The 57,671-nt window shown below is 60.4% G+C and carries 51 protein-coding genes (2 of these 51 only partly in view); 36 read left to right on the top strand and 15 right to left on the bottom strand.

All coding sequences use genetic code 11. The features are described 5' to 3' along the window. From Q1A06_RS15025 to Q1A06_RS15035, 3 genes are all read left to right on the top strand, one after another. A protein-coding gene (locus tag Q1A06_RS15025; protein WP_299565355.1) for a ParB/RepB/Spo0J family partition protein crosses the window boundary here: on the top strand, positions 1–689 show its 3' portion. Its footprint begins 406 nt before the window's first position; 689 of the gene's 1,095 nt are visible here — the last part of the coding sequence; its start codon lies off the left edge, out of view; it ends in the stop codon at positions 687–689. Between the two features lie 274 nt (positions 690–963). Beyond that, a complete protein-coding gene (locus Q1A06_RS15030) occupies positions 964–1,611 on the top strand; it encodes a GntR family transcriptional regulator (RefSeq protein ID WP_299565357.1) in 648 nt (215 codons plus the stop codon). A gap of 266 nt (positions 1,612–1,877) precedes the next feature. Continuing rightward, positions 1,878–3,521 carry an MFS transporter gene (locus tag Q1A06_RS15035; protein WP_299565359.1) on the top strand — a complete coding sequence of 548 codons (1,644 nt, stop codon included), beginning with the start codon at positions 1,878–1,880 and terminating at the stop codon, positions 3,519–3,521. Here the strand turns inward: Q1A06_RS15035 and Q1A06_RS15040 are convergent. Genes Q1A06_RS15040 through Q1A06_RS15065 form a run of 6 tightly spaced genes read right to left on the bottom strand, consistent with a single transcriptional unit; the run spans position 3,518 to position 8,818 of the window. After that, positions 3,518–4,444 carry an isoaspartyl peptidase/L-asparaginase family protein gene (locus tag Q1A06_RS15040; protein ID WP_299565361.1) on the bottom strand — a complete coding sequence of 309 codons (927 nt, stop codon included), beginning with the start codon at positions 4,442–4,444 and terminating at the stop codon, positions 3,518–3,520. The genes Q1A06_RS15035 and Q1A06_RS15040 overlap by 4 nt on opposite strands. After that, positions 4,441–5,346, bottom strand: coding sequence for a polysaccharide deacetylase (locus Q1A06_RS15045; protein ID WP_299565363.1), 906 nt, complete (start codon positions 5,344–5,346; stop codon positions 4,441–4,443). The genes Q1A06_RS15040 and Q1A06_RS15045 overlap by 4 nt, the downstream gene beginning before the upstream one ends. Then, complete coding sequence (locus Q1A06_RS15050) at positions 5,343–6,098, bottom strand: SDR family oxidoreductase (RefSeq protein ID WP_299565365.1); 756 nt, start codon at positions 6,096–6,098, stop codon at positions 5,343–5,345. The genes Q1A06_RS15045 and Q1A06_RS15050 overlap by 4 nt, the downstream gene beginning before the upstream one ends. Then, positions 6,089–7,108, bottom strand: a complete 1,020-nt coding sequence (locus Q1A06_RS15055) for a 2-dehydropantoate 2-reductase (protein WP_299565367.1) — start codon at positions 7,106–7,108, stop codon at positions 6,089–6,091. Before Q1A06_RS15055 ends, Q1A06_RS15050 begins: the two co-directional genes overlap by 10 nt. Further along, entirely contained in the window at positions 7,105–7,806 is a 702-nt protein-coding gene (locus Q1A06_RS15060; RefSeq protein ID WP_299565368.1) for a creatininase family protein, read from the bottom strand. The genes Q1A06_RS15055 and Q1A06_RS15060 overlap by 4 nt, the downstream gene beginning before the upstream one ends. Continuing rightward, the gene (locus tag Q1A06_RS15065; RefSeq protein ID WP_299565370.1) at positions 7,793–8,818 is read right to left on the bottom strand and encodes a GntR family transcriptional regulator; all 1,026 of its coding nucleotides are present in this window, start codon (positions 8,816–8,818) and stop codon (positions 7,793–7,795) included. The genes Q1A06_RS15060 and Q1A06_RS15065 overlap by 14 nt, the downstream gene beginning before the upstream one ends. A 180-nt stretch (positions 8,819–8,998) precedes the next feature. Between Q1A06_RS15065 and Q1A06_RS15070 the strand changes: the two genes are divergently transcribed. From Q1A06_RS15070 to Q1A06_RS15095, 6 genes are all read left to right on the top strand, one after another. Beyond that, a complete protein-coding gene (locus Q1A06_RS15070; protein ID WP_299565372.1) occupies positions 8,999–10,567 on the top strand; it encodes an ABC transporter substrate-binding protein in 1,569 nt (522 codons plus the stop codon). A 110-nt stretch (positions 10,568–10,677) separates the two neighbouring features. Further along, on the top strand, positions 10,678–11,652 hold the full coding sequence (locus Q1A06_RS15075) for an ABC transporter permease (RefSeq protein WP_299565374.1): 975 nt from the start codon (positions 10,678–10,680) through the stop codon (positions 11,650–11,652). After that, a complete protein-coding gene (locus Q1A06_RS15080; protein ID WP_299565376.1) occupies positions 11,652–12,590 on the top strand; it encodes an ABC transporter permease in 939 nt (312 codons plus the stop codon). Before Q1A06_RS15075 ends, Q1A06_RS15080 begins: the two co-directional genes overlap by 1 nt. Beyond that, positions 12,587–13,552 (top strand): ABC transporter ATP-binding protein, encoded by a 966-nt coding sequence (locus tag Q1A06_RS15085; protein WP_299565378.1) that lies wholly within the window; start codon positions 12,587–12,589, stop codon positions 13,550–13,552. The genes Q1A06_RS15080 and Q1A06_RS15085 overlap by 4 nt, the downstream gene beginning before the upstream one ends. Next, positions 13,549–14,562, top strand: coding sequence for an oligopeptide/dipeptide ABC transporter ATP-binding protein (locus Q1A06_RS15090; protein WP_299565380.1), 1,014 nt, complete (start codon positions 13,549–13,551; stop codon positions 14,560–14,562). Before Q1A06_RS15085 ends, Q1A06_RS15090 begins: the two co-directional genes overlap by 4 nt. After that, the gene (locus Q1A06_RS15095) at positions 14,559–16,031 is read left to right on the top strand and encodes a carboxypeptidase M32 (RefSeq protein ID WP_299565383.1); all 1,473 of its coding nucleotides are present in this window, start codon (positions 14,559–14,561) and stop codon (positions 16,029–16,031) included. The genes Q1A06_RS15090 and Q1A06_RS15095 overlap by 4 nt, the downstream gene beginning before the upstream one ends. A gap of 15 nt (positions 16,032–16,046) precedes the next feature. Here the strand turns inward: Q1A06_RS15095 and Q1A06_RS15100 are convergent, their stop codons facing one another. Continuing rightward, complete coding sequence (locus Q1A06_RS15100; protein ID WP_299565386.1) at positions 16,047–17,402, bottom strand: ATP-binding protein; 1,356 nt, start codon at positions 17,400–17,402, stop codon at positions 16,047–16,049. Further along, positions 17,399–18,064 carry a response regulator transcription factor gene (locus Q1A06_RS15105; protein WP_299565389.1) on the bottom strand — a complete coding sequence of 222 codons (666 nt, stop codon included), beginning with the start codon at positions 18,062–18,064 and terminating at the stop codon, positions 17,399–17,401. Before Q1A06_RS15105 ends, Q1A06_RS15100 begins: the two co-directional genes overlap by 4 nt. Before the next feature lie 186 nt (positions 18,065–18,250). Between Q1A06_RS15105 and Q1A06_RS15110 the strand changes: the two genes are divergently transcribed. Beyond that, positions 18,251–18,808 carry a L,D-transpeptidase gene (locus tag Q1A06_RS15110; RefSeq protein ID WP_299565392.1) on the top strand — a complete coding sequence of 186 codons (558 nt, stop codon included), beginning with the start codon at positions 18,251–18,253 and terminating at the stop codon, positions 18,806–18,808. A 46-nt stretch (positions 18,809–18,854) separates the two neighbouring features. On the opposite strand, the gene Q1A06_RS15115 is transcribed toward Q1A06_RS15110, so the two are convergent. Together Q1A06_RS15115 and Q1A06_RS15120 are read right to left on the bottom strand one after the other, a co-directional pair. Further along, on the bottom strand, positions 18,855–19,631 hold the full coding sequence (locus tag Q1A06_RS15115) for a VOC family protein (protein ID WP_299565395.1): 777 nt from the start codon (positions 19,629–19,631) through the stop codon (positions 18,855–18,857). 137 nt (positions 19,632–19,768) lie between these two features. Beyond that, entirely contained in the window at positions 19,769–21,814 is a 2,046-nt protein-coding gene (locus Q1A06_RS15120) for an NADH:flavin oxidoreductase (RefSeq protein ID WP_299565398.1), read from the bottom strand. Between the two features lie 700 nt (positions 21,815–22,514). Here Q1A06_RS15120 and Q1A06_RS15125 point away from each other — a divergent pair. The 12 genes from Q1A06_RS15125 to Q1A06_RS15180 all read left to right on the top strand — a co-directional run bounded on the left by Q1A06_RS15125 (position 22,515) and on the right by Q1A06_RS15180 (position 36,611). After that, positions 22,515–23,699: an acyl-CoA dehydrogenase family protein gene (locus tag Q1A06_RS15125; RefSeq protein WP_299565400.1), complete on the top strand. Its 1,185-nt coding sequence runs from the start codon at positions 22,515–22,517 to the stop codon at positions 23,697–23,699. Between the two features lie 12 nt (positions 23,700–23,711). After that, positions 23,712–24,770, top strand: a complete 1,059-nt coding sequence (locus tag Q1A06_RS15130) for an acyl-CoA dehydrogenase family protein (protein ID WP_299565423.1) — start codon at positions 23,712–23,714, stop codon at positions 24,768–24,770. Then, complete coding sequence (locus Q1A06_RS15135; protein ID WP_299565425.1) at positions 24,767–25,591, top strand: enoyl-CoA hydratase-related protein; 825 nt, start codon at positions 24,767–24,769, stop codon at positions 25,589–25,591. Before Q1A06_RS15130 ends, Q1A06_RS15135 begins: the two co-directional genes overlap by 4 nt. 60 nt (positions 25,592–25,651) lie before the next feature. Then, positions 25,652–26,917, top strand: coding sequence for an ABC transporter substrate-binding protein (locus tag Q1A06_RS15140; RefSeq protein WP_299565427.1), 1,266 nt, complete (start codon positions 25,652–25,654; stop codon positions 26,915–26,917). Positions 26,918–26,981: 64 nt separating this feature from the next. Next, the gene (locus tag Q1A06_RS15145; RefSeq protein WP_299565429.1) at positions 26,982–27,866 is read left to right on the top strand and encodes a branched-chain amino acid ABC transporter permease; all 885 of its coding nucleotides are present in this window, start codon (positions 26,982–26,984) and stop codon (positions 27,864–27,866) included. Further along, positions 27,863–28,900 (top strand): branched-chain amino acid ABC transporter permease, encoded by a 1,038-nt coding sequence (locus Q1A06_RS15150; RefSeq protein WP_299565431.1) that lies wholly within the window; start codon positions 27,863–27,865, stop codon positions 28,898–28,900. Before Q1A06_RS15145 ends, Q1A06_RS15150 begins: the two co-directional genes overlap by 4 nt. Continuing rightward, the gene (locus Q1A06_RS15155) at positions 28,897–29,655 is read left to right on the top strand and encodes an ABC transporter ATP-binding protein (RefSeq protein ID WP_299565433.1); all 759 of its coding nucleotides are present in this window, start codon (positions 28,897–28,899) and stop codon (positions 29,653–29,655) included. The genes Q1A06_RS15150 and Q1A06_RS15155 overlap by 4 nt, the downstream gene beginning before the upstream one ends. Beyond that, a complete protein-coding gene (locus Q1A06_RS15160; protein ID WP_299565435.1) occupies positions 29,642–30,361 on the top strand; it encodes an ABC transporter ATP-binding protein in 720 nt (239 codons plus the stop codon). Before Q1A06_RS15155 ends, Q1A06_RS15160 begins: the two co-directional genes overlap by 14 nt. Beyond that, a complete protein-coding gene (locus Q1A06_RS15165; RefSeq protein ID WP_299565437.1) occupies positions 30,351–32,009 on the top strand; it encodes an AMP-binding protein in 1,659 nt (552 codons plus the stop codon). Before Q1A06_RS15160 ends, Q1A06_RS15165 begins: the two co-directional genes overlap by 11 nt. Positions 32,010–32,041: 32 nt before the next feature. Continuing rightward, complete coding sequence (locus Q1A06_RS15170) at positions 32,042–32,722, top strand: TetR family transcriptional regulator (protein ID WP_299565439.1); 681 nt, start codon at positions 32,042–32,044, stop codon at positions 32,720–32,722. 13 nt (positions 32,723–32,735) lie between these two features. After that, entirely contained in the window at positions 32,736–34,328 is a 1,593-nt protein-coding gene (locus Q1A06_RS15175; RefSeq protein ID WP_299565441.1) for an AMP-binding protein, read from the top strand. Between the two features lie 663 nt (positions 34,329–34,991). Beyond that, positions 34,992–36,611 (top strand): NAD(P)/FAD-dependent oxidoreductase, encoded by a 1,620-nt coding sequence (locus tag Q1A06_RS15180; RefSeq protein WP_299565444.1) that lies wholly within the window; start codon positions 34,992–34,994, stop codon positions 36,609–36,611. A gap of 144 nt (positions 36,612–36,755) precedes the next feature. Here Q1A06_RS15180 and Q1A06_RS15185 read toward each other — a convergent pair whose 3' ends face one another. The 3 genes from Q1A06_RS15185 to Q1A06_RS15195 form a co-directional block, all read right to left on the bottom strand. Further along, positions 36,756–37,679, bottom strand: a complete 924-nt coding sequence (locus Q1A06_RS15185; protein WP_299565446.1) for an alpha/beta hydrolase — start codon at positions 37,677–37,679, stop codon at positions 36,756–36,758. A 203-nt stretch (positions 37,680–37,882) separates the two neighbouring features. Next, positions 37,883–38,929: a TRAP transporter substrate-binding protein DctP gene (gene dctP / locus Q1A06_RS15190; protein WP_299565447.1), complete on the bottom strand. Its 1,047-nt coding sequence runs from the start codon at positions 38,927–38,929 to the stop codon at positions 37,883–37,885. Between the two features lie 74 nt (positions 38,930–39,003). Further along, positions 39,004–40,491 (bottom strand): aldehyde dehydrogenase family protein, encoded by a 1,488-nt coding sequence (locus Q1A06_RS15195; protein WP_299565449.1) that lies wholly within the window; start codon positions 40,489–40,491, stop codon positions 39,004–39,006. A 257-nt stretch (positions 40,492–40,748) separates the two neighbouring features. Here Q1A06_RS15195 and Q1A06_RS15200 point away from each other — a divergent pair, with 257 nt between their 5' ends. The 7 genes from Q1A06_RS15200 (at position 40,749) to Q1A06_RS15230 (ending at position 48,800) form a co-directional block, all read left to right on the top strand. Then, positions 40,749–41,948, top strand: coding sequence for a TRAP transporter substrate-binding protein (locus tag Q1A06_RS15200; protein WP_299565451.1), 1,200 nt, complete (start codon positions 40,749–40,751; stop codon positions 41,946–41,948). 151 nt (positions 41,949–42,099) lie between these two features. After that, positions 42,100–42,531 (top strand): TRAP transporter small permease, encoded by a 432-nt coding sequence (locus Q1A06_RS15205; protein WP_299565453.1) that lies wholly within the window; start codon positions 42,100–42,102, stop codon positions 42,529–42,531. A gap of 9 nt (positions 42,532–42,540) precedes the next feature. Further along, on the top strand, positions 42,541–43,806 hold the full coding sequence (locus tag Q1A06_RS15210) for a TRAP transporter large permease (protein ID WP_299565455.1): 1,266 nt from the start codon (positions 42,541–42,543) through the stop codon (positions 43,804–43,806). Positions 43,807–43,855: 49 nt separating this feature from the next. After that, complete coding sequence (locus Q1A06_RS15215; protein WP_299565457.1) at positions 43,856–45,445, top strand: carboxyl transferase domain-containing protein; 1,590 nt, start codon at positions 43,856–43,858, stop codon at positions 45,443–45,445. Between the two features lie 16 nt (positions 45,446–45,461). After that, a complete protein-coding gene (locus Q1A06_RS15220; RefSeq protein WP_299565459.1) occupies positions 45,462–47,030 on the top strand; it encodes a carboxyl transferase domain-containing protein in 1,569 nt (522 codons plus the stop codon). 235 nt (positions 47,031–47,265) lie between these two features. Then, complete coding sequence (locus Q1A06_RS15225) at positions 47,266–48,021, top strand: SDR family NAD(P)-dependent oxidoreductase (RefSeq protein WP_299565461.1); 756 nt, start codon at positions 47,266–47,268, stop codon at positions 48,019–48,021. Positions 48,022–48,053: 32 nt separating this feature from the next. Further along, positions 48,054–48,800: an SDR family NAD(P)-dependent oxidoreductase gene (locus Q1A06_RS15230; RefSeq protein ID WP_299565463.1), complete on the top strand. Its 747-nt coding sequence runs from the start codon at positions 48,054–48,056 to the stop codon at positions 48,798–48,800. Between the two features lie 23 nt (positions 48,801–48,823). Here Q1A06_RS15230 and Q1A06_RS15235 read toward each other — a convergent pair whose 3' ends face one another. Both Q1A06_RS15235 and Q1A06_RS15240 read right to left on the bottom strand, forming a co-directional pair. After that, positions 48,824–49,504: a GntR family transcriptional regulator gene (locus Q1A06_RS15235; RefSeq protein WP_299565465.1), complete on the bottom strand. Its 681-nt coding sequence runs from the start codon at positions 49,502–49,504 to the stop codon at positions 48,824–48,826. A gap of 153 nt (positions 49,505–49,657) precedes the next feature. After that, positions 49,658–50,773, bottom strand: coding sequence for a zinc-binding dehydrogenase (locus Q1A06_RS15240; RefSeq protein WP_299565468.1), 1,116 nt, complete (start codon positions 50,771–50,773; stop codon positions 49,658–49,660). Between the two features lie 269 nt (positions 50,774–51,042). Here Q1A06_RS15240 and Q1A06_RS15245 point away from each other — a divergent pair, with 269 nt between their 5' ends. From Q1A06_RS15245 to accC, 7 genes are all read left to right on the top strand, one after another. Continuing rightward, complete coding sequence (locus tag Q1A06_RS15245) at positions 51,043–51,906, top strand: 3-keto-5-aminohexanoate cleavage protein (RefSeq protein WP_299565470.1); 864 nt, start codon at positions 51,043–51,045, stop codon at positions 51,904–51,906. Positions 51,907–51,974: 68 nt separating this feature from the next. After that, the gene (locus Q1A06_RS15250; RefSeq protein ID WP_299565473.1) at positions 51,975–52,490 is read left to right on the top strand and encodes a TRAP transporter small permease; all 516 of its coding nucleotides are present in this window, start codon (positions 51,975–51,977) and stop codon (positions 52,488–52,490) included. 51 nt (positions 52,491–52,541) lie between these two features. After that, entirely contained in the window at positions 52,542–53,846 is a 1,305-nt protein-coding gene (locus Q1A06_RS15255) for a TRAP transporter large permease (protein ID WP_299565476.1), read from the top strand. Positions 53,847–53,968: 122 nt separating this feature from the next. Next, positions 53,969–54,922: a TRAP transporter substrate-binding protein DctP gene (gene dctP, locus Q1A06_RS15260; protein WP_299565478.1), complete on the top strand. Its 954-nt coding sequence runs from the start codon at positions 53,969–53,971 to the stop codon at positions 54,920–54,922. 73 nt (positions 54,923–54,995) lie between these two features. Continuing rightward, positions 54,996–56,465: a pyruvate carboxylase subunit B gene (locus tag Q1A06_RS15265; protein ID WP_299565481.1), complete on the top strand. Its 1,470-nt coding sequence runs from the start codon at positions 54,996–54,998 to the stop codon at positions 56,463–56,465. Then, on the top strand, positions 56,462–57,010 hold the full coding sequence (locus tag Q1A06_RS15270) for a biotin/lipoyl-containing protein (protein WP_299565484.1): 549 nt from the start codon (positions 56,462–56,464) through the stop codon (positions 57,008–57,010). Before Q1A06_RS15265 ends, Q1A06_RS15270 begins: the two co-directional genes overlap by 4 nt. 48 nt (positions 57,011–57,058) lie before the next feature. Beyond that, positions 57,059–57,671, top strand: the start of a protein-coding gene (gene accC, locus Q1A06_RS15275) for an acetyl-CoA carboxylase biotin carboxylase subunit (protein WP_299565487.1). The gene runs 752 nt beyond the window's last position; the window shows 613 of its 1,365 coding nt (coding positions 1–613); its start codon is at positions 57,059–57,061; the stop codon falls past the right edge of the window.

A 57,671-nucleotide genomic window follows, 5' to 3' on the forward strand; every position in this document is an offset into this window, starting at 1 on the left:
GCTACCGGCGTTTGTTGGCGCAGCAAAACCTCTATGCGCGCACGCAGATGGATAAATTCCTGACCATCCGCGCGTTGCTGCGCAACCCCGACGAGATGGGCGGTGCCTTTGTTGCGATGGTCGAGGAGAACGAGATCCGGCAGGATCTGAGCCATTACGAGCGGGGGCGGATTGCCGCCATCGCTGCCCAACAGGGCGCGTTTCACAACACCGAAGAAGCGGTGAGCGAGATGTTTGCCGCGGCATCCAAGGCGAAGCGAAGCAAGATCCGGTCCTTTGCGATGATTTTCGAAGAACTGGGTGATCTTCTGCAATTCCCTGAAAATATGCGTGAAAAGGACGGTTTGCGGCTGGCACAGGCGCTGCGCGGAGGTGCAGAAAGCCGTTTGCGCGAGGTGCTTGATACAGGGCAGGGGGTGGATGCGCAGAGCGAATGGGCGCTGTTGGAAGCGGTGCTGAAAGAGCAGGGTGATGCGGGTAAGGATCCATCGCGTGGTGGGCGACCGAAGGTGAACGTGCCCAAGGCCGGGTGGGCCGGTAACGATACGCTTCACACGTCGACCGGCGTGACGATGCGTCGGGAATCGGATTCGAATGGCTATATCATCCGGTTCACCGGCAAGGGCGTGAGCACTGAATTGATGGAGATGATCATGCGCGATATTCAGGAAAAGCTGGAAATGAAGTAAGATCAACCGGGGGCAGGGTATTCGTATACCACCATGCCCTTAGCCAGCGTTCGTTTTGTATTGTGCGGTATCTGCCTGCCTGTTTCGGCGCGAACGCACAGGAACGTCAGTGCAGTTGCGAATGACCGTGCTAAATCCCTTGTAATACTCATGTGTGGCGTCTCAGCAAATTCAGTGGTCCGCAGGCTTCGTCTGAACGTATACTGCGTGTATACCACTTCAGGATCTGAAACAACGTAAGGGGCAGGTGCCGCGTGCGCCGGAGAGGATAACGATGACGGCTTCTTCACAATCTTTAGGTATTTCGACCTATGAGCAGATGAAGGCGATGATTCTGGACGGCACTCTGACACCGGGTGCGGCGTTGCGTGAAAAGGAATTCGCCGATCTGCTGGGGGTATCGCGCACCCCGGTACGCGAGGCGATCGGCCATTTGGTAAGCAATGGCTTTGCCAAGCGTACATCTGCGGGAACGCCGGTGGTCAACAGCGTGTCGCTGACCGACATCATGGAGATCCTGCATGCGCGCAGTCTGCTGGAGTGCGAGGCGGCGCGAAAAGCGGCTCTATCGCAGGAAAATACGGACGATTTTGCTGATCTAAGGGTGCAAATCGAAGGGTCTGTGAAAGGGGCATATCCGGATGAGGGTACGCGGGAGGCGCTAGATGAAAAGGTGCATCTGGCGGTTGCGCACAGAGCCGGGTCGCGTTTGCTGGCCGAACTGATTGAAGGACTGAACGTCAGGGCACAGTTGTACGACAGAGGGTCGATCCCCGACCGGTTCGAGCCGGTTTGCCGCGAACATCTCGCAATCATTGATGCCATCCTGGCCGGTACGCCGGATATCGCAGCGGAAGCGATGAGACTGCACCTCAAGAAAGTACGGGACGCCATTATCTCCGATATTGATCACCCGTTTTGAAAGCATTTCCGGGCAAACGGGCATAAGCGGGGAGAGAGACAAAACACATCTGTATTTGACGTGTATACACAAAGTATACCGGATTTGCAGGATGGGTACGCGCAGGTGTACCCAGGAGGATCGCAAGGACCTGGGCCCGAATGCGGTAGCATCGCGCTTGATACGCAGCGCAAGTCGCGGAATGCCGCTTGCGACGGGTGGGAAGGAATGGCACTGGATCTGCACACCCCTTGAGACTGCCGCGCTAAACGGCGATGCTGGTGGGCATGGAAATGAGGACCGCCGTGGCAGACCGCACATCCCCGCTATTGCTGTTTCAGAACCGCACGTTCCGGTCGTTGTGGATCGCGGCGCTGGCGTCGAACTTTGGCGGGCTGGTACAGGCGGTCGGCGCGGCGTGGATGATGACTGCGCTGTCGGACAAGCAAAGCATGGTGGCCCTTGTGCAGGGGTCCGTCGCGTTGCCGATTATGGTGTTTTCGCTTCTGGCGGGCGTGTTCGCGGATAATTTCGACCGCAGGCGGGTGATGTTGATCGCACAGGCGTTCATGTTCGTGGTGTCGATCATCCTGACAGTGATGGCGTTCGAGGGGTGGCTGACGCCTTGGCTGTTGCTGGCATTCACTTTCATGATCGGCTGCGGCACCGCGCTGCACAACCCGTCGTGGCAAGCGACGATGGGCGATATCGTGTCGCGCGAGGAATTGCCGAGTGCCGTGTCGCTCAACAGCATGGGGTTCAACCTGATGCGCAGCGTCGGACCTGCGGCGGGGGGGGCCATCGTGGCGCTGGCCGGTGCGGCGGCGGCCTTTGCGGTCAACGCGCTGAGCTATGTAGCGATCATTCTGGCGCTGCTGCGTTGGGAGGCACCTCCGCGTGACACGCATCTGCCGCGCGAGCCGATGGGTGCGGCCTTTGCCGCCGGACTGCGCTATGCGGCGATGTCGCCCAATCTGCTGCGGGTGATCCTGCGCGGGTTCTGGTTCGGGCTGGCGGCGATTGCGCTGTTGGCGTTGTTGCCGGTGGTGGTGCGGGTGATGTTGGAAGGCACGGCGTTCGTCTATGGCCTGATGCTGGGATGTTTCGGGCTGGGTGCCGTGGGCGGTGCGCTGGCCAACGCGGGTTTGCGGGCGCGGTTCACCAACGAGGTTATCGCGCGCGGGGCGTTTTGCGGTTTCGCTGCCAGCTGCACGGTCCTGGCGCTGAGTGGGATGCCGGCGCTGAGCGGTGCGGCGCTGGCGCTGGCGGGGGCGTGTTGGGTGCTGGCGCTGTCGATGTTCAACGTCACGGTGCAACTGTCGACGCCACGCTGGGTCGTGGGGCGGGCGCTGGCGCTGTACCAGACCGGCACCTTTGGCGGCATGGCGGCGGGCAGCTGGATCTGGGGTGCGATGGCAGAGCGGATGACCACCGGGCCCACATTGATGATCGCAGCTGTCCTGTTGCTAGGCGGGGCGTTGATCGGGCTGCGGCTGCCGTTGCCGGAATTTCACGGGCTGAACCTGGACCCGTTGAACCGGTTCAAGGAGCCGACGCTGCGCTTTGATCTGAATTATCGCAGCGGACCGGTGATGGTGATGGTGGATTACGAGATCGCACAGGAGGATGTGCAGGATTTCCTGACCGCGATGAGCCAGCGCCGCCGGACCCGCATCCGCGACGGGGCGCAGCAATGGGCGTTGTTGCGCGATTTGCAGGACCCCGGGCATTGGAGCGAGAGCTATCATGTGCCGACCTGGGGCGAGTACGTGCGCCACAACGAACGCCGCACCCAATCGGATGCGGCGCTGTCGGACCGGTTGCGGGCGTTGCACCGGGGGCCGGACGCGCCGGTGGTGCACAGGATGATCGAACGCCAGACCGTGCCGTTGCACGATGATCTGGCGCTGAAACAGGAGCGGGCACCCTAGCGGTAGATGAAGGTTTCGAATGCGCCGCTTTCGGTGACGCGGCCGCGGTACATGCCTTCACAGTTGAACGGCATTGTGATGTTACCCCCTGCGTCGACCGCGATCACCCCGCCGGAGCCGTCGTTCTGGGCCAGATCGTGCATCACCACTTGGGCAGCCGCGTCTTCGAGCGTCTGGCCCGCATGGCGCATCCGCGCGGCGATTTCTGCGGCGGCGGTGAAGCGGATGAACACCTCGCCGTGGCCGGTGGCGGAAACGGCGCAGGTGGCGTTGTCGGCGAAAGTGCCCGCGCCGATCATCGGCGTATCACCGATGCGGCCCGGCAGCTTTGCCGTCATGCCGCCGGTCGATGTGGCTGCCGCGACGGTGCCCTGCATGTCGCAGGCCACAGCGCCCACAGTACCGTGACGGCGGGCGGGGTCGTTGTCTTCGATCCCTTCGGCGCGCATCTTCAGCGTGGATTGCAGGGCGTCCCAGCGGGTTTGTGTGAAGAAGTAATCGGGATCGCCGAAAGGCAGGTCGGTGGCGCGGGCCACCTCCAGCGCGTTGGGGCCGATGAGCATGACATGATCGGTCCGCTCCATCACGGCACGGGCTGCACGGATCGGGTTGCGCGGGCCGAAGATTCCGCCGACCGCACCGGCGGCGCGGCGGGCTCCGTCCATCACGGCTGCGTCCATCTCCTGTTTGTCATCGGAGGTGAACACCGCGCCGCGGCCGGCGTTGAACAGCGGTTCATCCTCAAGCACGCAGACCGCTGCGGTCACGGCGTCCAGTGCGCTGCCGCCCGATGACAGCACCTTGTGGCCTGCGTCGAGCGCGGCGCGCAGACCGGCGTGATAGCCGGCCTCCAGCTCCGGTGTGAGGTTTTCGCGAAGGATGGTGCCGGCGCCACCGTGTACGGCGAGTGAAAACGTGCTCATTTTGGTCCTTTCGGGGTCAGCCCCGCTTGGGTGGCGCAGTAGTGCGCGATTTGCGCATGGGTAGCGATCCAGACGTCGCCCTTGTCGGTGATCCGGTCCAGCAACTCTTCGAGGATGAAGATGCGGCTGCGGTAGCCGGTCACATGCGGGTGCATGGTGAGCAGGAACAAGCCGCCCTCGGCATAGGCACCTTCGAATTCGCGGGCGAAGATGTCGAGCACGTCGGCGGGCGGGGTATAGGGCCGCTGTGCGCCGAAACGGTTCATCATGAAATAGACCGCGTCGTCGCGGATCCATTCGACGGGCAGTTCGACAAGCCCGGTCGCCGCGCCGTTCTGCACGATCTCGTAGGGGTCGTCGTCGGAGAACAGCGAGCTGTCGTAGAGCAGTCCCATCTCGCGCGCGAGGCTGAGCGTGTTGGGGCTGTAATCCCACGACGGCGTGCGCATGCCCACGGGACGCGTGCCGCTGATGTGTTCGAGGGTATCGGCGGCGCGCAGCATCAGGTCGCGCTCGGTCGCCTCATCCAGCTTGGTATTCAACTCGTGGATCCAGCCGTGCAACGCGATTTCGTGGCCGTCTTCCGCAAGGCTGCGCTGTTCTTCGAGGTGCAGCAGGGCGGAAACGGCGGGCACGAAAAAGCTGGCCTTGACGCCGAAGCGATCAAGCACCTTGCGGATACGCGGCACGCCCCGGCGCGCGCCATATTCGCCCCAGCTGAGCCGCGCGGTGGAAGTACCGCCGTCGCGCAACTCGTTCGTTTCGTGGTCACTGTCAAACGACAGGGCCACCGCGCAGCGTGCGCCGCCCGGCCATGTGTCGGGCAACAGGTTCCGGCCTGCGCGCACGGCCTCGACCTTGCCGCGCCATGTTGGGTCGTCCCATGTGTGCGGATCGCTCATGCGTGCCCTCCATCGACTTGTAGGGTCTGCCCGGTGATCCAAGCGGCCTTGTCCGAGCACAGGAAGGTGACGGCGTCGGCGATGTCCTGCGCACGGCCCAGACGGCGCATGTGGATGCTGCCGACAATCTGTTTCTGACGCGCGGGACCGAAGGCATCCCACTGCCGTTCCGTCGCCGGATTGGACAGGATGAATCCGGGGGCTACGGAATTGACGGTGATGCCGGCGGGGCCGAGTTCGAGTGCCAGTTGTTTCGTCAGCCCGATCAGCGCGTGTTTGGCCGAGGCGTAGGCCTGTATGCCGGTGAGGCTCGCCTTGAGCCCCGCGCCGGACGAGATGGTGACGATGCGCCCTTGGCCGCGTTCCTTCATGCCGGGTGCCAGAGCCTGCGCGCACCACATCGCGGCATCGACGTTGGCGGCAAAGATCGCGTGCCAGTCATCGGGGATGATCTGTTCCAGCGGGCGGCCAACCTGTCCGCGCACGCCGCCCGCGGCTGTGACCAACCCGTCGATCCGCCCGTGGTGATCGACCGCTTCGGCGCACAGTGCCTGCGCGCTGGATTGGCTGCCCAGATCACCGGCGTGGCAGGAAACGCGGGGCAGGGCCGCCAGATCGGCCATGCCTTCGGCGTCGATGTCGAGGGCAGCCACCGATGCTCCGGCGTCCGCGAGGCCGCGCACGATGGCGGCACCGATGCCCTGCGCCGCGCCGGTGACGGCGAATGTCTTTCCCGCAAGGCTCAGCTGCATAGCGGCACCATCAGATCGAGCAAATCGGTGGACTGCGCGCGGGTGCCGTTTTCGATGTCGTGGATCAGGTCGCACAGCATTGCCAGTGCGGGCGTGTCGATGCCGTGCACGCGACCGATTTCGACCAGCACACCGATCTGTGCGTCCACTTCCGTCTTGCGCTTGCGCACGGCCAGATCGCGGTAGATGCCGGAATGGGTTTTGGCAGTTTTCCGGTTGTGTGCGACCATCGCGTCAATCGCGGCGTCGATGCCTGCTGCGTCGCCCGTGCGGAAGGCGTCCGGATCGAAACCGTTAAAGCCCAGCGGTGCGACCCCTTCGGCAGCGGCCAGTTGCATCACCTCGTCCCCCAGTTTGGCATAGACGCAGCGGGTCGCAACGGGTTCCATCGCGTCGGACATAGAGGCGGGCGTGAGGGCGGTGGCGAACAACAGCGCACCGTAGCCGCATTTGCCCCACAGATAGCCCCATATGTTGTCGGTCTTGACCGCCGCCGGCTCGACGATGCTGAAGAGCGCGTGCATCTCGCGCAGGCGCGCGGTGTCGGAGCCGTCGAGTTCGCCCAATGCCACCGTCGCGCGGTTGCCGTAAAGGATGCGCCCCGGCTCCAGCCAGTCGGCACCGAAATTCACGAAGCAGCCCAGCGTCCGCTTTGGCCCGATGGTTGCCGCGATGACCCGTTCGTTGAGGCCGTTCTGTGCCGAGACGACATAGCCGTCCGGGGCCAGATGCGGCAGCAGCATATCCAGGGCGGCTTCGGTATGGTGTGCCTTGACGGCGAGGATCACGCGACGGTAGGTGCCGTTGAGCGTGGCGGGAGTATCGGCGGGCAGAACCTGGGTGAACGTCTCCACCGGGCCTTCGATGTGCAGGCCGGTGGTGCGCATGGCGGTGACGTGATCCTCGACGATGTCGACCATGCGCACGGGGTGGCCCGCACGCGCCAGATACGCGCCGAGGATGCCGCCAATGGCGCCTGCGCCCCAGATCAGGACAGCATCGTCGCTCATGACCAGTCTCCGGTCAGCTGCGCGCGCGTTTCCTCGACCGCGACGGCCCAGATGCGGTGCATGTCCGCGTCCGGTTTTTGGTAGTGGCCGCCATAGTTGCCGTCGCCGATCAGGTCGCGCACGCCTTGTGCGTTGCGGTCGCGCAGCCGGTCGAAATCGACATAGGGTTTTTGCTCGGACGGCATTTCGCGGCCTTCCAGACGGGTCCAGGGAAAATTCTCCATCCAGGAAGCGTGCGAGGCGATTTCGTCGACCTCCTGCACCGCCGCCCATGTTTGCGGTGCGCGCCACCAGTCATGGAAGCGGCAGCGCGCGCCGGTGCGGTCCTGCATCCATTCGGCGCAGACCGGCTGCACCGGACTGTTGCCGCCGTGGCCGTTGACGATGAGAACGCGGCGGAACCCGGTGTCGTAGAGGCTGTCGAGGATGTCGCGCACGAGCGCGGCGTAGGTGCGCAGCCGCAGCGAGACGGTGCCGGGAAAGCCCATGAAATAGGGTGTCAGCCCGTAGGGCACGGCGGGAAATACGGGGATGCCGAGCGGTTCGGCGGCGTCAACGGCCATTTTGCCCGACAGGATGCTGTCGACCGACAAGCTCAGATGCGCGTGTTGTTCGGTGCTGCCCAGCGGCAGAACGCAGCGGTCGTCCGTTTCGAGGTACTTCTCGATGTCGAACCAGGTGCTGTCAGTGATTTTCATCTTGGGACTCCTTTGCACGTTTGGCGGCCCGGACACCGTCGATTGCGGGCAGAAGTTTCGACCGCACGGCGTGGCTGTCCGGGGTGTGGCGGTATTCGATTGAGGTCTGGTCGGGGCGCAGCTTGTCGCGCAAGTATTCCGCGCCGGTGGCGTAGATCAGAACGTCGGCCTGTTCCAAAAGCGTCGCCAGTCCGGCAAAGTTGCGCGGCACCGCCGTCACCCGCCCCAGATGCGGTGCGAAGCGGTCGATCCCGCTCTTGAGCGTCGGCAGGAAATCGTCGAAATACGACACCGCGCCCACCCGCGCCCCGGGTCCTATCCCGGCGAGGGCGATGCGCGTCTGCTCGTTGGGGATCAGCGTCATCGCGAGCACCGGCTTGCCGGGAAAGAGGCGCGCGGCCTCGGGCGTCAGCGTGTGCGGGCAGACGATCAGATCCGCGTCGGGCAGATCCGCGTCGGGCGCGCCGTCAAGGTCCGCGATGCTTGCGGCGCTCACATTGTCGGTGTCGGGAAGGTAGGGCAGCAGGTCGGCGGCGTAGGCCTTTGTCGCTTCGAGAAAGGTGCCGAGCACGAGGATGCGCAGCGGCACCACGGTGGCGGGCGCGGCCATGCTGACCCGAAAGGCGATGTCCTGACGCGACAGGCCCAATTCGCGCCCGACTTGGATCAGATCGGCGATCTGGCGTTCAAAACCTGCCAGCTTTTGGGTTTGGGATGCGGGAGGGGGCGCACGGTCGGCCACGAAGGTGCCGGAGCCGACGCGCCCTTTCACATGGCCGCGCTCCTGCAGGGCGGCGTAGACGCCGCTGACGGTGACGGGCGACAGTTTGAGACTGGCGGCGAGCCGGCGTACCGAAGGGAGCCGTGTGTTGGCGGGGATATCACCGGTGGCGATACCATACTCCAGCGCGCCGCGCAGCTGGACCGAGACGGGCACCGACGACTGCGGCTCGATCGCGGCCGCGATTCTGGCCAGTGCCGGATTTAATTCGTCTGTTTCGCTTTGCATCATAATGTACCAGTCAATTATAACGGTTTGCTGCCTGTGCCAGAATTCGCACCAAACCCCGCGTTATTGTTACGCAATTTGTGTGCCCATGCAAAGATATTTGCGGTAAGGGTTCATATTTTCTTGACGTTAAAAATGCGCGGGGCGTAGTGTTACAGTACACCATAACAAATGGAGAGTCTCATGTTGAAAACCACATTAAGGTCGGGCATCGCCACCCTTGCGCTGCTGGCGGCCGCACCCACGGTCATGGCGCAGGATCTCACGATCGGTTTGCGGGCGGGGCCGGACTCGATTGATCCGCACTGGTCCACCCTGGGCAGCCAGGCAGAGGCGCTCCGCCACGTTTTCGACACCCTCGTCGATGTGGACGAGAAGCTGCAGCTCAAGCCCGGTCTGGCCGTCAGTTGGGAGGCCATCGACGAGACGACATGGGAATTCAAGATGCGCGAAGGCGTGAAGTTTCATGATGGCAGCGATTTCGACGCCGAGGACGTGAAATTCTCGATCGAGCGTATTCCGGAAGTGACCGGACCGATGCCGATGACGCTTTATACCAAATATGTGGACAGCGTCGAAGTGGTTGATCCGCTGACGCTGCGGGTCAAGACAAAGGGCATGGCACCGTCGCTGCCCAACGACTTTACCCGCCTGTTCGTCGTCTCCTCGGACATCGGGATGGAGCCGCGCAACGAAGAATTCAACGCGGGCGATGCGGCGATCGGCACCGGCCCCTACACTTTTGTCAGCTGGGAGCCGAAGGGTGATCTGGTGCTGTCGCGCTACGATGACTATTGGGGCGGCGCACCTGCGTGGGAAACCGTCACCCGCCGCGAGATCGCCGACGATGCGGCGCGTGTGGCCGCGCTGAAATCCGGTCAGGTCGACCTGATCAATTATGTACCGGCGACCGATTACCTGTCGATGCAGAACGACAGCAGCCTTGAAACCTTCGTGTCCGACTCTGTCTATATCCTCAACATCGCGCCGTCGGTGAAGGACGAAGAACCGCAGCCGATCAAGGTGAACGGCGAAGAGGTCGACGGCAACCCGCTGCAGGATCTGCGTGTGCGCAAGGCCCTGGATCTCGCGATCAACCGCGACGTTCTGGTGAACGTGGTTCTCGAAGGACTGGGCACACCGGCGAACCAGTTGATGCCCGAAGGTTTCTTTGGCTATTCTCCTGACCTGCCCGCGCGCGAATACGATATCGAGCAGGCCAAGGCGTTGCTGGCCGAGGCGGGATATCCCGACGGGTTCGAGATTGACTTTACATGCACCAACAACCGCGTGCCCGGCGATGCCGTGGTCTGCGAAGCGCTGGCGCAGATGTGGTCGCGTCTGGGACTGAAGGTGAACGCGCAGGCGCTCAACGGTACCGTCTATTTCCCCGCCGCTGCGCGTGAGGAATACACCATGACGATGTCTGCCTGGGGCACCCTGACGGGGGAGGCCGCCTATACCTACGGCGCGTTGACCCACACCAAGGATGCCGAAAAGGGATTTGGCAACTTCAACCGCTCGGGATACAGCAACCCCGAATTCGACAAGGTGTTCGGAGAGGGCAGTCAGACACTGGACCCCGAAGCGCGCAAGAAACTGTACGAGCAGGCATCCGTCATCGCGATGGAAGACCGCGCGTTGATCCCGACGGTGATCCTGCAGACCGTCTGGGCGGCGAAGGCCGACACGATCGACATGACACCGCGCGTGGATCAGGAAACCCGCGCCTATGCGATCATGCCTGAGTGATCCAGTGAGACAATTGGACGGCGCGCAATCATGTCTTTGCGCGCCGCTCTAATTTACGGACGACAAGTTGATGCAGCCGGGCCCGGTGCAGGGCGGAACGCGAGGTTGAGATGTTTGGTTATCTTGTCGGTCGGCTTTTGCAGGCGGTCGTCGTCGTCTTTGCCATGTCGGTGATCGTTTTCGTCGGCGTCTATGCCATCGGCAATCCGATCGACGTGATGATTGACCCTGGTGCCACGCAGGAGATCCGCGAAAACCTGATCCGCCAGTACGGGTTGGACCAGCCGCTGTGGCAGCAGTATTTCACCTTTGTCGGCAATGTGTTTCAGGGTGATCTGGGCCGGTCGATGGTGTATAATATTTCCGTTACCTCGCTGGTGTTTTCGCGTTTGCCCGCGACACTGGAACTGGTGTTGGTGTCCGTTACCATCGCAGCCGTCGTCGGCATCCCCGCCGGGCTTTATGCCGGCTACCGCCCCAATGGCATCGCGGCCAAGCTGATCATGGCGTTGTCGGTCCTTGGCTTTTCTGTGCCGACGTTCTGGATCGGGATGCTGCTGATCATGGCGTTCGCGGTCGAGCTGGGCTGGCTGCCGTCGGGCGGGCGCGGCGAGGTGGCGGAGTTCTTGTGGTTCAAGACGTCGCTGGCCACCGCGAACGGGTGGAGCCATGTGATCATGCCCGCGATCAATCTGTCGCTGTTCAAGATGGGGCTTTTGATACGCCTCACCCGCGCAGGAATGGTCGAGGCGATGGGGGCGGAATACGTCCGCTTTGCCCGCGCGCAAGGGCTACCCGACCGGCAGATCGTATTCAGCCATATCCTGCGGAATATCTCCATCCCGGTAATCACGGTCTTCGGGCTTGAGCTGGGGTCCACTCTGGCCTTTGCGGTGGTGACGGAGACGGTGTTCAACTGGCCCGGTGTGGGCAAGCTGATCATCGACAGCATCCTGCAACTCGACCGGCCGGTGATGGTGTCGTACCTCGTGATGGTGGTGATCCTGTTCGTACTGATCAACCTGATCGTCGATCTGATCTATGCGCGGCTTGATCCGCGCGTGCGTCTGAAAGGAGGTTCGTGATGAACGATACCCTTGCGCCGCGCGGAAATACCGTTGCCGTTCCCGCCGCCCCTCCGGCGGAGACGCGGGCGATGCGGTTGCGCAATTTCTGGTCGGATTACCGTCAGTCCTGGGTCGCGATAGGTGCGCTGGTGGTGATCGTGGCGCTGCTGATCGGGTCGTTCTTTGCGCCCTGGCTGGTGCCGCAGGATCCCTATGATCTGGCCAATCTCGACTGGCTTGATGCGTTCCTGCCGCCCGGCACCGTGGGATCGGGGGGGTACACGCATCTGCTGGGCACCGACAACGCAGGTCGCGACATGCTGTCGGCGATCCTCTACGGGCTGCGCACCAGTTTCATGATCGGCATTTCCGCCGGTGTGCTGGCGCTGGCCGTCGGGATCACCGTCGGTCTGACGGCGGCCTATTTCGGGGGGCGGATCGAGGCGCTGTTGATGCGGATCGTCGATTTGCAGCTGTCGATGCCCGCGATTCTGCTGGCGCTGGTGATGGTGGCGATGTTGGGACAGGGGATCGGGCAGATCATCCTTGCGCTGGTCGTCGCGCAGTACGCCTATTTCGCGCGCACCACCCACGGGGCCGCGTCGGTCGAGCGGCGCAAGGATTATATCGAGGCGGCGCGTTCTACCCCGCTGCCCACATGGCGGGTGATGTTCAAGCATCTGTTGCCCAACGTCCTGCCGCCGTTGATCGTCGTGGCGACGGTGCAGGTGGCGAGCGCCATCTCGCTGGAGGCGACGCTGTCGTTTCTGGGCGTGGGCCTGCCGCTGACAGAGCCATCGCTCGGCTCGCTCATCTCTAACGGGTTCAAGTACATTCACGCGGGACGCTACTGGCTCTCCATCTATCCGGGGATATTTCTGATGATCACCGTTGTCGCGATCAATCTGGTGGGCGATCAGGTGCGCACCGTCATCGACCCAAGGAACAGCCGATGACCGCTGCATTGGATGTACAGGGGCTGACCACACGCTTTGCCACGCGCGGCGATGCCGTGACGGCGGTGAACGACGTGAGTTTTTCGGTTGAGAAGGGGCGTATCCTTGGGCTGGTGGGCGAAAGCGGATCGGGCAAGAGCGTCACCGGATTTTCCATCATGGGCCTGATCGACGCGCCGGGAGAGGTGTCGGCGGGGCGGGTTCTGGTGGATGGTGCCGATCTGCGCGGGCTGTCGGACGAGGACATGCGCAAGATGCGCGGCAGCAAGGTCGCGATGGTGTTTCAGGACCCGATGATGACCCTCAACCCGGTGCTGCGGGTGGGCGATCAGATGGCGATGGCGGTGCGGGTGCACCGCAAGATGTCGAAGAACGCGGCGCTGGAGGAAGCGCGGCGCGCGCTCGATACCGTTGGTATCCCGTCACCCGAAGAGCGCCTGCGCGCCTATCCGCACCAGTTGTCGGGCGGGATGCGCCAGCGCGTGGCCATTGCGATGGCCCTGCTGCACAGCCCGTCGGTGATTATTGCCGACGAGGCGACGACCGCGCTCGATGTATCCATTCAGGGGCAGATCCTGGCGGAGGTACGTGAGCTGGCCGATGAGACCGGTGCGGCGATTGTCTGGATCACGCACGATCTGGCCGTGGTGTCGAGCCTCGCCGACGACATCTGCGTGATGTATGCGGGCCGCATCGTGGAGCGCGGGACCGCGCAACAGGTGATCGAGCACCCGCGCCACCCCTATACCAAGGGGTTGCTTGAATCGATCCCGGCGCTGCACGCGCCCGGCACGCCGCTGCCGCAAATCCCCGGCTCCACACCGCAGCTGTCGCGGCTGCCGCAGGGGTGCCCGTTTCGCCCGCGCTGTCCGCGCGCGAGCGACATCTGCACCACGGTGCCCCCCGCAGATACCGTGGACGGGCAGACCGTCCTGTGCCATCACCCGCTGGAGCGTCCATGACCGAACCCATCCTGAAAATCGAAAACGTCTCGAAACGCTTTACCCGGATGCCGGGGCTGGCCGAGCGGCTGGTCGGCAAGGTTGTGGGCGGTGGCAAGCCTGTAACCGTACATGCGCTGTCGGATGTCACGCTCGATGTGGCGCAGGGAGAGGTTCTGGGCATCGTCGGCGAATCCGGCTGCGGCAAATCCTCCCTTGGCCGTGTCGTCGCGGGCATCTATGCGCCCAGCGATGGGCGCGTGACGCTGAACGGCAAGCCCGTCGCGCGGGAGCATGGCGGTAACATCGACAAGCTGACCACGCAGGTGCAGATGATCCATCAGGATCCCTTTGCCTCGCTCAACCCGCGCATGAAGGTGGGCGAAACGCTGGCCGAAGGCCCGCGCTATCACAACATCATTCCGGCGCGCGACGTGGCCGCGCGGATGCGCAGCCTGCTAGAGCAGGTAGGGCTTGAAGGGGCCTATGCCGACCGTTTGCCGCACCAGTTTTCGGGTGGTCAACGGCAGCGTGTCGCGATTGCGCGTGCGCTCGCGATGGAGCCGGAGGTGCTGGTGCTGGACGAGGCGGTCGCCTCGCTTGACGTGTCCATTCAGGCGCAGGTGCTCAACCTGTTCATGGACCTGCGCCGCGATCTGGGACTGACGGCGCTTTTCATCAGTCACGATCTGTCGGTGGTGCGCCATGTCTGTGATCGGGTGGCGATCATGTATCTGGGACGGCTGGTCGAACTGGCCCCGGCAGAGGCGCTTTATGCCGATCCGAAACACCCCTATACGGCGGCGCTGTTCGCCTCTGTGCCGACCGTTGGCACCGGCAAACGGCGGTTCGAGACGATCAAGGGGGAAATCCCGTCACCGATCAACCCGCCGTCGGGCTGTGCGTTTCATCCGCGATGCCCACATGCCGGCCCCCGCTGCCGCGTCGAGGCGCCGCGCCTAACGGAGGCGGGGCAGGGCCGCACGGTTGCGTGTCACCTCAATGATGGCGGTGTGGAGGTTGCGGCATGAGCGCGGATCTGCAAACCCGTATCGGGCGGTTGAATGACGTTCTGTGCGCGGTGAACACGCTGAACTGGGACGCGCGCACGCAGATGCCGGAGGGCGGGGCGCAGACGCGCGGGCAACAGATCGCCACTTTGATGGGGATTGCGCGCGAGATGATTCTGGACCCCGCGATGCAGGATGCGGTCGATGCGGCGGACGGGGCGGAGGCCGAGGCCGTTCAGGCCGCCATCGACCACCACGCGCGCCTGCCGGCCGAATTGCTGCGCGCGCAGGCCGAAAACGCGACCATCGCAGGTGCGGCCTGGGCCCGCGCGCGGGCGACGTCCGATTTTACGGTGTTCCAGCCGCATCTGGAAAAGGTCGTTTCGCTGGCTCGTGAAAGCGCGCGGGCGCTCGGGTTTGAAGGCCATCCCTACGACCCGATGGTGCAGACCTTCGAGCCGGGCGAAACCGCCGCCAGCCTTGATGCATTTTTCGGTACCCTGCGCGCCGGGATCCTGCCCGTTCTGGATGCCGCGCGCGGACGCACGCCACCGCGCAGCGATTTTCTGTACCGGGATTATCCGCCGGAATTGCAAAAACGGTTTGCCGCCGACACGGCGGAGACGCTGGGATATGATTTCACGCGCGGGCGGCTGGACACGACGGTGCATCCGTTCGAGGTCAGCTTTACCCGCAACGACGTGCGCATCACCTCGCGGTGGACCCGCGATTATCTGCCGATGTCGATCTTCGGGTCAATTCACGAGGTTGGCCATGCGCTGTACGAGCAGGGGATTGCCCCGGCGCATACGCGCGGTGCCTTCGCCACTGACATGATCGGATTGTACGCCGTGGGCGGCACCAGTTTCGGGATGCACGAAAGCCAGTCGCGGCTGTTGGAAAACCATGTGGGCCGCAGTCCGGCATTCTGGGCCGCGCATTTTCCGCGCCTGCGCGACACCTTTCCGCAGCAGCTTGGCGATGTGAGCGAGGCGGAATTCGTCGCCGCGATCAACCGGGTGGAGCCCGGCGCGATCCGCGTCGAGGCGGACGAGCTGACCTATGATCTGCACATCATGCTGCGCGTGCGCATCGAGATGGGGTTGATGGACGGGTCGCTGGCCGTGGCGGATGTGCCGCACGTCTGGCGGGAGGCGATGCGCGCCGATCTGGGCGTCGAAATCGAGGGTGACGCGCAAGGCTGTTTGCAGGATGTGCATTGGTCCTCGGGATATATCGGATCTTTTCCGACCTACACGATCGGCAATGCCACGGCGGCGACGCTGATGGCGCATTTCGACGCGGCGCGCCCCGATATCCGCGACGCGCTTGACCGGGCCGATACCGGGCCTTTACGCGACGCACTGGGACAGGCGGTCTGGCGGCACGGCCGTTCGAAAACCCGCGCTGAGTTGCTGGCGGCGGTCGGGGCCACGGCGAACGACCCGCAGCCCTATCTTGACTATCTGCGGGCCAAATTCGCGGCGTAAAAGGGCGCGGGGCGCCTAGATGCTGCCGTCGAAGTCGAGGCAGACCACCTCGCCGCCGTCCGGGCGCGGTGAGAAAGACAGACGCGCGCCGAGCCGTTCGATTGCGGTCTTCACGATGGCGAGGCCAAGGCCGCTTCCGCTGGCGGTCGCACCGGCGCCCCGGAAAAACCGGTCTGTCACCCGCGCGCGGTCTTCGTCCGCGATGCCGGGTCCGCGGTCCATCACGCAGATTCGCAGCCGGTCGTCGATCGCTTCGAGCGTGATCGTAATCTCGCTGCCCGCCGGTGCGGCGGCAATCGCGTTTTCGATCACGTTGCGCAGGGCGACGGCCATCAGGACCGGATCGCCCCTGAGGGTGCGGTCGGTGGAATGGGGCAGGTCGATCGAGACATTCTTCGCGGCGGCAAGGCGGGAGAGGTCATCGACCGTATCGCGCAGGATCGCCACGATGTTAACCTGTGCATCGAGGCTGTTTTGGGTGCTGTCCACCGAGGCCAGCGACAAGAGCTGGCGCACCATTCTGTCGGTCCGGTCGACGCCGCTCTGGATGCGGGTGAGCGCGCCTGTGCGGGTCTCCGCGTCCGTTGCCCGCATCGCAACCTGCGCCTGTGTCTTGATGCCTGCGAGCGGTGTTTTCAGCTCGTGCGCTGCGAAGGAGGTGAATGCCGTTTCGCGTGCGCGGGCGGCGCTGACGCGGGCGAAAAGCCCATTGAGCGCCGTGCCGACCGGCCTGATTTCATGCGGCATGGTATCGACTGCCACCGGCGTCAGGTTGTCTGCGGTGCGCTGCGTCAGCCCTCTGGCCAACCGGTCGAGCGGCAGCAGCCCGCGCTGCACGCTGAGCCAGATGAGCGCCGCGAGAACCGGCAGGATCAGCAGGGCGGGTACGATCAGCCCCGTCGTCACATCGCGGACGAGGCGGTCGCGTACGGTGTGGCTGTCGCCGACCATGACACGCACGCCAAGGGCTTCGTTGATGACGGAATAGACGCGCCATTCCTCACCGTTGACGGTGCTGTCGGTGAATCCTGTGTCCTGTGCGGACAGACGCCCGTCCGGTGCGCTGCCCGAACGCCCGACGAGCGTGCCGTCCAGTGACCAGATCTGACAGGAAAGCCTGTGCGAATAATCGCCGGTCAGTTCCTCGGGAAGGCCGGCACCGTCCGTCAGCATGGTTGCGGCGCTGGCGACGTCAATGCGTTGATCCGATATCAGGGACGAGACCATATGCACAGCTTCGGCCAGCCGCGCGTCCAGCACACGTTCAACGTCGGCGCGGGTGGACTGCTGGATCCAGACAAACGCCGACAGCCAGACCGCGCCGGTCGCGGTCATCAGGATCACAAACAGGCGGATGCGGATCGAATTCATGCGGTTTCCCCGCTGAGCTTGTAGCCCGCGCCGCGCACCGTCTGGATAAAGTCCGCGCCGAGTTTGGCCCGCAGTTTGTGAATATGCACTTCGACGGCATTGCTTTCGATACCCTCCTGCCAGCCATAGAGGCGGTCTTCGAGGGTGGATTTTGACAGGATCGCGCCGGGCCGCTCAAGCAGGGCGCGCAGGATCACGAATTCGCGCGGCGAAAAGGCGATCTCGCGGTTCTTGTGCGTGCCAGACATCCGCGCCGGATCGACGCTAAGCCCGTTCCACGCCAGATCGGCGTGCGCGCGGCCTTCGGCCCTGCGCACGATGGAGCGCAGACGCGCCGCGACCTCGTCGAGATCGAAGGGTTTGCCGAGGTAGTCGTCGGCGCCGAGGTCAAGACCTGCGATCCGGTCGCGGACCTGATCCAGCGCGGTGAGCAACAGCGCGGGCGTGGGATCGTCGCGCTTTCGCATCCGGCGCAGGATATCGAGGCCGGAGCCGTCGGGCAGCATGATATCGAGCACCACTGCGGCAAAACCGCCCTGCGCCAGCGCCGCGTCCGCATCGGCGCATGTCTCGACCGGTTCGGGCGTGAACCCCGATAGGCGCAAACCCACCGACAAGCCGTCGGCGAGGGTTGCATCATCCTCCACGATCAGTATGCGCATTATCCGGTCTCCTTTGCCGTACGATAGGCCTTTGCGCAGCCGAGCTTAAGCCCCGCTTAAGACCTGCCGGGTCAATTCCGCCGATACGCAAGTTGGCATTGGAAGGCGCACCGATCACGGGGTTTAAGGTTCGGTTAAGCCAAGCCTGTGACAGGGTGTGGAAAGAACGAGTAGAAAGGAATAACAATGGCAGATTACATGACGCGCCGCAAAGCGCTGGTATCCGGCCTTGCGATGGCTGGCGGATTGGCTATGCCCGCCACGCTGCGGGCGCAGGAAGCGACCAAGCGCAACACGTCGAGCTTTATCACGCAGGACTGGCAGGACCATTTCGACACACTGGGCGTTGCCACCATCGTCGCGGATACCACATCGCGGGTGCTGCATTACTGGAACGCGGACGGGAGCGACTATCGTCTCTATCCCACATCGGTTCCGAAGACCGACGAGTTGACCAAGCGCGGCTATACCAAGATCGTGCGCAAGAAGGTCGGCCCGGACTGGACGCCGACCGCGTCGATGATGGAGCGGTTTCCGCACTACAGCTATATGCCACCGGGCCCGGAAAATCCGCTGGGCACGCACGCGATGTACCTCGGCTGGCCCGCGTATTTGATCCACGGCACCCACGACACCCGCAAGATCGGGCGCCGGTCGTCCGACGGATGTATCGGGCTTTATAATGCCAAGATCGCCGAACTTTTCGAGCTTTGCCCGGTCGGCACGCAGGTTCGATTGATCTGAACCAAGAGGGGCGTGGCGGGCGCGAGCCCGCCGGCCCTTTCGGGGTCTACCCTTTGCGCTTGCCGACAAACATGATCTTCGCACCCTGCGGATCATCGGCTTGAATCAACCATTCATCGCTTTCGGGAAGCGCGACCGGTCCGCTTCGGACCGTTCCCTTGGCCTTTTCCACCGCCATTCTGGCCTTGTCGATATCTGCGACCTGCATCGCGAAATTCCAGTAGGGGCCGGTGTCCTGCGGGGGCCGGTCCATGATGCCACCGATCATCGTACCGTTGTGATTGATGAACGTGTAATCCCCGTTCGGTCCCATCGACATCGCGCCTCCGTGTTCCCATCCGAACAGCTTGGCATAGAAATCAAGCGCGGCCTGCTGGTCGGAGGTGGCAAGCTCGTTCCAGCAGCCGTGACCGGGTTTTGTCGGTGCGAAGGCGGAGCTGTCTTCGTCGCTTTCGCTTTGCATCAGATAGAACTGTGCGCCTTGCGGATCCCGGCAGAACGCGAACCGCCCGACGCCGGGGATGTCGGTCGGTTCGATATCCACGGCACCGCCCAGCGTTCTTACGCTCGCGGCGGAGGCATCGACGTCATCTACCCCGATGTAGACATACCACATGTCCGGCATGGTTTGCGCGTGATCCGGGGTACGCAGCATACCTGCGACAGGCTTTTTCCGGGCCGAAGCGACACGATACTCCATACCGTCTGCGCCGGATATTGCTTCGAACGTCCACCCCATTACGCGCTTATAGAATTTCTCGGCGCTGTCCGGGTCCTGTGTCATCAATTCGTACCAGATGGGAGTGCCGTGGATATCTGTCATTGGCTATCCTTTCGAAACCGGGGGGCGGGACAGGCGCACGATGTCGACGATGGGCTGAAATCCGCCATGGATTATCTGCGACCCGCGCGCCATGTCATGGGTCGCAGCGCAGTGCGGTTGACGTCGATGGTATCACATCAGAGGTCTTTCACCAATCGCAGCGCATCGTAAATCGCGGCATGGGTGTTGCGGGCTGACACGGCGTCACCGATGCGGAACAGCTGAAATGATCCGGTGCTGTTGCGTGTCAGGGTTTGGGGCGTACCGTTGATCAGAGCGTCGTGATCGACCGCGCCGCCGTTGGTACTGCGCGGTTTGAGGTCGAGATACAGATCATCCAGGGGAAGCGTGCCGTAGTTGACGACGACCTGATCGTAGTCATTTGCGTAGGTGTGATCGCTGTAATCCGTGCCGATCGTGGCGGTCAGCCTGTTGCCGCTGGGGGTCACATCAAGCAACCTGCGGGTGACGGTGAACGTGACATCCTTGTCCTGCAGCGCGCGCATGTAGGGCACCAGGTTCATCGCCATGACACCCGGCGCAAAGGTGCGATCGGGGGTCATAACCTCGACGGTTGATCCGGCGGCGGCAGCGATTTCGGCGGCTTGCAAACCAGCGTGGTCGCCGCTTTCGTCATAGATCAGGATGCTCTGCGCGGGCTTTATATCGCCCGACAGAATGTCCCAAGCGGTGACGACATGCGCCGCGTCCTTGCCTGTTTCGAACAGCTCGGTGTTGGGCATGCCGCCCGTCGCGACGATCACGACATCGGGGGCAAGCGCGGTGATATCCTCCGCACCGGCCCAGGTGTTGAAATGGAACACCACGTCGCGGGCCGCGCATTGCGCCATCCGCCAGTCGATGATCGAGAGCATCTCGCGGCGGCGCGGGCTTTGTGCGGTAAGACACACCTGCCCGCCGGGGTGCGGCTGGGCCTCGAAAACGGTGACGTCGTGACCGCGCTCTGCCGCCACCCGGGCGGCCTCCAGCCCGGCGGGGCCTGCACCGACAATCACCATTCTGCGGCGTGTATCGGCGCGCGGAATCGTGTGCGGCATGGTTAATTCACGCCCCGTCGCCGCGTTGTGGATGCACAGGGCGTCCCCGGCCTCGTAGATCCGGTCAAGGCAGTAGGTCGCGCCGACGCAGGGGCGGATGTCGTCCTCGCGGCCCTCCATGATCTTCGTGACCACATGCGGATCTGCCATATGCGCGCGGGTCATGCCGACCATGTCCAGCAGCCCCGCCTCGACCGCGTGGCGCGCGGTGGCTACATCGGGGATCCGCGATGCGTGAAACGTGGGTATGCCGGTCAGCTTTCTGACCTGACCCGCGAAATCCAGATGCGGCGCGGTTCTCATGCCCTGCACCGGGATCACGTCGGTCATCGCGGGATCGGTGTGGATGCGCCCGCGTACGACGTTGAGAAAATCAAGCTGCCCTGTCGCGGCGAGCTTCTGCGAGATCTCGAGCCCGTCCTCGGCGGTGATCCCGCCCTTCTGCGCTTCGTCTGCGGTATAGCGGAAACCGACGATGAATTCTGGCCCGACCCTCTTGCGCACCGCAGCGAGCACATCGAGAGGGAACCGCATCCGGTTCTCCAGCGTGTCCGCTCCGTAGGGTCCCGAAAGATCATTGGTCAGCGGCGACCAGAACTGATCGAGCAGGTGGCCGTAGACCTGCAATTCGATCCCGTCCATGCCGCCCGCTTTCATCCGCTCGGCGGCATCGGCGAAATCTGTTATGATCCGCTCGATGTCCCAATCCTCGATCAGCTTGGGAAATGCGCGGTGCGCCGGTTCGCGGTGCTTCGAGGATGAGACGGAGGGCAGCCAATCGCCCTTGTTCCATGCGGTCCGGCGCCCCAGATGGGTCAGCTGGATCATCACGGCACATCCGTGCTCGTGACAGCCATCGGTCAGGTTGCGGATCCACGGAACCACCTCGTCCTTGTAGGCGAGGACATTGTTGAACACGGGCGGGCTGTCCTTCGATACGGTGGCCGATCCTGCCGTCATCGCCAGCGCCACGCCCGCTTTCGCGCGTTCTTCGTGATAGGCGCGGTAACGGTCTTTCGGCATCCCGTCTTCGGGATAGGCCGGTTCATGGCTTGTGGTCATGATCCGGTTTTTCAGGGTGAGGTGTTTCAGTCGATACGGCTGAAGAAGCGGATCTTTGGTCATCGAAGCGGTCTCGCTGTGTCGGTCGGGGTCCGGTGCCGGGTTTATCATCCTACCGTGCCGCATAACGGGTATGAGTCAAGGTTTCCCGACTGCGGCCATCGCCCTTTGTGCGTCCTCAAAACCGCGCGCGCAGTATGTTCCTTGCCGCTCTGAAGTTATCGCAACGCGACTATTGTGAAACGACCAACGTAGCCGGTGGTGCGTAAGCTGCCGGACAGCACACTGTTTCATCCGGGACCGACACCCGGATGCAGGAGGCTCAAGAGCGCCCGCAGCCGACTCGTCCGTCGCGCGGGTCACGTTCATCCATTCCGTGCGGTGTCGAGCTTGGCCAAGCGAGGGCAGCCGGGCTGGTTTCGCCCCTGATCTGCGCCGCACTTTCCTTCCAGCTTTGCTGGGGCCGGATTCATGATCTTACGCGGCCGGTTTGTCGATGACACGAATGATGTGATGTTGGTTGCTGTCGCCAGTTGCGCAGACGCTGCGATTGCTTCTTTGCTTTTCTGGAGCGGCGTCCATCACTGTGGATTTTCACGAGTATTTAGAAGGCGGCCGAAAGGCCCGTGGAGCGGGCAGTTGCCTCGGCGCGCCGCGCTGTCGGAATGTTCCGTTTCTTTGACAGAGCTAACTGCAAGGTTGACTCGTGACTAAAAACTGAATTATGAATCAGTAATCATATTATGGGTGGGGAGGCTTCATAATGGATGTGGGATGGTCGTCGGCGGATCAGGCTTTCAGGCAGGAAGTGCGCGAGTTTACGCAGGCGAAACTGCCAGCTGAGATACGCGACAAGGTGATCGCGGGCCGTCCTTTGGAACGGTCCGATCACATGCAGTGGCAGGACATCTTGGCCGAGAAGGGCTGGATCGCCGGGTTCTGGCCTTCCAAGTTTGGCGGGCATGACTGGACGCCTGCGCAAAGCTACATCTTTCAGGAAGAAACCACTTATGCCGGTGCGCCCTGGTTGCTGCCGTTCGGCGTGAATTATGTCGGCCCGGTGATTTACACATACGGAAGCGAGGCGCAGAAAGCCCGCCATTTACCCGGCATCGTCTCGAACGAGGTGTTCTGGTGCCAGGGGTATTCCGAGCCGAATGCGGGTTCGGATCTGGCGCAACTGTCAACACGTGCGGACCGGGACGGCGACGCCTATGTCGTAAACGGATCGAAGATCTGGACGTCGATGGCGCATTGGGCGGATTGGATTTTCGCGTTGGTTCGGACAGATTCGCAAGTCAAACCGCAGCGCGGAATATCCTTTCTGTTGATTGATCTTCGCACGCCCGGGATCACCGTTCGGCCCATCCGGTCCATCGAGGGGGCGCATCATTTGAACCAGGTGTTCTTCGACAACGTGCGGGTGCCGGTCGAAAATCTGGTGGGAGAAGAAAATGCGGGCTGGGGCTATGCCAAGTTCCTGCTGGGGCACGAACGCGTGCTTTCAGCGGAGATCGGCAAGGGCAAGCGCATGCTGGACCGGTTGCGGTCGGTCGCGTCGGCGCAAGGACGGTCGGACGATCCGGGCTACCTTGAACGGCTCAACCAGCTTGAGACGGATCTTCTGGCGCTGGAGTGGACAACGCTCCGGATGCTTGACGCCGTCATGGATGGGTCGGCACCCGGTTTTGAAGCCTCCGTGCTGAAGCTGCGCGGGTCCACGATTGTTCAGCGCATCGCTGAATACACTGTAGATACGCTGGGACCGGCAGCGTTGTCCTTTGATCCGGCGGGTCTGGAACAGCAAGTCAACGATCCTAACGCTGAATTGTACCGGAATATGGGGATCGTTTCGGAATTCCTGTTCCAGCGCGCGCCGACGATCTGGGGTGGCAGCAACGAAATCCAACGCAACATCATTGCCAAGCATGCGCTTGGCCTAGGCTGAGGCGGAGGTTCTGTGAAGATCACATTGAATGAAGAACAGTCGATACTGGCACAAAGCGTCGCGCGGTTTGTGGATGACCGCCGGGACGCGGTGTCCTGGCGGCCCGCAGATCGCGGCCTCGACCCCGAGATCTGGCGCGAGGTGGCGGCGCTTGGTTGGTTGGGCGCCGGTGTGGGCGAAGCAGCGGGCGGTTTTGGCGGCGGGCGTGCAATGTCTGTCGTGATGGAAGGGGCCGGCGCCGGTATTCGCTATGCAGAGCCGCTGAGCCAGGTCTTTGTCGCGCTGGCAATTCTGGAGTCCGCGGATGCCGAAAACCCGTACCTGTCGGAGATACTGTCGGGCGAGGCCTTTGCCTGTGGATTGATCGCGGACATGGGTACGGGGATCGAAGCGATTGGCAGCGGCGACGATTGCAGGATTTCGGGTGCGTTCAAGGCGGTTCCCTACTTTGAGCAGGTGGACCATCTGGTGCTGGCCCTTCCGGACCTGATCTGCGTGCTGGATGCGCAGGCGGCGGGGATTGATACGCAGACGTATCCGGCGCTGGATGGCGCGACGCGCGCCGATCTGAGCTTGGACAATGTGCAAGTGAAGAGTGTTGCGGTCCTTGCCAAAGGTGAAAGCGCCAGTGTCGCCCTGAACCGCGGCCGCGTGTTTCACGCCGCGGCAGTGACCGCAGAGGCAAGCGGACTGGCCGCGAAATTGTTCGAGGACACCTTGGCCTACGTCAAGCAGCGGACCCAGTTCGGGCGGCCGATCGGGGAGTTTCAAGCGGTGCAACACCGCCTGGCGGACATGTTCGTCGCGCTTGAGGAGATCAGGTCGCTGTCGCTGGCGACGGCGCGGGCGGCGGAGGACGGTGTGCCGGCCGATCGCAGGCTGTCGCAGGCGGTGGTCGGCGTCATTGACCGAGCCCTGCACATCGCGCGTGAGGCGATCCAGTTACACGGGGGGGTCGGCATGACCGAAGATCTGCCAATGGGCGCGGGACTGCGGCGCCTGAAGGTACTTCAACTGATGCCTGCCGGCGCTCAGACACATCGGCGCACGCTGACAGGCCGAGCCACATGACCACCAACATCGAGGAGAAAGAAATGGAACGGTTCGAGAGCTACAAGACAATGACGTTCAAGCGGGACGGGCGCGTGCTTACGGTCACGCTCAATCTACCTGAAACGCTGAACGCTGTGAACGAAGAGCTTCATACAGAACTGTCGCGGGTCTTTGTCGATCTGAACGACGATCCGGATTCGGATGTGATCGTACTGACCGGTGCCGGCAAGGCGTTCTGCGCGGGGGGAGACATCGACTGGATGCAGGCGGCGATCGACGACCCATCGGAGTTTGAGGTCACGGGATTCGAGGCCAAGCGCATCATCTTCAGTCAACTCGATATGGAAAAACCGTTGATTTGCCGGATGAACGGCCATGCGATCGGACTGGGGGCGACCATCGCGTTGTCATGCGACATCGTCATCGCCAGTGAAACCGCGAAAATCGGCGATCCGCATGTTTCCGTCGGGCTTGTCGCGGGCGACGGGGGGGCGATCCTGTGGCCACAGATGATCGGATATCTGCGCGCGAAGGAATATCTTTTGACCGGTGACGCGATCCCTGCGCCCGAGGCCGCGCGCATGGGTCTGATCAACAGGACAGTCGCAGCCGACCAGTTGGACGACGAGGTTTATGCGCTGGCGCACCGGATTGCATCGGGCGCGCGCAAGGCGATCCGATGGACCAAGGTGACAGCAAATATCGGTCTCAAGCAGTTGGCCCATTCGATCATGGATACCGGTGTGGCTTACGAATCCATGTCGAACGTCTCGAAGGATCATCGCGAGGCGGTGGCCGCCTTCCGCGAGAAGAGAAAACCCGTTTTCACGGGGGAATAGGGACAGTCGGGAGACAGGGACGGTTGGGAGGCCGGACCATCAAATCAGGAGGAGGACAAGATGGCTTACAAGATGAACAGACGCGGTATTGTGAAGGGGATCGCCGCAAGCACTTTGGCAGTACCCTTTATCAACCTGCGCGCAGCAACGGCCCAAAGCGGCCCGATCCCGATCGGTGTGGTGACACCGCTCAGCGGGCCGGTGCAGTTGATCGGCAATTTTGTCCGGCACGGGGCCGAGATAGGTGCCGCGCACGTGAATGACAACGGCGGTATCAACGGGCGACCAATCGAACTGGTCTTCCGCGATTCAAAGGCAAACCCCAACGACGCCTCGGTCGCGGCGCGTGAGCTGGTCGGTTCGGGCACCAATCTGCAGCTGGGCACGATTTCCAGCGCGGTGGCCCTTGCAATGGGCCCCTTGCTGGAAAGCGAAGGCGGCGTGGTCATCACCACGGGGGCGGGTACCGAGAAAATCAACCACGAGAACTATAACCCGCATGTCTTTCGGGTCGGCGACAGCCCGGTCAGCCGCAATGCAGGGCTGGTGCGTCACATCGTCGAAAGCCGCCCGGACCTGCGCAAGTGGGGCGGCATCATTCCCGACCACGAGTACGGGCGCACGACCTGGAAAATCTTCGAGGCGACGATGCGCAAGGCCGTGCCTGAAATGACCGGCGAGGAGGCCGAGATTGCCGAGCCGATCCTGGTACCTTACGGTTCGGGAGACTATCGCAACTATATAGCCCAAGCCATGCGCATGGATGTTCAGGGCATCTATACTTCGGTCTATGGCGGCGATGCCGTGACGCTTTATCAACAAGCCAAGCCCTTTGGCCTGTTCGACAAGATCGACGTTCTGCTCGACTCCGCGAACGAATTTCTGGTGGCCACGGCGATGGGCGATCAGACGCCCGCGCACTGGAGCGGCTTTCATTGGTACTATGAGGCCAACAAGGGCAACCCCCTCTCGGACGATCTTTATGCGAAATATGTCGAGGCGACAGGCGACACCTATCCGATGGGATGGGCCGCCGAGGCGCACGCGGCCGTGCTTGCCTATGCCGGTGCAATCGAAAAGGCGGGCAGCACGGAAACCGACGATGTGATCGCCGGTCTCAAGGGGCTGCGCTTTGACAGTGCAACGGGCGAGCGTCACATCCGTGCCGAGGACAACCAGGCGGTCAAGAATGCCGAACTGGCCTACATCGAGCCATCCTCAACTGCGCCGGCAGGGTTCGAGGTGACAGACTACGTCTCGCTCGATGGTGAAAAGGTTGTTGAACCGGCGCGTCCGGGACAGATGCTCGATACGTCGAACCTCTGAGATCGGTCACACGCAATCGTGGGCGAGAAGCTTTCTCGCCCATGACCAACCGGGGAAATCGAAGATGTATGATGTCGGCATGACAGTGTTCAACGGGCTTGCCTGGGCCATGGCGACGTTTCTCGTCGCGGCGGGGCTGACGTTGATATTCGGGATTCTGCATATCCTGAACTTTGCACACGGCGGCTTTTTCATGATCGGCGCCTATGTGTCCTATACCGTTATGATTGCGCTTGGCGGCGCGCTGCCGCTGTGGCTTTACCTTATCGGAGCGATGGTTGCGGGCGTTGTGGTCGGCTTGCTGGGTTGGGCCGTGGATATGCTCGTGTTTCGACGGTTGCGCGATGTCGATGACGCCTACTCTTTGATTGCCACCTATGCGCTGCTGTTGCTGTGCGGCGGCGTGGTGCAACTGATCTGGGGACTTAACTATCTGGGCGTGATGCCGCCCCCGGTGCTGAATTCCGTCATCTTCCTTGGCGACATGTTCATGCCGACCTACACCATCTTCATCATCCTGTGCGGGGTGTTGGTATATGTGGGGCTGGAGCTTTTCATTGCGAAATCCCAGACCGGGCGGTTGATCCGGGTGGTGGCGGCAGATCCCTGGATGGCGCAACTTCTGGGTTTGAACGTCAAACGCATCTATCTTTTCACAGTAATACTCAGTTTTGCCCTGGCCGGGCTGGCGGGCGGATTGCTCATGCCGAACCAGAGCCTGTCGCCGGAGCTGGGTGGTATTTTCCTGCTTCAGGCTTTCGGCGTGATCATCCTGGGCGGTATGGGTTCGATACGGGGTGCGTTCCTGGCCGCGATTGTCCTGGGGCTGATCGAAAGTTTCGGGGTGTACTTTTTCCCGCAGTATCCCGGTATCTTCTTCCTTCTTGCGCTGGCGATCATCCTTTTGATCAAGCCCGAGGGGATCATGGGCAGGGAGCAGACGGCATGATTGATTATCGCGCGCGCTTTCGCATCAACCTTGCAATCGCGCTTTGCGGGCTGGCTGTCTTTGCCATTGTACCGTTCGTTGCCAACAGCGGTTTGGTGTTTCTTGCCGGTCTGGTCGCGATCAATATCGTTTTCGGCCTTTGCTGGAACTTCCTGTTCTCCGGTGCCGGTTTGCTGAGCTTCGGACATGCGATGTTCTTTGCTGCCGGTGCCTACGGGATGGCTGTGGTTTCGCTTCGAATGCCCGAGTTGCCCTTCTTCTTAGGTCTGGCTTTCGGATCGGCCTGCGGCGCGTTGATCGCGATGATCTTTGGATATATCGCGCTGCGGCGTGCAAGCGGGGTCTATTTCGCGGTTTTAACGCTCGCGTTTTCCGAACTCATCCACATCTATATCACCAAGACGACGTTTCTGGGCCGCAATGACGGGCTGGTGGGGATACCGCGACCTACGATCGACCTGGGACCGTGGGTCCTGGATCTGACCAGCGCGACCAGCTACTACTATTTCATCATTGTCGCCATGACGATTGCCGCCTTCGCTCTTTGGTGCTTTCAGAATTCACCAGCGGGCCGCTTGATACAGGCCATTCGTCAGGATCCCCTCAGAACTGCCTTTTTGGGTGCGGGGATCCGGGGCTGGCAACTGACTGCTTTTGTCGTGTCGGGAACCATTGCTGCATTCTGCGGCGCTGTGATGGTTCCCTTTACGCAGATCGCATCGCCCGAGATTGCCGTTTGGACAGTGTCGACGCAACCGATCCTTTTTACCTTGCTGGGTGGGGCAGGGCATTTCTGGGGACCAGCGGTCGGGGCGATCCTGTTCGGCGCCATCGCCTATGGCACACGGGCCATGCAAGGGCTTTCCGACATCACTGTGAGCGTTCTGCTTCTAACGGTTGTTCTGTTGATCCCCGGCGGGTTGCTGGGGCTGTGGCAGCGGCGCCGCCGCAAGGCAGGAGGCCGACAGCCGGGTCAGGCTGGCGATGACGCGCGGCCCGGTACGGCCGCCGGAAAGGTGGAGGCACGGCAATGACACAGATCATGCAAGCCCGGGCGATGTGCAAATCCTACGGCCCTGTCCGGGTCCTTGAAAATGTCGATTTCGAACTCGATGAAGGTGAGGCTCATGTTGTTATCGGTCCCAACGGAGCCGGCAAGACGACGCTGTTCCGATGCCTCAGCGGCGAGACGCGTATTGACAGCGGCACGATCACATTGAGCGGCAGCGATGTGACCGCTTTGGAAGGCTGGCAACGCGTTAAAAGCGGCATAGGCCGGTCGTTTCAGGTGGCACGGATCTTTGGGGGCATGTCGGCTTTCGAGAACCTGATCATCGCCATCGAAACCCGCGAGCGCAACAAGAACGGCCTGCGGTTCAGCCTGCGGCACCTCGCCCCCAGGAAGGCAGTGCTGGAAGAGGCCGAACGGCTGATCGGGGAGTTGGGGCTTGAACATACCTCCGACGATGCTGCCGAAAACCTGTCCCACGGCGACAAGAAACGTCTGGAACTTGCCATGAGCCTCGCGTTGAAGCCGAAGCTGCTGATGCTGGACGAGCCCACCGCCGGGATGTCGCCTTCGGACCGGGCCGAAGCAGTGCGGCTGATTTCTCAAGTGCGCGACACCTACGGTTTGACGTTGCTTTTGACCGAACATGACATGGAGGTGGTCTTTGGCCTGGCCACCCGTCTTACCGTTCTCCATCAGGGTGTGATCATCGCATCAGGCCAGCCCGAAGAGGTGCGCGCCGACAGTCGGGTACGAGAGGTGTATCTTGGACAGCATTGAACCAATTCTCAGCATTCGCGGCCTTGATGCGTTCTATGGTGGCAGCCGCATTATCCAGAATGCGTCGCTTTCGATAAGACCCGGCGAAAAGGTGGCCCTGCTGGGACGCAACGGCGCAGGCAAGTCGACCCTGATGAAAAGCCTGTTGAACGCCGGCCCCCGGGTAGTGGGTGACATCCACTTTGACGGTAAGGACATCTCTGCGCTCGCGACCGACGCACGCAGTCGCATGGGGCTTGTCCTCGTGCCGGAGGACCGGCGTATCTATAGCAACATCACGGTGGCCGAAAATATCGAGTTGGGGAGGCATGCGGCCCGGGCCGGTGCCGCTGTCTCGAGCGACGAGGTCTACGACCTTTTCCCGCTGCTTGCGCCGCTCAGGCAGCGCGCGGGGTATCAGCTTAGCGGCGGTCAGCAACAGATTGTTGCGGTGGCGCGCGGCTTGATGGGCGCACCGCGGCTGTTGCTTCTGGATGAGCCGGTCGAGGGGTTGGCGCCGGTGGTTGTCGACGAGATGGTACAGCACATCGCACGGATCTGCGAGACCCGCGAACTGGCCCTGCTGATCGCCGAACAAAACCTGTCGTTTGCAAGACGCTGCACCGATCGTGTGGTGCTGATCGACAGTGGTCGCATTGTTTTTGACGAAACATGGGAGGTTTTCGATGCCAATCCAGAACTCAAGGAACGGCACCTTGCCGTCTGACAGCGTAGATACGCAGGCCGCCCGGTGGCCGCTTCGTTTCGAACCGGGTGAACGGGCCGCGCGCAAGGCGGCCGGCGAATGGCCCGGCAAAACTTTGGGCGAGGCGGCCCGGGAGAGGGCACAGGAACACGGGGAGGTGATCGCACTGGTAGGCAAGACCGACACGCTCGACTTTGCCACCTGTTTCGAGCGGGCAGGAAATCTGGCCCGAGGTTTGCGTGAACTCGGGATAGAACCCGGCGATACGGTCAGCTTTCAGTTGCCGAACTGGACCGAGGCGGTGATCCTGAACCTTGCCTGTGCCATGGGTGGTTTTGTCATCAATCCAATCATTCCGATCTACCGTCAGGCGGAACTGGCCTTTATCCTCGCGGATTGCGAGGCAAAGATCGTTTTCGTACCGGCCATGCTTCGTTCGATCGACTACCAAAGCATGTATGACGCGCTTCGCAAAGCTCTGCCGCTCCTGAACCATGTGGTGATGGTTCGCGCACCGGGTGATCTGACCTTTGAGGCGATCGAAGCGATGGGCCGCGAGTCCAGCGTGGAGTTGCCTGCCGTCATCGACCCGGACAGTGCGAAGTTGATCATCTATACTTCCGGTACGACCGGGCTGCCGAAAGGGGTCATTTACAGCCACAATCAATCACGCAGGCCGATATGGGCCAGCATGACGGCATGGGATCTGTCGCCCGGCGACACTCTTTTGATGCCGAGCCCTGTCACCCATGTGACCGGCTATGCTTATGGTATGGAGATGCCGTTCTATTTCGGCACCCGCTCGGTTCTCATGGAACGGTGGGATGCTGAAGAGGCCGTTGCGCTGACGCAGCAGCATGGCGTCGGTTTCATGATTGGCGCGACACCGTTTCTGGCCGAACTCCTGACCGAGGCCGAACGTCTGGACGCGCCTCTGGAAACATTGCGAATCTATGGATGCGGTGGCGCGGCGGTGCCGCCCGCGTTGATCGACCGGGCCAACCGTCATTTTCCGAATTGTCGCGCGTTCCGGGTTTTTGGTAGCTCTGAATGTCCGATGGTCACGCAGGGCTGTCTGGACGACACCGATCTGGCTGCACAGAGTGACGGGCGCGTGATAGATTGGGATGTCAAGGTCGTCGACGCGCAGGGCCGGACCGTGCCGTCGGGTACGGAAGGTGAAATCCTCGCGAAAGGCCCGGCGCTGTTTCGCGGCTATACCGATGTCAAGGCGACGCAGGAAGCCTTCGACACCGAAGGCTATTTCAGGACGGGCGATCTGGGCACGCTGACATCAGACGGGGTGTTGGTCATTACGGGACGCAAGAAGGATATCATCATTCGCGGCGGCGAAAACCTGAGTGCAAAGGAGATCGAGGACGCGCTGCATACTCATCCGGGGATCCGGGAAGCGGCGGTCGTGTCGATGCCGCACCCCCGGCTCGGCGAAGGCGTCTGTGCCTTTCTCATCGCCAGCGCGACCGATGCCGACCCGCTGACCGTGGACGAAATCAAGGTGTTTCTGAACGAGGCAGGGCTTGCGCGCCAGAAGTCGCCCGACCGCGTGGAATATGTCGATGAACTGCCCCAAACCGCATCAGGAAAGGTGCAAAAACACATTCTGCGCAAGACCATACGAGACATCATGCAACAAGAGCAGGCCGGTTGAAACTATCTGGGACATCCTGCATCTTGCCGAATATGAGGATCGAACGGGAACCAGTAGATCGATCTAACTTGGGGAAGCAGATGGCAAAGCGAGCACAAAAAGCCCGCGCCACACGGCAGGCGATATTGAATGCGGCGGCTGCGGTGGTTGGACGGCAAGGATACGGCAAGGCGTCCATTGCGCGTATTGCAGAGGAGGCGGGTGTGTCCCATGGATTGATCTACCTGTATTTCGAAAACCAGCAGGACCTGTTCGATCAGCTTTTACCTCATCTGGGTGAGGAAATGCTTCGATACATTGCGGAATGTTCATCCGATGCAGAAACCTTCGCGGACCGCGAGCGGCTGGGGATAACCGCGAATTTCAACTATCTTCAGCAGAACCCGGCGCTGCACCGGGTCATGAACGAAGCGGCGTTCTTTTCGCCGCAGGCCCACCAAAATTACCTGCGCCGGATGGCGGCCGGGTACACCCGGTCGCTACAACGGGCATGGGCCGCCGGTGAGATTACTGGCCTGGACAAGTCCGAGCTGGAAGTGATCGCTTATATGATGATCGGCGCGCGCGAGTTTCTTCTGGAACGGTACGCCGCGCAGAACAACAAGATCGGCGAATTACCGGAGCATGTTAAAACCACCTATCTGCGGATCGTGGGTCGGAGCCTTGGTGTCGACATCGCTGCGGACCATTCAAAATTGGCATCATCTGGTTAAAGGGGTTGCGCATATGGTGAATTCTTCATCTTATCCGGACCGCCCCTCGACTGAGAAGGCCCCGGCGGCACGCCCGCCCGGACAACGGGATGCAAATGTTCCCGCGTTGCTGGCGCGCCAGGCGGTCGGGCATTCAGACAAGCTTGCCCTTTCGGCTGTTTCGGGCGGGAGCAGGCGGGTCTGCCTGACATATCGACAGCTTCACGATGAATGCCAGGCTGCTGCGGGTGTACTGCGAGAAGCGGGATTGAAGGCCGGGGACCGGTTGGGGATCTATCTGACCAACGAGTGGGGTATCGAGTGCTTTGTCGGGGCCCTCGGGGCGCTCGCGCTTGGGGCGGTGGTCGTTCCGTTTAACACCCGGGCGGCTGCCGGTGAATTGCGCCACGCGGTGGAGTTGACTGAGCCGCGCTTCATTGTCGCCGAGCGTGACGGGCAACGGCACCTTGCGCAGGCTCTCGAAGAAGTCGCACCGCCGTTTCTTGATCCCATATACTGCAACGTCGCGCCCGGAACGTCAGGAGTAGCCCAGTGCGATATCGCTTCGGATGCGTTAGGTTGTCTGTTGTTCACGTCGGGGACTACGGCGCGCGCCAAAGCGGTGATGCACAGTCACGCAACCATGCTCGCAACCGGTGTCACCACCGGCGGGGCACTGGGGCTGCGGGCCGGGGACATCTATCAGGGGGCTTTCCCCTTTTTCACCAGTTCAGCATTGAACCTCGCTGGCATGTCGTGCTGGGTCGCGGGGGCGGGTCTTGTTGTCGAGGGTCAGGTCGATAATGAGGGCCGCCTCGCGTTGATCGAAAAAGCCAAGACAACCTTTTATCATGGTGTCCCGTCGATTTTGAATTTCATGATGCAGACCTATAGCCCCGAACGGCACGATATGGGGCGTCTGCGCACGGTAGCCGCCGGTGGGGCCGCGCTTGCCCAGGAACTTTCCGACCGGATCACACGGAACTGGCCCTGGGTCGAACAAATGCAAATCTATGGGATGACCGAAAGCGGACCGGCCGGAACGGTTCTTGACCCCGATATGCGCAGTCTCAAGGCCGGATCGGTGGGCCGTGCGATGAACGGAATGGAACTGGAGGTGCTGGACGATGCCGGACAGCCGGTTCCGCCGGGCGAAATGGGAGAGATCGCACTTACAGGTCCGTCGGTTGCCCTCGGCTACTACAGGAATCCCGAAGCCACGCAGGCGGCGTTTTCCGGGCGGATAATACTGACAGGGGATGTCGGACAGGTTGATGACCATGGGTATCTCTTTTTCGGGGACAGGAAAAAAGACCTGATCAACCGCGGTGGTCTGAAGATCGCATCGGTCGGTGTCGAAAACGTACTTTATCAGCACCCGGGGGTTTCCGAAGCGGCGGTGATCGCAATTCCGCATCGTGACCTTGGCGAAGATATAGCCGCCTGCATCGTAGCGATGCCGGGGGCCGAACCGAGCGAAGCCGAACTGATAGCCCATTGCAGGACCGTATTGGCCGATTACCAGATCCCACGGCACATTCGCTTTTACGATTCTCTTCCGAAGAACCCGCTGGGAAAGATTGTGAAGACCGAACTGCGCGCGCGCTGGCAGGCGGGGCCGTCATAAACCGGCTGTGTTCGGCGTACACGCGCAATTGACGTCTCGCGTTTGTCGTCCCACTGCATCGAACCGGCCTGCGTGCCCAAGGTCATGATCATCTATGTGCAGTCTGGGGAGCTGGGCATTCGTTCAGGCTGTGTTCATGCATCCTGTTCCCAAAAGAAAGCGAAAGCGTGCGTTGCGGTTATATGCTGTCCGACGGTGGCTGCCTTTCAAAAGGTGGATTGGCGTATCGCTTTCAGCCGGTCTGATTTTGCCCGCGACGTAACGAAGGGGTCCACATCTTTCCTGCCAACTACACATGTTTTCATCGTAGCGCCGGTCGCAAGGCAGGACGCGATTCAGGCCAAAAAAGCGAGTAGGTGAATTTTTGTCGACAATTATGTTGAAGTGAAATAAAGATGATTGACAACAAACTGGCGTTCCTATGTGATGATCGGCGCAAACGCTTGGAAAGAATAGAATGTGCGCAACGGCGCGGAGGGGGACGCAGCGTTGTACCCGGCAAGCGCGAAGGCGCAGCGGCGCTTGGTCCATTGCGTGGCCCCGTGTTCGAGACACGGCGCGGTAAGGCTTGGAGAATGCTGCCCGGCGGCGGTGCTGATTGCCTAGGTTGTCAGATCGTGCTGTTCGGGAAATAGGCGTGATTAAGACAAATGGAGGAAACACATGGAACGTATGGAACTTGATGCTGTGGTGGTGGGCGCCGGATTCTCCGGCCTCTATATGCTGCACAAACTGAGAAGCCAGGGCTTGCGCGTCAAAGCGTTCGAGAGCGAGCCTGGCGTTGGTGGCACCTGGTACAAAAACCGTTACCCCGGTGCGCGTTGCGATTCAGAAAGCGAATTCTACTGCTATTCTTTTTCCGACGAGATCCTTGAAGAGTGGGAATGGAGCGAGAAGTTTCCGGCCTGGGACGAGATCCTGCGGTATCTCAACTATGTTACGGACAAGCTTAACCTGCGCGAAGACATCATCCTGTCGACCCGCATTGATACGGCGCGGTATGACGAGACGACCGAGCGCTGGACCTTGGCGACCTCTGACGGTCAAACGGTTACGACGCAGCATATCGTGATGGCCGTGGGACCGCTTTCGGCGGCTCCGATCATGCCGAATATCAAGGGCACCGATAAGTTCGGCGGCGAATCCTACCATACCGGCGCGTGGCCACACGACCCGGTCTCTTACAAAGGGAAACGCATCGGCCTGATCGGCACGGGTTCCAGCGGTTCCCAAGTGTTGCCGGTTGTCGCCAAAGAGGCAAAAGAGGTCTATGTTTTCCAGCGCACGCCACCCTATGTGACACCGGCGAGAAACCGGCCGCTTGATCCGGAATACATCCGCGACGTCAAGGCGAACTACCGCGATCTTTGGGACAGGGCCCGGAATTCTTCGCGCGGGATCCCCTACAACGCCGATCCCCGCTCTGCGGTGAAGACATCGAAGGAAGACCGCGAGGAGCTTTTTGAATCGCTCTGGCAGGCTGGTGGCAACCAGTTCATCCGGAAATCGTTTCACGATATTTTCACGAACCAGGACTCGAATGATATTCTGGTGGATTTCGTGCATCGCAAGATCGATGAGCTGGTCGATGATCCGAAAGTTGCAGAGAAGCTGAAGGGTCATGATTACCCGATCGGCACAAAGCGGCCCGTCACGACCGATGGATATTATGAGGCCTTCAACCGCGACAACGTTACCCTCGTCGATGTCAGGGCGGACCCGATCAGCGAGATCACGGAAAAGGGTGTGAAGACGGGAACCGCCGAATACGAGCTCGACATGCTGGTTTACGCAAGTGGCTTTGACTCGTCGACCGGACCGTTCACGCGAATGGATATCCAGAGCAAAGACGGCACACCCCTGAAAGAAGTGTGGAAGGACGGGGTGCGGACCTATCTTGGTCTGACGGTGCCCGGTTTCCCGAACATGTACATGATCTGCGGTCCACAGTCCCCGGCGATTCTCAGCAACGCGCCGCCTTGCCTCGAACAGGGTGTAGAATGGATCAGCGACTGTATCGAGTACATGAAGAAGAACGACATCGCCGCACTGGAAGCGGATTCCCAGAAGGCTGTGGAATGGGGCGAGCTTTGTAACGAGCTTGTCGAACATACGCTTATCCCCAAGGCAAAGACGTCGTGGTTCATGGGTCATAACGTGCCTGGCAAGCCGAAGGAGATCCTTGGCTATATCGGCGGTCTGAACAAGTTTGGCGATTTGATCGACGATGTTGCGTCGTCCGGCTATGAGGACTTTGACCTCCGCCGTAAGTCGGGCAGCTAGTCGTATAACGGTTTGGCGGGGGTGGCTTGATGGCAACCCCCGCCGCCCGTGTGAATTGAGATCTACCCAACCGTTCTAACGACAGCAAAAAGCCCGGCCCCGTTTTCACGGAGCCGGGCTTGAACGTCTGCAGCGCGTTTTGGTCTAGTCTTTCCGACTCTGAAGAAGGTCGCCGACGGAATCGGCGATCTGGCGAAACGCGAGCGCGCTGCCCGGAAGCTGAAAACGGGGCAGGAAGCCGTGCATCTGCCCGTCGTAGCAGACAAACTCGACCGTATTGCCCTCCGATTTCAGGCGCTCGGCATATTGCGCGCCTTCGTCCCGCAGAACATCGTATTGAGCGGTCATGATCAGCGTTCGCGGCAAGCCACTGAGATCGGGCGCGGAGAGGGGAGAAGCGTCGGGTGTGTTGCGCTTGGCCCGGTCGGGCAGGTAGTGATCCCAGAACCAGTGCATCGAACCAAGGGTCAGGAACAACTGGTTTTCGGGGTCCTTGAAGGAAGGCAGTTCAAAATCCGTGCCGGTGGCGGGATAGATGAGAATCTGCATGTCGATTTTCGGCCCGTTCCTGTCGCGGGCGCGCAGCGCGGTCACAGCGGCGAGGTTGCCACCCGCGCTGTCGCCCGCAACGATCAGCGGCAGGTCCTTGCCGAACAGGGTTTCGCAGTTGTCCGCCAACCACTGTGTCGAGAAATAGGCATCATCGACAGCGGCGGGGAAGGGATGCTCGGGCGCCAGTCGATATTCCACGAGCGCCACGGCACAGTTGCAGGTGGCTGCAAGCCTGTCGCCCACGTTCGCAAAGGACTCGATATCGCCAATCACGAAACCGCCGCCGTGGAAGTAGACAATCACGCCCTGTGGATCTTCCGGAACGTAGAGTTTGGCCTCAAGCTCCGCGTCGCCGGCGGGAATCGTGATGTCGCGGATTTCGCTGCCGAATGTTTCGTCCCCCGGTGGCAGGGCGAATTGGGCGCGTGCCTCGGCCGGGGTCAGTGACTCAAAGGGTTGCAGGCCGGCGGCTTTTGCCTGCTCGATGAAGCTTTGGGTAATGGGGTCAAGTGGCATTGTGCTGTTTCCATTTTGCAATGCGACCGGTGGCTGACTGATACAGATCATGTCCCGTGAAGGGACCCTTGGCTTTGCTGGGGATTGGCCCGCGACAAAGGCGATCCAGTAGCGCACCGTCGGTTATCGGTGCGACACGACCCGGCGAAACGGGTCGTGTCCTTTTTATCTTTACCGGGGTAAAGACGCCGGTCTGACGGCGATTACTTGTATTCTGGAAGGTCGATCAGAACCGGCTCTCCCAACTCTTCCATTGTCTTGACGTAGATTTGGTAAAGCTCCGAGGCAGGACGCCCGGCTTTCTCGTTGGTTTCGATCCAGTCAACCCATACCGGTTTCAGCAGTTCCGCCAGCTTTTCGCGCTCGGCTTCGGGGAATTCGATGGCTGTCTTGCCAAGACCTTCCCAGACTTCTATCGCCTTCGCATCGTTGGCGTCATAGGTCTCGGCCATGATCTTGCTGTGCTTGACTGCCACCTCATCCCATTTCGCCTGCATCTCGGGGCTCAGTTTGGCCCAGGAATCCTTGTTCATGAAGATGCCGCAGGCAAAGCCGCCCATCAGGTTGATGTTGATCGGATGCTCCACAACTTCCTGCCATTTCCACCCGGTCGAGGCCGCCCAGGACAAAGGACCGCCTTCGATGGTGCCCCGCTCGAGCGCGAGATAGGTATCGGGATAGCCCATCGAGACGGACTGAACGTCCATGAGTTCAAAGGCCTTGTTGAAGACAGGACCGATGCCAACCATGCGCATCCCTTCGAAATCCTCGACCTTTTCGATCCTCTTGTTCGCGAATATCTGGGATGGGCTGGGCACGACGGGCAGCAGGAATTTCACCTCGCTGAATTCCTCTTTCAGGGCGTCATGGGCACCGATCTCCCATGCCAGTCTGGTTCCCACGACCGAGCTGGTGGTGAAGAACGGCAGCTCGAGCATGCCGAAAAGCGGAAAGCGCGACGGTGTGTAGACCATGCAGCCCACGCCCATATCGGCCAGACCCTCGACCGTAAGGTCAAACTGTTCGGTTGCCTTGCCCAATGCCTCGGAGCCAAAATAGTCGAGGCTGATCGTGCCGTCGCTCGCCGCTTCCAGATCGGCGAGGTAGTTCTTTGTCATCTGGGTGAGCATGTGCACTTCGGGGATGAAGCTACTCACTTTCATCCGCATTTGATCTTGTGCAACTGCGGCTGTCGAAAGGCACCCGATCGCGGCCGCCGTTGCGAAGATGCTGGTGATACTTCTGGTCATTTCTGATACTCCCATTCAGATTTTCAAACGCTGCCGACGGTTATCGGCAACAGGTTTCGTGCGCGAATGCCTCTTTAACCCTTGAAGACGATTACGGTTTTTTGCTGGGTGTATTCATGAAGGGCTGTAAGACCTTTCTCCCTGCCGAAACCGCTGTTCTTGTACCCTCCGAAAGGAGCCTCCACCCCGATCGGTTGATAGTCGTTAATGTAAACCTGCCCTGCCTCCAGCTGGTCCGCAACCCGGTGGGCGCGCCCGACGTCGCCCGTCCATACCGCCGAGGCGAGTCCGTATTCCGAGTCGTTGGCGATGGTCACGGCCTCGGATTCGTTATCGAAGGGTATCATGACCGCGACGGGGCCGAATATCTCTTCGCGTGCGATGCGCATGTCCTTGTTGCCATCGACGAACAATGTCGGTTCAACGAAATGGCCTGACTGTCCAGCCGAATCCGGTCGTTTGCCGCCACACAGTAGGCGGGCGCCTTCATTGGTGCCGATCTCGATATAGCTCATCACACGTTCGAGTTGGCGACCCGATACCACCGGTCCGATGGCCCGGTTCTCCAGGCCTGGCCCGATATCGACCTTGGCAAGTTCGGCCGATAGTTTTTCGGCGAACTGGTCCTGGATGCTGCGTTCGACCAGAAGTCGCGTTCCGGCCGAGCAGATCTGTCCGGTGTTGAGCACGAATGCCTTGCAGGCAAGCTGGGCGGCGCGGTCGAGATCGGCGTCCGCGAAGAGAATAAAGGGCGACTTGCCCCCGAGTTCGACGGTCGAGGGTACGATCCGGCGCGCGGCCCGTTCGAGAACCAGCCGTCCGGTTTCCACCGAACCGGTAAAACTGACGCGGCGGACATTCGGATCATCCACAAGTGCTTGGCCGGCTTCCGGGCCGGGCCCGTTGACGACGTTCACGACGCCCTCGGGGAAACCCGCTTCGATCGCCAGGCGCGCTACTTCGAAGGTGGTCAGTGGCGTTTCTTCTGCAGGCTTGACGACAACGGTGTTTCCCGCGCAAAGCGCCGGCCCGGTCTGACGGCCCAACTGCGTGATCGGGCCGTTCCAGGGAATGATGTGCCCCGTGACGCCAAAGGGTTCGCGTTGGCAATAAACAAGGTGTTCGTTGGTGGCTGGAATGACTTCGCCGAGGATCTTGTCGGCCGCTCCTCCGAAATACTCGTAATAGCGTGCACAGGTTTCGACATCGCCCCGCGCGACCCGCAACGGTTTGCCCGTGTCGATGCTTTCGAGGTAAGTCAGCGCGTCGACGTTTTCCAGTATGAGTTGCGCCAACCGGTTCAGCAACCGACCGCGTTCCAGCGGCTTCAGTGCAATCCACTGGCGGAACCCTTCCTGGCTGTTCTTGACCGCGGCGGCAACGTCTTCCTTGCTGCCGCAGGCAACCTGGGTGATCACCTTGCCGGTCGAAGGATCCTCGACATCCATGTAATGCCCGCTGGAAGGAGCCAGTGCCTGACCGCCTACGAAGTGATCGTAGCGGTCGCGTAATGGTATTGCCTTATAGTCCGGCGCAAATTTTTCCAGTTCATTGTCAGCCATTCGAATCCCCCAGTTAAGTCCTGCTGTCACATTTTCAGCTAGCCTAATGAATACGACTTCTGTCGACAACAAGTTTGTTGACAATTTGCTTGACTATTTTGTTGGAGCTGGTTTCTATATATTCACCATACTTCGCAAAGTGCGCAATTATGACGCATTCCGATGACAAGACCGCCTTCGAAGAGCGCAAATTGGGGGCATTACTTTCAAGTAGCAAATCGCCTGGCGGCGTGGATACGCCGGAAAGGAATAGCACTATGACAAAGAAATCTCACTCGACAAGAACGCTAAGCCGACGTGAATTCGGCTCGGTCCTGGCGCGGTACGGTATCTCCACCGCAGTGATGCTTGGGTTCGCGGGAGTGCCTTTCGGGGCGTCGGTCACAGAAGCCGGGGCACAGACCGCCGGAGATGAACAGGCCAAGAGGGCGGCGGCCAAGAACGTCATGATTTTCTCGATAGACGGGACCCTTGATCGTTATCCGGACGGCGAAATAACGCATGAAACGATCTACACGAACGGGTCGGCGTTGTTCAAAGAGCGGATCGAAACACTGTCAGAAGGCCGGATATACGTAGATTTGAAACCCGGCGGCATTCTCGGGTTGCAGCCTGGCAACAAGATCCGCCAAGGGGTCATACAGGCCGGTAGTTTGACGACGCAAAACTGCGCATCGCTGATTCCGTCCTGGAATGTCCTCGATTTTCCGTTTGTCGTCGGTTCCCCGGCCAACATGGCAAAGGTACATTACAGCAAAGAGATACACGATACCTTGGGCAAAATGTCCGAGGAGGGCGGCCTGATCAATCTGGGCGGCACGACGTTCATGCGCTGGATCAATCTGGGTCAATCCGTGCGCAAGGACGTGCGTCAGCCTGCGGATATGGAGGGTTTGAAGATCCGCGTGACCAATTCGCGTATGGAGCTGGCCGGGCTGCAGATACTCGGGTCCAATCCGACACCGATCAGCGGTGGTGAAATTGTAACGGCCATGGAGCAGGGTGTCGTGGACGGTTTTAACATCGGGCCTCATTTCCTGACCGATTTCGGGCTGGTTGGCGCGGTGAAGCAGCTTGTTGATGTTCAGTTCATGCCCAACACCGACTGCATTTTCGTCAACACAGACTGGATGCGCGGTTTGGCTGGCGACGATCAGGAGGCGATTATGGAAGCGGCGTTTGCGCGGCAGAAGTACCTTATCGAGATCGGGTCGCCTGTTTACGTTCAGCAGCTTGGCGTTTCGCTAGATTCACCAGCCGATACGCCGATCCAACAGGCCGGTATCAAGCTTAACCTGCTGAGTGACGACGAGCGGGCGGTCTGGAAAGAGGCCATGAGTTTTGAGCGTAATCCGGTTCTGAACGAACTGGCCGACCGGTTCGGTCGCAAAGAGCTTGATCTGCTTCGTGAAGTTGTTGCGCAAGGCGATGCCACGCCGACCCGTTGGTGGAAATGACCGGACGGCGGAGCATGAAACGACGTGTTTCCGTCGAAGGTCAGTTCGTTAAAAGGGCCAGAACGTGAGCAAGAGATCGTCAGTTCGAAAAGCGGTTTGCTGGTTTGATGCCCATTTTGAAGACTTTCTGGCGGGCATTTTCTATGGGTACATGGCCATTGTTATTGCCGTCGAAGTGGCCCGCCGGTATCTTTTCAACGCCTCAAGCTCCTGGGCCGAAGAGACTGCGGTTTATGCCTTTATCTGGCTGGCGTATCTGTCCGCATCGTCGGCCGTTCGTGATCGGGCCCATCTGTCATTCAACCTTTTGGAAAGGCTGCTGCCGCCAAAGGCCGACAAGGTGGTAAAGCTGTTATCCGATGGCTGCTTTTTCGCATTGGCGCTGTTGATCGTCTATACGTCGATGCCAACCGTTCTTACGCATCTGAAATATAACCAGCTCATGCTGGGTGTCGATTTGCCGATGGTACTGGCCTCTGCCGCGGTGCCGGTGGGCTGGAGCCTGGTGATGCTGCGCATTGTGCAAAGAGCGATAAAGTTGTTCCAGATCCGGGGTTCGGTCAGTGTTGGGCCGAAGATCTGAATGATGTCGATGACCTCCATCATATTTTTGATCTTGCTGGTCGCCATTACCATTCTAGGACTGGAGATCGTCGTCGTACTTGGAGTGGCGACGATTGGCATTTCTCTGATCTCAGGTGCATTTCCGGTCGGCAATATTGGCATCACAGCGTTCGAGTCGCTGAATTCGGCGCCGCTTATCGCCATGCCGCTTTTCGTTCTGGCGGGAAACCTGATCCTGAGGTCGGGTATCGCCGACCAGCTTGTCGAGTTTTCCAAGTCTCTGGTCGGGATGTTTCCCGGTGGCTTGGCGATCACGTCGATTGTTGCCTCTGGTTTTTTTGCTGCAATCAGCGGATCCAATTCGGCAACCGTCGCCACCATCGGCCAGATCATGCTGCCGCGCATGAAAAAGGAAGGGTATCCGGTTTCTTTCACGCTCGGTACCGTTGCCGCCGGTGGCACTGTGGGCATAATTATCCCTCCCAGCATTGCGTTCATTCTTTATGGGTTCACCTCTGGCGTCTCGATCAGCGATCTGTTCCTTGCGGGTATCTTGCCCGGCATCCTGATGGTGTCGTCGATGGGTCTGGTTGGCTTGCTGGTCTGCCTGCGGTTCGGGTGGGGTCAGCGGAGCCCGTTCTCGGTGTCGGGCATCTTCAGATCCGCGTGGCACGTCAAATGGGCCGCGCTCGCGGTATTCATCATTCTCGGTGGTATCTACGGAGGTGTATTTACCCCGACCGAGGCGTCGGGCGTGTCGGTCATGTACTGTCTGTTCATCGGGCTGTTTGTAACCCGTCAGTTCGGGTTTTCGGATATTCCGTCGATCCTAGTCAGCAGCGCGCGGGTGTCGGGTATCATCGCACCGATCCTGGCGATTTCGATCACCTTGTCGCAAGCCATGGTCATGGCCGGATTTACCGAGGTGTTCATCGAAGCTCTGACCGGTCTGACCCAGTCGCCGGTCGGCCTTTTGTTACTGATGATGGGTATCATCGTTCTGATCGGCATGTTTCTTGAGGCAACCCCGGCGATGCTGATCCTGACGCCGCTTTTCGCGCCCATCGTAGCCGCCATAGGTATGGACCCGGTTCATTTCGGGGTCGTGTTGATCGTCGGTCTGGCGATCGGATTCATCACGCCACCCATGGGTCTTAACCTTTTTGTGGCCAGCGCCGTTGGGAACACGCCAATCCATCAGATCACCAAATACGCGCTACCGTATGCACTTGTGCTTTTTCTGGTCTGGTTGGTGATCGCTTTTTGGGCACCACTCAGCATGGTCTTGCTGTGACTCGCCCGCATCTAAACTTGACCGAAAAACAAGAGCAGGAGTTCAACAATTGTCAGAAGATCATCAGGCCGGAGGTGACGATAACGGTCAACGATTGTCGGAATTGGAGTTCCGCACCTCCCAAGCAGATATGCTTGGCGGTGAAGACGCGATAGCGCGGGAACATTCCAGGGGTCGACTGACCATACGTGAGCGTATTGAAAAGCTGGTCGATCCGGGCAGCTTTCGCGAAGTCGGGCGCCTTACCGGGCGTGGCGAATACAAGGATGGCAAGCTCGTTTCCGTAACACCCGCGCCCTACGTGGGCGGGCTGGCCACGATTGCCGGTCGGCGGGTTGCCATCGGCGGCGAAGATTTCACCATACGCGGTGGCACCAGCCCCGGCCTTGCCCGGCGCAAGGGCGGTCAGGGCGGATTTATCGAGGATCTGGCGCATCACTACCGCGTCCCGCTGATCAACCTTTGTCATGGCGGCGGCGGTTCGGTCACGTCGCTTTTGCGCAAGGGGTATGCGCCCTTGCCGGGTGAGGACGGGTTCGAGCGGACGTTCGAGTTGCTGGGCGAAGTACCGGTGATCGGTGCCCTGCTCGGTCCTTCGGCAGGCGGACCAGCCCTGCGCGCCATCGCTTCGCATTTCAGTCTGATGCCACGCGGGACCGCGCAGTTGATGATTGCCGGGCCGGGCGTGGTCGAACGGGCGGTCGGTGAAAAGCTTGACAATGAACAGCTCGGCGGTGCTTCGGTTGCGGTCGATACGGCCGGAACCATCGACAACGCCTATGATTCAGAGGATCTGTGTTTCGAGGCGATCCGGACCTTCCTTTCCTATATGCCGCAGAATGCCTGGGAGCTTCCGCCACTGGGTCCGCGCGACGATCCGCCGGACCGGATATCGCCCGAGCTTCGTGATCTGGTGCCCGAACGCCGGACGCAGCCTTACAAGATGCACCGGGCCGTGGAACTGGTGATGGACGAAGGGTCACTGTTCGAGATCCGCCCGACATTCGGGCGCGCGGTGCATTGCTTTCTGGCCCGCCTGCACGGTGTTCCGGTCGGGATCATCGCCAATAATCCGATGATCAACGGTGGTGCGCTTGACGTGTCAGCCGTGCGCAAGCAGCGGCATTTCATTGATATGTGCAACTGTTTCCATCTGCCGATCATCAATTTTGTCGATACGCCGGGATTCATGGTGGGCACGGCAGCGGAAACCGGAGGTGCTTTCCGCGAGGGGATGCGGTGTCTGCAGGCCGGTATCGACGCGACGGTGCCGTTTTTCACCGTGATCTTGCGAAAATGCTATGGCGGTGCCGGATTGATGACGCAGCACAAGGAGGGCATCGACCTCAAGATTGCCTGGCCGACGGGGGAATGGGGTTCTTTGCCGTTGCAGGGCGGGGTGGCAGTTGCCTTTCGTGACGAAATCGAATCCGCGCCCGATCCGGCCGCGCGCGAGCGCGAGATCGAGAATGAACTGGCGATCTTTGCCTCGCCGTTTCGTACCGCCGAAGTGTTTGGCGTCGAGGATGTCATCGACCCGGCGATGACGCGATCCTATCTGGCCGCGTATATCGACGCCGCGCGCGACGCGATGCGCCCCGATCTGGGACCAAAGGAAAGCGCCGTACTGCGCGTATGAAGAGACAGGAGAACGCATGACCGACGCATGGGAAGACAGGCTTGAAGAAATACAGAAGCGCAAGGCCTGGTCAGAGGACCTTGGCGGTGAGAAGGCAGTTCAGCGCCAACACGACGAGGGGCGGCTGACGATCCGAGAGCGGATCGACCTGCTGGTGGATGAAGGTAGCTTCAAGGAGGTTGGCCAACTTACCGGGAAAGGCAGCTATCAGGACGGCGAGGTGCAATCGGTGACACCCGCGCCCTATGTCGGTGGTCTGGCCGAGATCGACGGCCGCCCGGTTGTCGTCGGCGGCGAGGATTTCACCGTACGGGGCGGCTCCAGCAGCGGTTTGGCGCGCCGCAAGGGGGGGCAGGGCGGGTTCATCGAGGATCTGGCCCATGAATACGACATCCCCCTGATCAACCTGTCGCATGGTGCGGGGGGAAGCGTGAATTCGCTGCTGCGGTCGGGCTACGCGCCCTTGCCGGGCAAAGACGGGCTGGAGCGGTCGATCAGCCTTTTGGGGCGGGTTCCTGTCGTCGGGGCGGTTCTGGGCGCGTCCGCAGGCGGTCCGGCGGCCAGAGCGATCCTGACACATTGGTCGGTGATGACGGAAGAGACATCGTCGATCATGATCGCGGGTCCGAAAGTTGTCGAACGGGCGTTGGGCGAAAAGGTGGACCGCAGCGCCTTTGGCACCGCCCGCATGGCTGTCGACAAGGCGGGAACGATATTTGACCGCGTGCCCGACGAAAAGGCGGCCTTTGACGCGATCCGCCGCTTTTTATCTTACATGCCTCAGAACGTGTGGGAACTGCCCCCGGCGGGCGCACGGGATGAGACAGACGATCACCTGCGGCCCGCGCTGCGCGGCATTGTTCCGGAAAACCGCACCAAGCCCTATGCGATGAAGAAGATTGTCGCGGCCTTGATGGACGAAGGGTCGGTCTTTGAGTTTCGGGCAACCTATGGCAAATCGGTTCAGTGCTATCTTGCGCGGCTTGACGGTGTTCCGGTCGGGGTGGTTGCGAACAACCCGATGATCAATGGCGGGGCCTTGGACGGTCCGGCGGCGATGAAATACACCAATTTCATTGATCTGTGCGATACATTCCACCTTCCGATCGTTTTTCTCGTGGATTCTCCGGGCTTTATGGTCGGATCACGCGCCGAGCAGTCGGGAGCCTTGCGCCTGGGTGTTCAGTGCATGATGGCTGTTACCCAGCTTCGCGTGCCGACCATCTCGGTGATTGTGCGCAAATGCTATGGTCTGGGCGGGGGCATGTCGCTGACCAAGAACGGGCTGGACTTCAAGATCGCCTGGCCAAGCGCGGAGTGGGGATCGCTGCCGCGTGAGGGTGGCGTGAAGGTTGCCTTCCGCAGCGAGATCGAGAATGCCGATGACCCGAAGGCCCGCGAAAAAGAGATCGAGGACGAACTGCTTGCGCTTTCGTCACCGCTTCGCACGGCGGAAGCCTTTGGCATCGAGGATGTCATCGATCCCGCCGAAACCCGGGGATATCTGGCCCGCTATCTACATCTGGCCCGTGATGCGACCGGAAGGCGTCTGGGCAAAGCGCGACGCAAGGGGGTGCGGCCCTGAACTTCCTGCACTTCCGGTTGCTCACACCTTACTGGGGACAGAGCAGTCGGAGGTTATTGATGTAGAATATTAAGATTGTTGACATTAGCGTTGACAACAAAAGGAAGCAGTGAGAGAGTTCCCTAAGGCAGGCCACGGCCTGCCCAAGCTGCCCACCTGCAACGCGCCCGCGATCACCATCCCGGGACTGTACGGGAAAGGTGGCGCTGCACAGAGTTCATGGGAGGAGTGAACAATGGCCAATTCATCAGACCCGCTTCCGCTGGCTGTCGTAACCGGAGGGGCAAGTGGCCTTGGCCGGAATACCGCCGAACGCCTGATGCGCGACTACCGCGTTGTGATCGCCGATCACGATGGCGATACGGCGGCGAAAACCGCAAATGACCTGAACGGCAATCGTGGCTGGGTCCGGCATGTGGAACTGGACGTGACCAACGCCGACGCTGTCGCGCGTGTCTTTCAAAAGATTAGTGACGACTTTGGGCCGGTTGAGGCGCTCGTCAACAACGCCGGTGTTCTGGGCAGTACAGGCCCAATGGAAGATATCGAGCTGGAAGAATTCCGGCGCATATTTGCCGTCAATGTCGAAGGCGTGTTTCTGTGCACGAAGGCCGTGTTCCCGGAAATGCGTCAGCGAAAAAAGGGTGCGGTTGTCAGCATCGCCTCTACCGGCGGCAAGGACGCACCCGGATTCGCATCGGCCTATTGCGGCAGCAAGGCGGCGGTGATCGGCATGACCAAATCCTGGTCCAAGGAAGTGGCGCAACAGGGCATCCGGGTAAACTGCGTTTCACCGACCCTGATCGGCGACACCGGCATGGAAGCGGAAATGGGCAGGGACTTTCGTGACGGTTCGGTCTCTAAGATCCCGATGGGACGGCCGGCGCGTCTAGATGAGATCAGCGCGGTGGTCGCCTTTCTTCTGTCCGATGATGCAAGTTTCGTGACTGGCCAATGCTATGACGTCAGTGGCGGGCGGTCCGTTTTCTAATCTGTTGCTTGGAACTATGGGAGGAAAAGGCAATGTTTGATTTCACAGGGCGTACAGCGTTGGTGACAGGGGGGGCATCGGGCATTGGACATGCCATTGCGTCCGCCTTGTCCGAGCATGGAGCGGATCTGATCCTGCTTGATCGCGACGGCGACGGGCTGAAAACGGTCGCATCGGAGATTTCGCAAAAAACCAATCGTGAGGTGCAGCAATTTTCGGTCGATGTCACTCTGCGCGGCGATCTGGAAAAGGTGCATGAGAATCTTGGCGAAGCCCAGCCCGATATCCTTGTCAACGCGGCCGGTTTCAACTGCCGCAAACCGATTTCAGAGCTTACCGAAGCCGAATTCATTTCCGTATTGAACGTGCATGTGCTCGCCTGTTTCAATACCACCCAGCTTTTCACCGTAGGAATGGCGCGCCGTGGCAAGGGGGCGATCCTCAACATCGCTTCGATAGCCGCGTATCGGACTCTCTTGCCAAGGGTTTCGCCTTATGTTGCCGGCAAGGCCGCCATCAAACAATTCACCCGTGCGACGGCGCTTGAATTCGTGGACAAGGGCATCCGGGCGAATTCCGTTTCGCCCGGATTCATCGACACCCCACTGACGCAGCAGCATTCCGACGAGGTACGCAAGTCCCTTACCGACACCGTTCCCATGGGGCGGTTTGGCGAACCGTATGAAATCGCCAATGCGGCGCTGTTCCTGCTATCGGACTACGCAAGTTATATCACCGGTGCGGACCTGGTCTGCGACGGTGGCTTTCTTTCGAAATGACGGCTCACCTGTCGGGTCCGGCGCTATTTCACGAAGGCTTCGTACCTTTTGTAGTCGCGTCGGGCGTTTTCAATGTTTTCCCGTTTGAGCTGTTCAGCCAGCTTATGGTCACGGTCCCGCATCGCGATCAGGATCTGGCGATTTGCTTCCACTCCGGTTTCGGCCCGGCCCGGAACGAGAACAAGTCTCTTCATCAGCACACTTGTCTGATCGACAATCAGGCTGATGCTTTTCGAAAGCAAAGCGTTGTCGGCGAGATCGACGGTGCGGGCCCGGAATTGTGCCACACATGAAAGGTAGAACTCCATGTCGTGTTCTTTTATCGCATCCAAGGCGGGCTTGCCGAACAGCTCGATGAGGTCGTCCCAGGCTCCGTCCGGAGCCCTTTTGGTGGCCAACCGCGCCGCAAGCCCTTCGAGAACGGATCGCAGCTCGAAAAGCTCGGTGGCTTTCTTCAGGTTCAGCCCGGCCACGGTTGCGCCGCGATTAGGCTCGCGTTCGATCAATCCTCGGTCCTCGAGCAGCAAAAATGCCTCTCGAAGCCGCGCACGGGACACCCCGTAGGAGGCCGCCAGCTCTTCTTCACGCAGTTTAGATCCTGAAGGGAGATCAAGGTTGACGATCCGCAAACGAAGATCTTCGACGATGGCCTCCCTTTCCAGTACTAGTTTGGAATTTTCGCGCACATTCTTTTCCTTTTCCATTCTGGTGAAATGAGATTTTTCAGTGTGACAGAAATCCCTGTCGGGCAGGTTACCAGCGTGCAAGTGTACCGCACATAAGGGTACTGTACCCGCATAGCAGATACAGTACTTCGGTCACAGACACTCAGCCCACCGAATTCACCGGGTACCGGCCTACCTGTCTGCCGGTACGATTGCCGCCCTTTGAATTTCGCGTTTGGCTGATAAATCCAATGCGGTCTCCGCTTCTTCGAGCGTGAAATTGCGGCTCGACAATTCGGCGAAGGGATATTTGTCGCCGAAGCGTTCGAGAAATTGCAGAGAATCACGAAGATAATGCGGCGGGTATCGGTTGATCGCAAGAATCTGCGCCGATTTGCGCACCATCAGACCCGGATCGAAAGCTGTTGTCTGTCCGGGCGAGATCGTTCCCATTACCACGAATTTTCCAGCCGGGCGCAAATATGAGATACCTTCGGCGAAGACATCCGGGATGCCGGTAACCTCGACCACCACATCGGCCCCCTGGGTGCCGGCAAACTTCTGGATCGCCGCGACCCGGTCGTCCAGCGCAGGCATCTGATCGACATTGATCACCTCGTCCGCCCCGAACCGCCGCGCGTTTTCCAGACGGCTTTCGATCCTGTCCATCACCAGCACCCTTGCGCCGCGTTCCTTTGCAACCGCGGCGGCGAAAAGGCCCAGACCCCCCGCGCCCTGGATGGCAACGACATCTCCTACGGTGACATCTGCGCGATCAAGCCCGTGCAGCACTTGCGAAAGGGCGCAATTGGCGCCGGCGGCGGCGGCATCGGGCACAGCGTCGGGAACATGGTAGAACGGTTGGTTGGGGTGCAGATAGTAATGTGTCGAGAAAGTTGCGCCGTGGAAATAGGGTGCAACATCCGATCGCCCGAAATAGTCGAACCCATGATCGCAATGGTTGAACACACCGCGGTCACAGTTCTCGCAGGCGTGACAAACGGCAGTGTAGACGGGGACGATGCGGTCGCCCTCGCGTACCGGCGTCCCTGCGCTGTCGGTGACAACTTTCTCGCCCAGGCCGATGATCTTGCCAACCATTTCGTGTCCCAGACCGCCCCTTTTCAACAAAGGATGGTGCCCGCCAAAGACATGGATATCCGACCCGCAGACATTCGTCTGAAGCACTTCCAGGAGCAAAGCCCCCGGTTCGAGCTCGGTCGGAAGCGGATACTCCCGGATTTCCATTTTACCGGGTTCCGTCATATAGGCCACCCGGCCTGATGCGCCGACAGGTTTCTCGGACATTTTCTTATCCTTCCAATTCGCTTGCTTGGCCTGGCATTTGACCGGGCGGTTGTGCAGTCGCGGTTAAACTTCCGTGGAGACCGCTGTCGCATTGCGCCGGACCCGGGCAATGCTCTGCGGCGTTCCACAATTCCATAGATAAGAGTTGTAAACAATAAACCATCATTTTGACAACGAAATTGTTGACAAAAAATTTTCCAGCATTGTATGGTCCAATACGTAGCACGATCCGCGCAGGGTTTTGGCACGGACTACAACAGGAGGTTCCAATGGACAAAATCATCATTACAGCCGCAGTGACCGGCTCGCAGCCGTCGCGCGAGATGAACCCCAATCTGCCCGTAACACCCGAAGAAATAGCCGCATCAGCCATCGAGTGCATGAATGCCGGGGCCGCGATCGTGCATGTTCATGTACGCGATCCCGAAACGGGCATCCGCTCCACCGATTTCGCTCTTTATGAAGAGGTGGTCGAGCGGGTGCGCGCCGAATCGAACATGATAATCAACCTGACGACCGGTCCGGGAGGCCAGGTTTTCCTCGATGCAGAGCTTAACAAAGATCCCGAGCGGACGATACTGATGACCGCAGACCAGCGGGTTGAACACATCCAGAAGCTCAAGCCGGAAATGTGCTCGCTTGACATCGGCAGTACCAATTTCGGACCTATGGTGTTCCTTAATCCCCAGGCTGCCGTTGACCGGATGGCGCTGAAGATGCAGGAGGCGGGCGTTAAGCCAGAGGTCGAGATATTTGATTTCGGCCAGATCAGAATTGCCAAACGGCTGATGAAAGAAGGGCTTTTGGAAAAGAACGCCCATTTTCAGCTTTGCATGGGAACCAATGGCGGTATCCCCGCAACTGCCCGCTCTGCCTCGGCGTTGGCCGATGAATTGCCCGATGGCGTATCCTGGTCGATCTTCGGGGTTGGCGCGACGCAGTTTCCGATGGTGGCCATGGGGGCCGTCATGGGCGGGCATGTTCGGGTCGGAATGGAAGACAACCTTTATTTGAGCAAGGGGGTTTTGTGCGACAGCAATGCCCAGCTTGTCGAGCGCGCCGCGAGCATCATACGCTCGGTCGGCAGAGAGGTCGCATCGGTGGACGAAGCTCGCACCATGCTTGGACTATAGCGACCTGACACCACGCGTGGGCCCCAGCGCCCTCGGTACACTGGACCTCAAAAGGAGGAGTTCGTTTCATGCACGGCGTTATTTCACGGGTTCTGGATTTCTGTTTGAGTCTGGCCTGCATTCCTCTCTGCATTCTTGTGCTGCTGACAGCGTGCGATGTTTTCGCCCGTTACGCTCTGGGCAGTTCCGTACCGGACCGGATTGAACTCAGTGGCCTCATGCTAGGACTGACCGTATCGCTGGCGCTGGCGCCGGTCACGTTCAGCCGCCGCCAGGTCGAGGTCGATTTTGTCACGCCGCACCTTCCGGCGCTCGCACAGAAGATCGTCAGGTCGGTCGTTCTGCTCATCGCTGCGGCGGTTTTCGGTTTGATGGCGTGGCAGGCAGGCGTGAGAACGATCAAGAGCCATTCAATCAATGAATTCGTCGGCTCGCTCATGGTCCAGTTGTGGCCGCTCAAGGCCGTGTTCACATTCGGCGTTACCCTCACCTGCCTCGCTTTGATCTGGATGGCTATTCAGACATGGCGCTCGCCTGCGGTGGCCCCCGAAGCACCCGCTCAGGAAGATAAAGGCGACATCTGAAGTCTCCTTCTTTTGAAGAACAGCGCGGTTCCGCCGCCGAAAGGAAATGCAATGGATCCAATTACAATCGGCGCGGTAGGATTTGCGGCGTTATTCACACTTATTATTCTAGGCATGCCGATTGGGTTCTCGTTTCTGAGCATCGGTTTCCTGGGCACGGTTTATCTGGCGGGAACGGCAAGTGCTCTTTCCGCGCTGGCGCGCACGCCGTTCACATGGATCTCCGACTATGTGTTTACCACAGTGCCTCTATTCGTGCTGAGTGGGCTGCTGATCGCCAAGAGCGGTATAGCGAAGGAAATGTTTACGGCGGCCAATGTCTGGCTTGGCCGGTTGCCGGGCGGGCTTGCCATGGCCACCACCGGCGCGATCGGCATCTTCGGCGCCATCTCGGGATCGAGTGCCGCCGGTGTCGCCACCATGAGCACCGTCTGCTACCCGGAGATGAAACGCTACAAATACAAGGACTCGCTTGCAACCGGGTGCATCGCCGCCGGGGGTGGTATCGATCTGATGATCCCGCCCAGTCTCGGATTGATTCTGTTCGGAATCATGACCGAGGAGTCGATCGGCAAGCTGTTCCTGGCCGGTATCATCCCGGGGATGCTCCAGATCAGTTCGTTCTTCCTTGCGATCTATCTTGTCGTGAAGTTCAACCCGTCCGCCGCGCCGGCTTCCAGCCTGCAAAAAGTCACATGGAAGGAGCGCTTCAGTTCGCTGCGCGAACTGTGGATGGTTGCGGCGCTTTTCATTCTGGTGTTGGGCGGCATTTATCTGGGCTATTTCACTCCGATCGAGGCGGGTGGTGTATCTAGCGCGGGTGCGGCCCTATTTCTTCTGATTGGCCGCCGATTGACCTGGCGTGTCCTGATCGACAGCCTGCGTGGAACAGTTTCGATCACGGTTCTGATCTTCACCCTGCTTCTCGGGGCGATGGTATTCAACGTCTTCCTGACATTGTCGCGGCTTCCTGCGGCGCTGGCGGATCTGTTGAATTCCATGGGATCGCCCACGTCCGGCGTGCTGTTGATCCTGGCACTCTATGTTCCGCTTGGAATGGTGCTGGACGCGACCGCCATGATCGTGCTCACCGTGCCGCTGTTCCTGCCGTTTCTGCTTGGCAACGAAATTGACCTTATCTGGTTCGCGATCATGCTGATGATGATGATCCAGATTGGCCTGATCACGCCGCCCGTCGGGATGAACGTCTTTGTTGCCAAGGCCGTTATCCGGGTCGTGCCGGTCAAGACCATCTTTGTCGGCATGGTTCCGTTCCTGATTGCCGACATCGTCGTGCTGATCGTGTTGTTCATGTTTCCACAAGTGAGTGTGTTTCTGCCAAATGCCATGAGATAGGAAAATTCAACTGAGAGGACCTGAAGATGAAAAATGTCAATGTATTCAATTTACTTGCCTGTTCACTTACTGCCACGTCCCTAAGTTTAACTGCTCTGCCGGTCCAGGGTGCCGAGCAAACGATGACGATCAGCTCATTTGCACCTCCTACGCATCTGCTGAGCCCGATCATACATGATCTGGCAGTGGACCTCTCGGAGGCGTCGGGTGGAGAGGTGACGTTTGAGATCTACGAAGCCGAGGCTCTGGGAAAGGCCGTCGAGCATCTCGACCTTGCGATCGAGGGGCTCGCCGATCTTTCGATTGCTTGCACACTCTACACCCCGTCTCGGTTTCCGCTCTCGCTGATGTTTGAACTGCCGTTCTTTGCCGAAAGCGCCGAAGTCAGCAACAAGGTGGCTCATGCCATTCTGGATGCGGGGCTGCTTGATGGAGAGATGGAGGAATTCGAGCCTTTCATTCTGTTTACCACCGCGCCTGCACAGGTGTTCTCGACCACTAAGCTTGAAAAGAGGGAGGATTTCAACGGCCTCCGTATCATTGGACTGGGGCCGGTATGGACCCGGACGTGGTCGTTGCTGGGCGCCCAGGGGGTCAACATGGGATGGCCCGATATCTATCTTGCACTTGAGCGTGGCGCGATTGACGCGACACCGGGAAACTGGGCCGCATCCGACGGGTGGAAATGGCAGGAAGTGGTCGAGTACCCGACCGATATCAGCATCATGGGCGGGTTTTTCTGCGGTGTTTTCATGAACAAGGAGTCGTGGGCTTCGCTGGCGCCGGAGACACAGGAAAAGTGGCGCGCGGTTGCCGCCGATTACTCCCCCCGGATTTCAAAAGCCTACGATGACCGCGATGAAGTTGCGCGCGATATCTGGCGCGAGGCCGGGCGCACGATTGTCCAGTTCCCCCCCGACGAGCGGCTGCGGGTGGCCGAGGCCACGCTGCCGATCTGGAAAGATTGGGTCGCCGATAACGAAGCCGCGGGACGTCCCGCACGGCAAATATACGACGTCTATGTCGAAACGATGAACGCTCTTGGGCAAACAGTTGTGATGCAATTACCCGACTGACCCGGAAAGCCACGCGACGTGGGGACAGGCCCCGCGCCGGTAGACACAAACAGTCAACCATAGGACGGTTAGAATGAAACTGGAATTGATTGATACCACCCTCAGGGACGCCCATCAGAGCCTTTGGGCGACCCGCATGACAACGGCGATGATGTTGCCCATCGTGCCGACAATCGACCGTGTTGGGTACAAGATGATCGACCTGATGGGGACGGTTCAGTTCGATGCCTGCGTGCGTTACCTGCGGGAAGACCCTTGGGAACGTATCCGGCTGATCAACAAGGCCGCCCCGAACACTCCGCTGGCGGCTGGGTTTCGCAGTGAAGGTCTGACGGGGTTCGACATCGTTCCTGATGCGCTGGTCTGTCTCTGGATCGAGCGACTTGTTGCCAATGGTATCGGTGAGGTGATGGTTCTGGAATCGCTGCACGACTGGAACAACGTCAAGGCGTTTGCCGAGACCGTTCACAAGTCCGGCGCGCAATTGAAGATCCCGATGGTCTATACTGAAAGCCCGGTCCATACGGACGAGTATTACGCGTCGCGGACCCGCGAGTTGATGAAGACCCTGAAACCCGATGTCGTCTATATCAAGGATGCCAACGGGGTGATCACACCGGAGCGCGTCAAGACCCTCGTGCCCGCGCTTCAGGCCGAACTTGGCGACACGCCGCTTGAGCTGCATTCGCATTGCACCACCGGTCTTGCACCGGCGGCCTATGCCGAGGCGATGAAACTGGGAGTGCAGACATTGCACACCGCCGTGCCGCCGCTGGCGAACGGCGCGTCGCAGCCGCCGGCTTTCAATGTCATCAACAACGCCAGGCGCCTCGGGCTCGATGTCGATCTTGATATCGAAGCGATCAAGGCAGAGAGCAAACATTTCGAGTTCGTCGCCAGCCGCGAGGGCAAGCCAAGGGGCAAGCTGGTCGAGTATGACGTGTTTCAGTACAAGCACCAGATACCGGGCGGTATGATCAGTAATCTGGAGTTCATGCTTGCCGAGCGCGGCCTTGGCGATCGCCTTGAGGAAGTCCTCGAGGAAATTGCCCGTATCCGCGAGGAGTGGGGCTATCCGATCATGGTCACGCCGTTTTCGCAGATTTTGGGCACACAAGCGGTTCTGCATGTCGTCTCGGGAAAACGCTATGCCATGACCACCCGCGAAACGATCATGTACATGCTCGAACTTTATGGCGCACCGCCCGCACCGATTGACCCGAATGTGAAGGACCGCGTGCTCAGCCTGCCGGAAGCCCGCGAGATGTTGAACTGGACCCCGCCGCAGCCGACGGCGCAGGAAATGAAGAAGCAGATGGGACTTTCGAATGTACCTGATGACGAGTTTCTGCTGCGGGCGCTGTTCTCTGGCGAACATGTTGATGCGGTAATTGCCGCAGGCCCGATGAACACTGATTACCCGCGCGGGGACGTTCCCCTGATGGCGCTTATCGAAACCCTGATCAAGGACAAGCGTCCCGGCCACTTCAGCCTGAGCAAGGGCGGTTTGGGACTGAACATGAAGAAAAAGGCAACGTCATGACAAACACTGATCTAACCCACGAGGACATCTGCAAGATTCTGGAACTGGTCAACTCGGCCGACAATCTGGAGGAATTTGATCTCACGGTCGGCGACACCCGGATAAGGCTCGGCCGCAATGCGCTTGGCGCGATGGAGACATCGGTTGCGAGTGCAACCCCGGCGACTCCCGCGCCGAAGGTTGAAGCGGGACAACCCGCTGATGCCGCACCAGAACCGGCGCCGGAATCCAGCCCGACCTCCAAAGCTCCGCAAGTTGCACAGCCGACGGCTGCCCGGCCCGCCGAGATCGAAATACCCGAAGGTCAGATCGCTATCCGCGCTCCGATGATGGGCGTTTTCTATCGCTTCCCGGAGCCGGGGCAGCCGCCTTACGTCGAGGTGGACAGCAAGGTTTCGGAAGATGGAACCCTGTGTCTGCTAGAGATCATGAAGCTGTTCACGCCGGTCAGTGCAGGGGTCAAGGGCACGGTACGCAAGATCGTCCCCGAGAACGCTGAACTGGTGGAGTTTGACCAGATCCTGTTCCTGGTCGAGCCCGACTGATCCTTTCCCGCCAAAAAAGACTTGCCGGTGACGGAGGCCGGATTCGTTATGACACCGAAGACATTCAAGCGAATTTTCGTTGCCAACCGGGGTGAAATTGCAGTGCGTATCATCCGCGCCTGCGAGAAGCTGGGCCTGGAAACGGTGGCCGCAGTTTCGAGCGCCGATACCGACAGCATGGCCGCGCGGATGGCAACGCAGTCGGTGTGCATCGGTCCGGCATCGGCAGCTGAAAGTTACCTGCGTTCCGAAACCCTGGTGACTGCTGCAAGGGCAACCGGTTGCGACGCGATCCACCCCGGTTACGGCTTCCTGTCGGAACGGGCCGGCTTTGCCCGCATGTGCGCCGAAGCCGGGCTGATCTTTATCGGTCCGTCTCCCGAAGCCATCGAGCAGATGGGCGACAAGGTGTCGGCGCTGAAGATAGCCAAGGAGGCGGGGGTGCCGCTGGTGCCTGGCTCGGGCGGATTAACCCGCACGGCTCAAGAGGTGAAGCGCGTCGCGGACGCCATCGGGTTCCCGGTGCTGCTTAAGGCAAGTGCAGGGGGCGGGGGCCGCGGGATGCGGGTGATACGCAGTGCAACCGAGATAGACGGTGCCATGCGCACGGCGGTGCAAGAGGCGGAACGGGCGTTCGGCGATGGCAGTGTCTATGTCGAAA

It is taken from the genome of uncultured Sulfitobacter sp. (assembly GCF_947497275.1).
In the GTDB taxonomy this organism is placed as follows: Bacteria; Pseudomonadota; Alphaproteobacteria; order Rhodobacterales; family Rhodobacteraceae; genus Sulfitobacter.

Coding starts and splice junctions, on each gene's coding strand:
- Q1A06_RS15030 (WP_299565357.1), top strand. CDS start 964: ATGACGGCTTCTTCACAATCTTTAGGTATTTCGACCTATGAGCAGATG.
- Q1A06_RS15035 (WP_299565359.1), top strand. CDS start 1,878: ATGGAAATGAGGACCGCCGTGGCAGACCGCACATCCCCGCTATTGCTG.
- Q1A06_RS15040 (WP_299565361.1), bottom strand. CDS start 4,444: ATGAGCACGTTTTCACTCGCCGTACACGGTGGCGCCGGCACCATCCTT.
- Q1A06_RS15045 (WP_299565363.1), bottom strand. CDS start 5,346: ATGAGCGATCCGCACACATGGGACGACCCAACATGGCGCGGCAAGGTC.
- Q1A06_RS15050 (WP_299565365.1), bottom strand. CDS start 6,098: ATGCAGCTGAGCCTTGCGGGAAAGACATTCGCCGTCACCGGCGCGGCG.
- Q1A06_RS15055 (WP_299565367.1), bottom strand. CDS start 7,108: ATGAGCGACGATGCTGTCCTGATCTGGGGCGCAGGCGCCATTGGCGGC.
- Q1A06_RS15060 (WP_299565368.1), bottom strand. CDS start 7,806: ATGAAAATCACTGACAGCACCTGGTTCGACATCGAGAAGTACCTCGAA.
- Q1A06_RS15065 (WP_299565370.1), bottom strand. CDS start 8,818: ATGATGCAAAGCGAAACAGACGAATTAAATCCGGCACTGGCCAGAATC.
- Q1A06_RS15070 (WP_299565372.1), top strand. CDS start 8,999: ATGTTGAAAACCACATTAAGGTCGGGCATCGCCACCCTTGCGCTGCTG.
- Q1A06_RS15075 (WP_299565374.1), top strand. CDS start 10,678: ATGTTTGGTTATCTTGTCGGTCGGCTTTTGCAGGCGGTCGTCGTCGTC.
- Q1A06_RS15080 (WP_299565376.1), top strand. CDS start 11,652: ATGAACGATACCCTTGCGCCGCGCGGAAATACCGTTGCCGTTCCCGCC.
- Q1A06_RS15085 (WP_299565378.1), top strand. CDS start 12,587: ATGACCGCTGCATTGGATGTACAGGGGCTGACCACACGCTTTGCCACG.
- Q1A06_RS15090 (WP_299565380.1), top strand. CDS start 13,549: ATGACCGAACCCATCCTGAAAATCGAAAACGTCTCGAAACGCTTTACC.
- Q1A06_RS15095 (WP_299565383.1), top strand. CDS start 14,559: ATGAGCGCGGATCTGCAAACCCGTATCGGGCGGTTGAATGACGTTCTG.
- Q1A06_RS15100 (WP_299565386.1), bottom strand. CDS start 17,402: ATGAATTCGATCCGCATCCGCCTGTTTGTGATCCTGATGACCGCGACC.
- Q1A06_RS15105 (WP_299565389.1), bottom strand. CDS start 18,064: ATGCGCATACTGATCGTGGAGGATGATGCAACCCTCGCCGACGGCTTG.
- Q1A06_RS15110 (WP_299565392.1), top strand. CDS start 18,251: ATGGCAGATTACATGACGCGCCGCAAAGCGCTGGTATCCGGCCTTGCG.
- Q1A06_RS15115 (WP_299565395.1), bottom strand. CDS start 19,631: ATGACAGATATCCACGGCACTCCCATCTGGTACGAATTGATGACACAG.
- Q1A06_RS15120 (WP_299565398.1), bottom strand. CDS start 21,814: ATGACCAAAGATCCGCTTCTTCAGCCGTATCGACTGAAACACCTCACC.
- Q1A06_RS15125 (WP_299565400.1), top strand. CDS start 22,515: ATGGATGTGGGATGGTCGTCGGCGGATCAGGCTTTCAGGCAGGAAGTG.
- Q1A06_RS15135 (WP_299565425.1), top strand. CDS start 24,767: ATGACCACCAACATCGAGGAGAAAGAAATGGAACGGTTCGAGAGCTAC.
- Q1A06_RS15140 (WP_299565427.1), top strand. CDS start 25,652: ATGGCTTACAAGATGAACAGACGCGGTATTGTGAAGGGGATCGCCGCA.
- Q1A06_RS15145 (WP_299565429.1), top strand. CDS start 26,982: ATGTATGATGTCGGCATGACAGTGTTCAACGGGCTTGCCTGGGCCATG.
- Q1A06_RS15150 (WP_299565431.1), top strand. CDS start 27,863: ATGATTGATTATCGCGCGCGCTTTCGCATCAACCTTGCAATCGCGCTT.
- Q1A06_RS15155 (WP_299565433.1), top strand. CDS start 28,897: ATGACACAGATCATGCAAGCCCGGGCGATGTGCAAATCCTACGGCCCT.
- Q1A06_RS15170 (WP_299565439.1), top strand. CDS start 32,042: ATGAGGATCGAACGGGAACCAGTAGATCGATCTAACTTGGGGAAGCAG.
- Q1A06_RS15175 (WP_299565441.1), top strand. CDS start 32,736: ATGGTGAATTCTTCATCTTATCCGGACCGCCCCTCGACTGAGAAGGCC.
- Q1A06_RS15180 (WP_299565444.1), top strand. CDS start 34,992: ATGGAACGTATGGAACTTGATGCTGTGGTGGTGGGCGCCGGATTCTCC.
- Q1A06_RS15185 (WP_299565446.1), bottom strand. CDS start 37,679: ATGCCACTTGACCCCATTACCCAAAGCTTCATCGAGCAGGCAAAAGCC.
- dctP (WP_299565447.1), bottom strand. CDS start 38,929: ATGACCAGAAGTATCACCAGCATCTTCGCAACGGCGGCCGCGATCGGG.
- Q1A06_RS15195 (WP_299565449.1), bottom strand. CDS start 40,491: ATGGCTGACAATGAACTGGAAAAATTTGCGCCGGACTATAAGGCAATA.
- Q1A06_RS15200 (WP_299565451.1), top strand. CDS start 40,749: ATGACAAAGAAATCTCACTCGACAAGAACGCTAAGCCGACGTGAATTC.
- Q1A06_RS15205 (WP_299565453.1), top strand. CDS start 42,100: ATGGCCATTGTTATTGCCGTCGAAGTGGCCCGCCGGTATCTTTTCAAC.
- Q1A06_RS15210 (WP_299565455.1), top strand. CDS start 42,541: ATGACCTCCATCATATTTTTGATCTTGCTGGTCGCCATTACCATTCTA.
- Q1A06_RS15220 (WP_299565459.1), top strand. CDS start 45,462: ATGACCGACGCATGGGAAGACAGGCTTGAAGAAATACAGAAGCGCAAG.
- Q1A06_RS15225 (WP_299565461.1), top strand. CDS start 47,266: ATGGCCAATTCATCAGACCCGCTTCCGCTGGCTGTCGTAACCGGAGGG.
- Q1A06_RS15230 (WP_299565463.1), top strand. CDS start 48,054: ATGTTTGATTTCACAGGGCGTACAGCGTTGGTGACAGGGGGGGCATCG.
- Q1A06_RS15235 (WP_299565465.1), bottom strand. CDS start 49,504: ATGGAAAAGGAAAAGAATGTGCGCGAAAATTCCAAACTAGTACTGGAA.
- Q1A06_RS15240 (WP_299565468.1), bottom strand. CDS start 50,773: ATGTCCGAGAAACCTGTCGGCGCATCAGGCCGGGTGGCCTATATGACG.
- Q1A06_RS15245 (WP_299565470.1), top strand. CDS start 51,043: ATGGACAAAATCATCATTACAGCCGCAGTGACCGGCTCGCAGCCGTCG.
- Q1A06_RS15250 (WP_299565473.1), top strand. CDS start 51,975: ATGCACGGCGTTATTTCACGGGTTCTGGATTTCTGTTTGAGTCTGGCC.
- Q1A06_RS15255 (WP_299565476.1), top strand. CDS start 52,542: ATGGATCCAATTACAATCGGCGCGGTAGGATTTGCGGCGTTATTCACA.
- dctP (WP_299565478.1), top strand. CDS start 53,969: ATGACGATCAGCTCATTTGCACCTCCTACGCATCTGCTGAGCCCGATC.
- Q1A06_RS15265 (WP_299565481.1), top strand. CDS start 54,996: ATGAAACTGGAATTGATTGATACCACCCTCAGGGACGCCCATCAGAGC.
- Q1A06_RS15270 (WP_299565484.1), top strand. CDS start 56,462: ATGACAAACACTGATCTAACCCACGAGGACATCTGCAAGATTCTGGAA.